Origin of the sequence: Candidatus Atelocyanobacterium thalassa isolate ALOHA (genome assembly GCF_000025125.1) — a bacterium.
Classification (GTDB): Bacteria; Cyanobacteriota; Cyanobacteriia; order Cyanobacteriales; family Microcystaceae; genus Atelocyanobacterium; species Atelocyanobacterium thalassae.
Map to the genome: position 1 here is coordinate 519,045 of NC_013771.1, position 57,671 is coordinate 576,715.

The window sequence follows — 57,671 nt, forward strand, 5'->3', positions numbered from 1 at the left end:
TAGAAATAAAGCTGAGAAAAATAGCGTCCGCATAATGCCAAAACCACCTATCAGAGGTAATATATATGATACAAAAGGACGTATTCTAGCTTCAACTCGTTTCACTCATTCAGCCTATTTATGGCCTATTGTTATTAGTAAATCTAGTTGGCCTGAAAACAGAAAATACTTAGCAAAATTACTTGCTCTTCCTGAAAAAAGTATTGAAGCAAAAATTAGTGAAAGTAAAAATAAAAAAATAGGATATTCTTCTCCAACTTTAATTAGAATTGCTAGTCGTTTAAATCCTGCTCAAATAACCGAATTAGAAGAGTTCAAAACGAAACTCAATGGACTAGAAATAGATGTTGAAAGTATTCGCAATTATCCTAATAAAGAAATAGCTGCTCATATATTAGGATACACTGGAGAGTTAAGCAGTGAAGAATTACAAAAGAGGAATACTGACGGTTATCGTTTAGGTGATTCTGTTGGAAGAATGGGAATTGAGGCTGCTTATGAAAAAAAATTAAGGGGTGAGTGGGGTGGTATTGAACTAGAAATAAATGGTACAGGAAGAATAACAAAAATATTAGGACGTAAAGTAGCAAAATCAGGACAAGATATTACTCTTACTCTTGATCTTGATATACAAAAGGCTGCTGAAGTAGCTTTGAAAAAACACACAGGAGCTATTGTTGTTATTAAGCCACATACCGGAGAAGTTTTAGCAATGGCTAGTAGCCCAACTTTCGATCCTAATTTTTTTTCAACTCCAATTGCTCCCAAAGTTTGGGGACAATTACAATCGAAAAATAAATCTTTCGTTAATCGAGCTTTGCAAAGTTTTCCTCCTGCCTCTACTTTTAAAATAGTCACAGCTACTGCAGGTATGGAGTTAGAGAAATATCCTTCAAATACTATTCTCCAAACTTTTCCTTATTTAAATGTAAAAGGGGAAAGTTTTAAAGAGTGGGATAAACTAGGATTTGGAAAAACAGGTTATATAAAAGCTTTAGCATTAGGGAGCAACGCTTTTTATAGACAAATTGGCCTCAAAGTAGGAGAAAATACTTTAGCTAAATATGCCAACCTTTATGGTTTTGGCTCAAAAACAGGGATTGAGCTAGAAGAAGATTCGGGTTTAGTAGCAAACAAAATATGGAAACAAAAAAAATATCAAAAGAATTGGACTGAAAGAGATACAGTAAATATGTCTATTGGACAAGGCTTTACGAAAGCTACTCCTTTACAAATAGCTGTGATGTTTTCGATTTTAGCCAATGGTGGATATGCTATAAATCCTCATCTATTAAAAAAAGTTGATAATAAAGAATATATACAAAATCATGTAAATCTTAAAAATAGTACTATTCAAACTCTCAGAGAAGGTTTAAGAGCAGCGGTATTGTCGGGAACTGAAAAAACCTTAAAAACTTCAAATTTACCTCCTGTAGCTGGAAAAAGTGGTATTGTTGAAAAATTTTCCGACAAATCTTATGCTTGGTTTGGCGGATTTGCTCCTTATAGTAATCCAGAAGTTGTCGTCGTAGCTTTTATTAAATATTCTGATCAAGAAAAAGAATCTATCGCGGCACTAATAGTGCGTGAGGTTATGGAAACGTATTTTAAACATAATAGTTGATTTTTATCAAAAAGGAATAAAAATACAAGTACTAATTTAAACTAAAAATACTTAAAACATATTCTCCTTGATTGACTGAAAAATTAGTAGATAAATCAAAAATAAAACCATCTTTTTCTGCAGTGATATTGATAACTTCAGGTAAGTTACCATGTTTGTTAAAACTTATAATTTGATAAAGTCTGTCTCCTTCTTTTACTTGAGTTTTTAAGGATAATCTGTTTTGAATCATTCCCCCTGTTGGAGCATAGTAATTTTTTATTTTTTCGCGAGGTACTAATTCTATTTTAGTTTTGTTTAGAGAATAATCGTATAGTTTCAATATTTCTTTTTGTACTAAATAATTTTTAATCCCTGAAAATCCGACACTTACTGACTTTGGCTCCATTTCCATCCCTGAGCCTAATTCTAATGTCCATGATTCACGATCAATTTCAATTTCTTTTCCTAATCTCTTAAACTCTTTTTGCAGTGCTAGCCAAGGCTTTAGAAAAGCTTCATCAAAACTATTTCCATTAAAGGTATCCATTAAAACCCCATAATTAAGTTTGAAGTATGCTGCATTCTCTTGTTGTGTCCCTGGAAAACTAAAGAGGTAATCTATGCATTTATTACTTGAGCTATGGATATCAATTAAATAATTAGCATCCATAGCGAGAGACTGTAGTTTATAACGATATTGTTCAAATAAAGGAGCACTACTAGAACTTTGAATTTTTTTAACGTGCTCAGAGAATACAATCTTTTGTTGTTTTAAAAAGTTTTTTTGTATTGTTAAATAATCAAAATTTAAATTATTTTTTACAAAATCTTCTAAGTCTGAAAGAACTTTTTCATAATCCCAAAATATTCTATTCCAGTCTTTACCATCATAACTATTAAAACGTCCTGATGAAAAAAAGTGATTCCTTTGGTTTGTTCCTAATGGATTACATACTGGGACTAACCATATTTCTCCATTAACTTGACTTTTGTTTAGGGTAGATAAGAAATTGATTAATTGGTGAATTACTGCATTACCTACAATTTCTGAACCATGTAAATTAGACTGAATATAAACTTTTTTATCGCTTTTTTGACCGATAAATTTATATATTTGGATAGATATTTCGTCCCCAGAAGCAAGCTTAAATAAATTTAATATTTCAATATTTGGTTTCATTAAATTACTTATCAAAAACTAATTAGATAAATGCAAATAATTTTTAGTTCTCTATCTTATTGAGGATAACTCCTGCTAGACCGATAACATAATATATTCCTTAGTCTTATTTGTATGTTTCTATCCCATCACATGAACATACAAAATTTCTATCTCCGAAAGCATTATCAATGCGTCCAACCGATGGCCAAAATTTGTTCTTTTTTGTCCAAGGGGAAGGGTAGACAGCTTTTTCTCTTGAATAAGGTCGATTCCATTCATCACAAGCTATTTCTATTGCAGTATGAGGACAGTTCTTTAAAGGATTATTTATACGATCAATTTCACCATTTATAATCATTTTCACTTCATCATAGATAGTTATCATAGCATCACAGAAACGATCTAACTCTGATAAGTTTTCACTTTCAGTTGGTTCTATCATCATTGTTCCTACTACAGGCCAGGAGATTGTAGGCGCATGAAAACCAAAATCCATTAATCTTTTTGCAATATCTTCGACTTCTATTCCTGCTTTTTTCTTAAGAGGGCGAAGATCAATAATACATTCATGAGCTACATATCCAGAATCACCTTTGAATAAAATAGGATAGTAATTAGTTAAACGGTAAGCGATATAGTTAGCATTAAGAATAGCTATCTTTGTAGCTTGAGTTAAACCTTTACTTCCCATCATTACAATATACATCCAAGAAATTACTAAAATATTAGCACTGCCCCATGGAGTAGAAGATATTGATCCTATAGAATCAAGATTTTTTTCTCTAGAACCAGAAGGATTCATATATTTCTCTATATTGGTATCAGGAAGAAAGCGCATAAGATGAGACTTGACCCCAATAGGCCCTGCCCCTGGACCTCCTCCTCCGTGAGGAATACAAAAAGTTTTATGTAAATTTAAATGACAAACATCAGCTCCAATATCAGCAGGACGCATCAATCCAACTTGAGCATTCATATTAGCCCCATCCATATAAACTTGTCCACCATAATAGTGAATAATATTGCAAATATCTATAATGTGCCTTTCAAATACGCCATGAGTAGAAGGATAAGTAACCATTAGTGCAGCTAAGTTATGTTCATACATTTTAGCTTTTTGCTCCAAATCTAAAATGTCTATATTCCCATTTTTATCACATTTTATTACCACAACTTTCATGCCACACATTATTGCACTAGCAGGATTTGTCCCATGAGCAGATTCAGGAATTAAACATATATTTTTCTGAGTATCTCCACATGCTTGATGGTAACGACGAATTACATGTAATCCTGCATATTCACCTTGAGAACCTGCATTAGGCTGTAAAGAAATTGCGGCAAAACCTGTTATTTCTCCTAACCATTGTTCTAATTGTTGAAATAAAGTACTGTACCCTAGGGCTTGATCTAGAGGAACAAAAGGATGAATTTTATTAAACTCAGACCAGGTTACAGGGACCATCTCCGTAGTGGCATTCAGCTTCATAGTACATGATCCTAAAGGAATCATAGAAGTATTTAAAGCTAAATCTTTCTTTTCCAACTGATGTAAATATCTAATCAATTCATTTTCAGAATGATAACTACTAAAAATTGGATCTATGAGATATTTAGTAGTACGTCTTAGATCAGAAGGCAAATGAAAATTTGCTTTATTTATTATTTCTTCAATAGAAAACGGTAGGTTATCTTGTTGAGCAAAAATTTGCCAAAGTTCAATTATGTCATCAATAGTTGTGGTTTCATTTAAGCTGATGCTAATTACCCCTTTTTGAAGTAATCGCAAATTTATCTTTTTTTCTAATGTTGTTTGGATGATTTTATCCTGTTTGTCTTTATCTAAACTCACAGTAACCGTATCAAAAAATGGATTATTATTTACAACATAATTTAACTTTTCTAGTCCGTCTCTTAATATTACAGCTAGTTCATGTATTCTTAAAGAGATATTTTTTATGCCTTCGGATCCATGGTAAATAGCATACATTCCTGCAATTATTGCTAATAAAACTTGCGCAGTACAAATATTACTTGTTGCCTTCTCTCGTTTTATGTGCTGCTCTCTAGTTTGCAATGCTAATCTAAGAGCAGGGTTTCCTCGTATATCTTTAGAAACTCCAACGATACGACCTGGAATTTGCCTTTTGTATATTTCTTTTGTTGCAAAATATGCAGCATGAGGTCCACCATATCCTAAAGGTATTCCAAAACGTTGTGTAGTACCTATCGCAATATCAGCTCCAAATTCTCCAGGAGGAGTAATTAAGGATAAACTTAACAAATCAGCGGCAACGGTAACTAAAGCATTCTTGGCATGAATACTTTCAACAAAAGAACGATAGTCATATATTGAACCATCTGTGGCAGGGTACTGTAGTAGCGCGCCAAATACGTTATCGTCAGAATTAAAAGACCTATGATCATCCACAACAATTTTAATATTTAAGGGATTAGCACGAGTTTTAAGAACTTGTATAGTTTGTGGATGACATAAAGAAGAAACAAAAAAAATGTGAGCATTTTTATTTTTGCACAAACCATAACTCATACTCATTGCTTCAGCTGCAGCTGTCCCTTCGTCCAGGAGAGAAGCATTCGCAATTTCAAGTCCAGTTAGCTCAATTATCATTGTTTGATAGTTGATAAGAGCTTCTAATCTACCCTGTGAAATTTCTGCTTGATAAGGGGTATAAGACGTATACCAACTAGGGTTTTCTAAAATATTGCGCTGAATTACTTGAGGAATAATACAATCATGATATCCCATCCCAATATAAGAACGAAATATCTTATTTTTTGAAGCAATAGACTTTAATTGATTTAATGCCTCATATTCACTTCTAGGTTCTGGCAAGTTCAGATTACTTTTAAACCTTATATCGTGAGGTATTATTGCATCAATTAATTGATCTATATTAGAAAATCCTAGTATATTTGTTATGGTATCTATTTCCTGATCGTCCAATCCTATGTGTCGGCTAAGAAAATTATCAGCTGATGAAAAAATATGATTAAATTCTAATTTTTTTTTATTACTATTCTGAATATGGTCAGTAGCTAAGTTTTGATTAAGCATATTTATAAATATACATTATGTTTTTATGTAGTCTTTTAAGACTATTGTTTGAATAATTTAAAAATTTATATTACATAGATGAAATAAAAGGTTGAATTACGTTATTTTTGTATTTTGCTATGATGATAGCCTCTTGGCGTGATTATTAAATCCTTGTAAAAAAAAGTGCTATCACTACCAATTAGCACAGTAGTTAACATATCTATATAGTATTCTAACATTTCATCCAATGTTGTAAGTATTATGGTTTCATTTTTACGGTATGCACAACGAACCAAAGCTACTGGTGTATGTGGATTACGGTATTTTAAAAAGATGGTTTGAGCTGCAATAATTTGATGAATTCTGGTTTTTGATTTTGGATTGTAAATAGCCGTAACAAAATCTCCTTGAGCTGCGGCTTCTAAACGTTTTTTAATCACATTCCATGGTGTTAATAGATCACTCAAACTAATTGCACAAAAATCATGCATTAGAGGTGTGCCAACTCTTGCAGCTGCAGCCTGTAGAGCCGTAATTCCTGGAAAAATTTTGATATCAATAATATTATCTTTCTTGTGAGTATTTTCAAGCTTTTCCAAGACCAGACCTCCCATAGCATATATACCGCAGTCTCCTGATGATATTACTACAACATTTAGTCCCCATTGAGCTAATTTTATTGCTTTTTCAGCACGTTGTTCCTCTTCAGTAATAGGTAAATCTTCAATAATTTGTCCAGGGTGCAATAAAGTTTTTATAAGTTCTAAATATAAAGAATAGCCAACAATAGCATCAGCTTCAGTAATCGCTTTTTTTGCCGCAGGAGTTATTTGTTCTAAACTTCCGGGTCCTATCCCTACTAAATATAATTTTCCTTGTCTTCCTGTATACTCGATATCACTTTGAGCTATGGCAATAGTAACTGCATGATTATTAAACTTTATAATTTCTTTAGAGACTAAAAGAACAGTCTTGTTGTCAAAAAAATAATTGGAACTATAAATGGCAGAGGCTTCTGCTACGCTAGCAGTTCCTAATTCTTGCTTTACAATTGCTGAGGGATTAGGAACATTAACTTTATTTAAAGTTTTGACGGGGTAGGTGAATAAAGGTAACTGTTTTAATTGACAGTATTTAACAATACCAACTTCATCCTTTTTTAAATCAACAGACGCTATTCCAGCTATTGATTCTAATGCTAAATTATATCGGTTGAAAACTTTGGATATAGCATCAGAAATAAGTTTATAAGATGCTCCTCTCGTACATCCCACCCCTACCCATAATACTCGGGGATGCCATTGTATAGTAGAAATATTAGATTTTTGGTCTAAATGATACTTTTTAGGACTAATAATAATAGATGCCGCTGATGCTGATGTATGGGCTTTAATAGTATTTGATGAGTAAAAATTGAAATTATCACTATTTAAAAAGTTTTTCTTCCAAAAAGATGAACCTCCTTCTTGTATTATTTGAACAGTCTTTTGGCAAGCGATCGCATAACTTATATCTTTCCATTTCCCTGGTCCTTTGCGCCATCCAAAAGGAAGCCCTAATATATCAATGCCTGGTAAATCTAAAGTATTTGACACACCAGTGATAACCGGTTCTGCATTTAAATAACTCGCTATTAATTGAGTTAATTTATTCGCTCTACCTTGATGCCCACCACATAAACTAATAACAAATCTACCTTTTGGATCTACAACAATAATAGAGGGATCATAAGCCTTATTTCTTAACAATGGAGTAATAAGACGGATTACGGCTCCAGCTGACAGACAAAATATCAAAGCACGATTTTTAGGAAAGATATCAGTTAAATGATCTTTAAGAGGATCTTTATAATGACAAGTTCTTTCGTCAATTAAGGATAATTGTTCTGGCATGTAAAGTATTCCTTTTAAATCTTCACATAGAGGATACAAAAGATTACAAGCCTGAGTTGTAGTTCCAATTAATGCAACAGGATAGATAATATTAGAAGAATACATATAACATATTAGTTTTTTATAATTTGAACTTAAAGCTTTTAATATAAATCAAATATGGGTTAAGTTTTAAAGTAAATAATAAAATCATACATTTACTTTAAAAAATTATTCCAAGTTAATATTTTAGCTTGAGCAGAACTATAAGCTGGACTTTCTTCAGGAATTTTGTTGGCTACTTCAATTGCCTCATTCCATAAAGAACGATTGGCAAGGTTTTCAGCTATGGACAATATTTGAAAACTCCAACGTTTTAAAGACTGTTTCGCTTGAGAGCTTACATCTGTTGAAAGTGGAATATTTTGTATAATGGAAATAGCAGATATTAAAGATTGAGAAGTTTGTGATTGGGCCATAAGGTAAGCCTTTTTTAAGTCTTCTTTAGCTTTGATTTCTGTTTGCCATTTTTTAATATTATTTTGTGCTTTTTTATAGAGCGGCCTTTCCGAAGTAATTTTTTTAGCAATAATAATAGCTGAACCATAATTTTTATTATTACCTAAGATAACTGCTTGATTCAAAATCAATTGATCTTTTTGCCGTTTAATATCGAGATACCATTTTTGAGCTTCTTCTTTTGCTTGAATTGACAGAGTACGGTTCATTCCTATTGACTGTATTTCAACAATTGCTCTTTTTAAGTCTAAAATATCACCTCCTGCAGCTAAATGTTTGGCTTTATCTAATATCGGCTTGTCTTCTTTAGTTTGTACTAGACTATTCCATTTATCAATTTCTTCTCTAGCTTCTTGATAATAAAAGTTATCAGAAGGAATAATTTTTGCCAGTTGGATTGCTTCTTTTAAGTCCTCAATATTTCCCCGAATAGCTAATTTTCTAGACTTTTCAAGATAAGCTATGTATTTTATATTTGATTTCCAGATATCAGATAAATTTTTTGATTTTTGATAAAAAGAGCTATTTAAATTAATTTTTTCAAGTTTCAGTATTGCATTTTTTACACTCTCTATCGTTCCTTTTTTTGTTTCCAATCCTGCATTAGTAATAATAAGCAAGTCTCTAGTCTTATTAATAAATATTTTATTATTTGAAGTTTTATCAATTACTTTTGATAATGTTGACCAATTGTCATTATCAATCAATTCATTTATATGATCATTTATTTTATATTCAGCATCTTGTATTAAATCTTGGGCTTTCTGATATGCATAACTATCAAAATTTATTTGCTGAGATTCATTTATCGTAGAAAGCCAATTGTCAACTCCTCCACGATTTAACAAAATAAACGCATTATCCAATTGACTACTTTCTTCTTTTGCGAATCTTATTTTTTTAACTGCATCATTATAACCAGTAGTGGCCCAATACTTATTAGGAAGATCATGAAGTTTCAATACTTCCTTGAAAGCTAAGTTCCAGCTAAAGTTGCGTAACTGACTTTCTATTCTTACCAATATTTCTTCACCTTCACTCCAAGAATTATTCCATTTTTCAATTCTTTGACTTACTATATTGTTCGTCTGAACATTATTAGGGATTCTTTCAGCTATGTTAATAGCTTCTTGTAATTGTCCTTGTTGAAATTTTTCTTCAGCGATATCTAAAATGGCTATTGTCCATTTTTTGACATTATGCTCAACTTCACTACGAAAAGAGTGTTTTTTTGGAAACGATTTACTTAATTTAATTGCTTTTAAAAAGCCTTTCAAAGTATTTTTTTTAGCTTCTGTTTGAGCACAATGAATTTTCGTCGATACTGAAGTAATGGGTAAAAAAACGTGAGTACATTTTGGTGTACGGAGAAAGTTTAATAAGATTAATGTACTTGTAAAACCTATAGTTCCAGGAACAACAATTAACAAGACTGCCCAAATTTTCCAAGAGATTTTACTGCTAATTTTAATAATTCGGTGAAGTACAGTCATATAACTGTTAATTTTTCTTTAACTAGTCGAATATTATCAAAAACTTTGAAATGAATTATTCAATCATAACTTACTTCAGTGATTATATAAGTTTATTTATTAGAAAATAACAATAATTTATATAGACAAAATATATGTATAAGAAAAATGAACAAAACCTTTAAAACAACTTATTATATATTTTTTACAAACATTTATGTATCAAATAAGAAGCATGGAAATTGCTTACTAAATTGATGAATAATTCAAATATTATTGAGTAGAAATCATCAATACAGTAGTTTAATTATTACCTAAAAATTTAAATTTATTATTATCATTTTATTTTTGATAGAAACAAATTATAAATAGATTAGTCAAAATAGAATATGACTTATTATTTAGAAGTTCAGCTTTAAATTATATTTAATCGTTTTTAAAATTACCTCTAAAATATAGAAAGAAAATTAAAACAGTAAATAGATTATTCGTTAAATTGTAGGTTTTTTAAACTTTAACTTCTATATTGATTATTAAAAATGATTTTTACCTCCACATTAAAGACGATACCTAAAACAAAGAGTCTTAATTGTATTAATATCTAAATGTTAAGATATAAGAATAAATTATCTTATTACAAAAATAATACTTTAAATAATTTTATATGTATCCTAAATATTTTTGTAATTGTATCTTTAACTAATTCTGGGTAATGTTTTAGCAACACACCCTTTAAAAGTTGTCTGCCATTAATAAGTCTATGGAACTCTCCTTTGAACTCACTTTGCAAATTGTGATAGCTGTTTTAGCAGGCATTAGTGCTCAAGTTATTGCTGAATTTTTCAGAGTTCCGAGCATCGTATTTTTGCTCTTGTTTGGCATGTTATTGGGTGCAGATGGCTTTAATTTCCTTCATCCTCATGGATTAGGCGTTGGATTAGAAGTTTTAGTTGCTTTATCAGTAGCAATTATTCTTTTCGAAGGAGGGCTAAATTTAGAATTACGTGATCTAGGAAGAGTCTCAGGTAGCCTTCGTAATCTAGTTACCTTTGGTACTTTAATCACTCTAGTTGGTGGTGGCATTTCTGCTCATTGGTTCGCAGAGTTCCCCTGGTCTATTGCATTTCTTTATGCTTCTTTAGTTGTGGTTACTGGTCCAACAGTCATAAGTCCTTTACTTAAGCAAGTAGAAGTAGAGCGTAAAGTAGCTACATTATTAGAAAGTGAAGGGGTTCTTATCGATCCTGTAGGAGCAATTTTAGCAGTAGTAGTTTTTGATACTATCCTTAATAGCAATGCTAGTCCTTTAGAAATTATAAGTGGTTTATTATTAAGATTTGGAATTGGCGCAATTATTGGTGGCATTAGCGGAGCTACTCTAGGCTTTATTCTTAAAAATACTAGTTTTTTATCAGAAGATCTTCGAAACTTAGTTGTACTTGCAGGTGTATGGGGATTATTCGGTCTAGCCCAACTGAGCCGAAGTGAGTCAGGTCTTATGGCAACAGTAGTGGCAGGAGTTGTTCTTAGAGCTTCTTCTATTCCCGATGAAAGACTTTTAAGAAGATTTAAAGGACAATTAACAGTTTTATGTGTTTCTGTATTATTTATTCTTCTAGCTGCAGATTTATCTATTGACAGTATTTTTGCTTTAGGTTGGGGAAGTGTTTTCACAGTCCTTAGCTTGATGTGGATAGTAAGGCCTATTAGCGTAATTCTTTGCACCATTAATAGCGATCTAAGCTGGAGACAAAAATTTTTTCTTGGATGGATAGCTCCAAGAGGAATTGTTTCAGCTTCAATTGCATCTTTATTCGCAATTTTATTAACCCAACAAGGTATTAATGGTGGAGATTCAATTAAAGCTCTGGTATTTTTAACTATTATGATGACAGTCTTTATCCAGGGCTTATCTGCTCGCTGGGTAGCAAAAGGGTTAAAAATTACTGCGGTTGAAGCTAAAGGAGCTGTTATTGTTGGTTGTAATTCTTTAGGAAGACTAATGGGAAGACTCTTTACACAAAGAGGAGAATCAGTTGTTTTAATTGATACTGATCCAGAAGCATGTAATCAGGCTCAATCTGAAGGTTTATCAGTATTTCAAAGTAGCGCTTTAGATCCTAATGTTTTAGAAGAGGCTGGAATTGGTTCAATGGGGACTTTTATGGCTTTAACCAGTAATGGTCAAGTAAATTTAGTCTTAGCTCAACGTGCTGTTGAAGAATTCAAACCCCCTAGAGTATTTGCTATCTTTCCTAGTAACTCTGATAGAGATCAAGCTTCACATAAAACAAAAATAATCCGAGCTTTTATAGATCAACAATTAATTAAAATTTGGAATCAATATCTTATTGAAGGACAATTTAAGTTAGGAATTACTCATTTTCAAGAGTCAGGGTTGCTCCCAAAGCAAGCTCATTTTCTCACTTTAATTAAAGAAGGTGAGATTTTACCCCTCTTAATTAAGAGAAAAGGTAACTTGCAAATAGTTCAGGCTTCTCAAAACTGGCAAATTGGAGATGAAATTATTTATCTTTTGCATGATCCTCGTCCAAAATTATTAAAACATCTTTCAGAGAAAGTGAAAGTATCTAAAGAATTAATAATGGAATTTCTACCAGAAGTTGAAGAAGTCCCTTCCCCTGATTTGACAAGCCAAGTATTGCCAGATTCATCTACAGAAGTAATTGAGAATTAGTATTAATAATAATATTGAGCTATCTATATTAACTTGGACAAGATGCTGTAAGATTACTATTAAAATACTAAAGTTAATAATATAATTATGGATATTAAATTAATTCTAATTATTCTTACCACTCTTTTTACTGTATCGTGTCTGTTTTTTGGAACTAAAAATGGTTTTTATGATTCTGATGACTACAAAGGTAATGGAACAGCTCATTGATTAATTTTACTTAAGTAAAATTAATAGTGCTATTGGTCAGTACGCTCTATGTACTGACCAATTTTTATGTCTTTTCTAGTTTAATTCGAGGATCAACCATAACAAGTAGTAAATCTGCTAATAGATTACCAATAATTAACATTACTGCACTCATAGTAAGGCTACCCATGACTAGGTATAAATCTTGCGCAGTAACTGCCTGCAAAATCAAACGTCCCAGTCCCGGCCAGTTAAAGAAAAATTCGGCTATGAACGCTCCTCCCAATAAATTTGCAAATTCGAATCCTAACAAAGTAACCAAAGGATTAATTGCATTACGTAGTGCATGATTGTATATTACTTTTTCTTCAGAAAGACCTTTTGCCCTAGCAGTAACTATATAACTTTTTTGCATAACATCTAGCATCTGCCCTCTCGTCAATCTCATCAATCCAGCAAAACCAATAATACTTAAAGTAATTGTAGGTAGTATCATATGCCACCCTACATCTAATGTTTTACCAATAAATGATAAGTCATCATGATTTAAACTAGTCATGTTCCCAACTGGTAAAAGAGGAGATGTATATTGAGCAATGATTAAAATAATTAAGGCTGCAATAAATCTGGGAAAGCCTTGTCCAAAATAGCTAATTATCCTTAATAACTTATCTATCCAGGTGTTTTGTTTTACTGCACTTAAAATTCCCAGAGGTATAGCAATTAACCATGTTAAAGTTATGGAAAAAATAGAGAGGAGTAATGTTGCCGGTATCCTTTCTGCCAACAAAGATGATACGGAACGGTTATAAACAAAGCTTTCTCCAAAATCTAGATGAGTTGTAACCTGTGTTAGCCATTTCCAATACTGTATATAAAATGGTTTATCAAGACCGAAACGAATATTTAATTCTTGAATTATTTCTCGTGATATTTTAGGGTTTTGTCTTAAGGTATCTAGATAATCTCCTGGAGCAATTTGAATGATAATAAAGCTTAGTATTGAAGTTAATAATATAGTTAAAAGACCCTGGAAAAGCCTCTTTGAGATATAAAACACCATTTTAATATAAATTAGAGGATTACATTAAGTGAGATTAAAATAACTAGATATTAGTATTTAACTAAACTAATAATAGGAACATTAGGTAACTTTTCCCTTCCTTTTAGAGCTTCTAGCTCAATAATAAAAGCAAAACCTAAAACATTACAACCAATTTTTTTTAGCAACTCTACTGTTGCTTCTGCTGTACCACCTGTGGCTAATAAGTCATCTACGATCACAACATTATGAAAACTTTGCAAAGCATCCTGATGAATTTCTAGAGTATCTACACCATACTCTAAATCGTATTGAACTTTATAAACTGGCCTAGGAAGCTTCCCAGGTTTTCTAACAGGTATGAAGCCTGAATTTAGTTGATAAGCTAGCGGAGCTCCAAAAATAAATCCTCGTGATTCCATTCCAATTACATAATCAGGCGATAAACTAGATTTTCGACACTCATCAGTTAGCAAATTTATCGTATATTGAAATCCTTTTGAATCATTTAATAAAGTTGTAATATCACGAAATACTATACCAGGCTTGGGAAAATCAGGAATGTCACGAATTAACTCTTTGAGGTCCATCAATTCTCTCTTAATAATTATTTTGGTTAATAATTATATACTAATCTTTATCTGCTATTTATGATTATAGTTACTTATTTATAATTGTTAAACTTTTATCTTGCGTAAAAAATATTTACAAATTTGATTTACAACTTGATAAATAGAAACTAGCCAAGAAGTACCAATCTAATACAACCAGTAAGATATTAGAAGTTAAATATTTTTGTATATTTATATACCTAGTTATTTTTATCAGCATGATAGGTACCTAGAATATTTAAATTTATATCAAAGTGCTGTCAAAAGTCAGATAATTTTTAAAAATTATTTGATACTTAAAGATAGAAAAAAAAATTTAAATTTCAGCTAAAAATGACTTTTTTAAATATATTTTCTAATTTATAACTTTTTTTAATGCTTTAAAAGTATTTTGCATCATTTTACTCTTTAAAGATAGCAATATCTTCAAATTTCAATCTATAAAATGTTATATTTTTAAAATTATATAAATTTTTTTACTAAATTAAGCTATTTTGACTATTGACTTTTTCTTCGATTAAGAATTACTTTAGTTTGTAGCAGCAAAGGCTGATTCAAATTTGATTGTCGAGAGGTAAAGTATGGGCGTTATTGAAACTGTACCCAGTGTTGTATTTAAAACCCGTGTTCGTGATGAATCTGTTCCTGGACCAAATCCTTATCGTTGGCAAGATCTAACTACTGAAGAGATTTTTAAAGGTAAGAAAGTTGTTGTTTTCTCTTTGCCTGGTGCATTTACTCCAACTTGTTCGTCTAATCATCTACCTCGCTACGAAGAATTATACAATGAGTTTAAAGCATCAGGAGTAGACACTATTATTTGTTTATCAGTTAATGATGCTTTTGTTATGTTTCAGTGGGGTAAGCAGCAAGAAGCGAAAAACGTTTTTCTACTGCCTGATGGAAGTGGTGAATTTACTCGCAAGATGGGCATGTTAGTTGATAAATCTAACCTTGGCTTTGGGATGCGCTCTTGGCGTTATTCTATGCTAGTTGACAACTGTAAAGTCGAAAAGATTTTTGTTGAATCTGGTTTTAGTGATAATTGTCCTAGTGATCCTTTTGAGGTATCTGATGCTGATACTATGCTAGCTTATCTCAAAGGAGATAAACCTTCAGGTGTCTCTAAACCAGTAAAAGCCTTTATTGGCTAGTCTCAAAAAAATATTCTACTTATTAAGGAATCAATTTTTATATTGATTCCTTAATAGTTTCTGTCTACGCCCTCAAAATATGTTATATTAAACAAGTGCGTGGCGAGCGTAGCCAAGTGGTTAAGGCAGTGGGTTGTGGTCCCGCCATTCGTGGGTTCGAGTCCCATCGTTCGCCCTTATAGCTTTTAACTTGTACTTATATACAAAAAACCTTTCTTATTTTAGTAATAGTTTGAATCTTATTTAACAGTTCAATACGTTTTGCCAAATAATTTTTTACTATATTAAATAATGTGGAAATATCCTACTGATAAGCTTGTTATCAATTCTAAAAAAATTCATGTATGGAAGATTGATTTATCAGCATCTTACTTACTTGTTAGATTTTACTTAACCATACTTAATAAAGAAGAAAAAAAAATTTCTCAAATCCGATTTATAAAAGATAAAAGACGTTTTATTATATCTCGAGGAATATTAAAACTTATTTTAAGTAAATATTTATTGATCGACCCAAAGCAAATAAATTTTGAATATACTGCTCACGGCAAACCTAAGCTTGCTGATTCAATTAATTCTATGGAGATAGAATTTAATATTTCTCATTCCGAGGAATTAATTGTCTACGCGATTACATGCCAAGATCCTATCGGAGTTGATATTGAGTATATTCAACCTTTATTAAATGTAGAAAAAATTGCTAAGCGTTTTTTCTCCACTCAGGAATTTAAGAAACTAAAATACTTAAATAATTCTGAAAAAAATCTTGAATTTTTAAAACTTTGGACAGGGAAAGAAGCATATTTAAAAGCTACAGGAGAAGGAATTAGTCAAGGACTGGACAAAGTACAAATAACAACCAATCACACTACAAAAATTATTGGTGCTCCTTATTTCAATTATCTTCCATGGAAGATAATTTCGTTTGTTACCCAGTCAAATTATTTAATAAGTATAGCTACATTAGATAAAGAACGGAAAATATATTATTGGAAAGTTTAAAAAAGTTAAATAAGATAAATCTTTCATTTTATTTATGGGAAACTATTACCATGATGATGGAAATTTAATGTTCCTGCTCCTATATATAATCCTTGGGAATGTTTTCCTTCTGGATAAACTGTTATGCCAAATTGGTAATTTCCACCTACTGTAGGATTATTTGTAGGCTTCATTATAATAGTAAAAGTTTGTCCAGGACGGATCGAAGGTTCAAAGACTATAGAAATTTTATTATTATCTAAGTTTTTTTTCACTTTGCTAATAAACAAATTACTTTCAGGACTAATTGTTTTTCCTATAAAAGCAACAGTTTGATTCAAATCAAACTGTATTTTATCTACTCCTTTAATTTGTTGTAACACTAACTTCTGAAGAGGTGCTCCAGCATCCAAAGGTGTTGCTACAGTGAAATAATATGCTGCATTATCTGCTTTAACTTGGCTTAAGCTAGTTATTGATTCAATTAATCTAGGAGATTTATTGAATAAGGTAATATGATCACCAACATTGAGTGAAATTAAGGAAGAACCAATCAAGAAGATGCTTCCTGTCATTTGAAATATATTTTTTAAAATAAAAGTATTCACAATTAATTGATAAATATTAATAAAATAAAAACCTAGGTTATCCTAGGTTTTTATTGTAATAGTTAAACTATTTTTCTAACAGCAGAAGCTTCGTCTGGATGAATACCTAAACGTGTCAGATTTAATCGTCCTTTGTTATCGATTTCACGTACTTTAACTACAACTTCATCTCCAACAGCAACTTCATCTTCTACTTTACCTACTCTTCTTTCGGCTAATTGAGAAATATGAATCATACCTTCCTTGCCTGGCAAGACTTCTACAAAAGCTCCTATAGGGATAAGGCGAGTAACGCGACCCAAGTAAACTTCTCCTTCGTTTAGTTTGCGTGTCATATTAAAGATAATACTTTTTGCTTTCTCTGCCTTTTTCGCTTGAATAGCAGCAATAGTAACCATACCATCATCAGAAATATCGATTTTTGAACCGGTTTGTTCTGTAATACCTTTAATAGTTTTACCACCTGGACCAATAATTAACCCTATCATTTCAGGATCAATTTTCATGGTTAATAGTCGAGGAGCAAATGTTGATAATTCTGAACGTGGCTTATCAATAGTTGACAACATTTTTTCAAGAATATGTAGACGGGCAGGTAAAGCCTGTTCAATAGCTTTTGCTATAACATCCATTGATAACCCAGTAATTTTCATATCCATTTGTAAAGCTGTAATACCACTATCAGTTCCAGCTACTTTGAAGTCCATATCTCCTAAGAAATCTTCGATTCCTTGTATATCCGTAAGAATACGTACTTCTTCTCCCTCTTTGATAAGTCCCATAGCTGCTCCACTAACTGGTTTGGCAATAGGTACTCCAGCATCCATTAAAGCTAAAGTTGATCCACAAACAGATCCCATTGATGTAGAGCCATTAGAGGATAAAACCTCTGATACAACTCTAACTACATAAGGGAATTCTTCTTGTTGGGGCAATACAGGCAGAAGAGCACGTTCTGCCAAAGCTCCATGTCCAATTTCTCTTCTTCCTGGAGATCTCATTGGTTTAGTCTCTGCAACAGAATAAGGAGGAAAATTATAGTGATGTAAATAGCGCTTTTCATCTTCAGGATGTAAATCATCACCTAAATCTTGTGCATCGCCTGGAGTACCAAGGGTTGCCAAAGATAATACTTGAGTTAAACCTCTATTAAATAATCCACAACCATGTACCCTTGGAGGTAGAATACCTACATCACAAGTAATAGGACGAACTTCATCAAGTTTTCTACCATCCACGCGAATCTCGTTATCAACAATTTGCGATCGCATTAACTTTTTGGTTAAACCTTTATAAAGATTATTTACAGCTTTAGGATCTTCCTTAGCAGCAATTTTTATTGAATCCTCTTCTGAAAGATTAGTTATTATTTCATTAATAGTTGTTTCTTTGATTTCATCAAGAGCTATATCTCTTTCAGCCTTACCAAGATTATATTGAACTAAAACTTTTTTGATAGATTCAGACGACTGATCGCTAATGAATTTTTCTAGAACTTCATTTTTTACTGGGGGATCAGCTTTTACTAATGATATTCCCAGTTCTTCCATAATTTCTTGTTGTGCCCCAATTAGATCTCTTACCGCCTCATAGCCAAAATCAATAGCTTCAATAACATCTTGTTCTGGAAGCTGATTAGCTCCAGCTTCGATCATGACAACACCGTCAGGACTTCCTGCAACTACTAGATCAAGATCTCCATCTTCTACTTCTCGGTAAGTAGGATTAATAATAAAATCATCTCCTACTAAACCTACCCTGACAGCTGCCATGGGCCCAAAGAAAGGAATCTGAGCCTGAATTACAGCTATCGAAGCACCTGTCACAGCCAGAACATCAGGGGGCACTTCCTCATCCATAGATAAAGTAGTAGCAATAATCTGAATATCATTTCGAAACCAATTAGGAAATAAAGGACGTAAAGGTCGATCAATTAGTCTACTAATAAGAGTTACCCTTTCTGGAGGACGTCCTTCTCTTCGTAAAAATCCTCCTGGAATTCGTCCTGCAGCATAAAGTCTTTCTTCATAATCTACAGTTAAAGGCAAAAAATCAATACCTTCTCTTCCTTTTGATGTTGTTGCTGTTACTAGAACTGCCGTATCTCCGGACTGAATTAGAATTGCTCCACCTGCTTGAGGAGCCAATAATCCTAGCTTTAGTCGAATATCTCGTCCGTCAAAAGATATTGATTTATCAAATTCTTGCATTCAACGTCTCTTCCCTTTTTTTATTATGTTTCTCTTTCTGTCGCAATCCTAACATTTTAAAGGAACTTGACGCGATGGACTACCCCATGTAAATGTAGTTATTTAAATTTGTTTATATTTTTCTCTATATATTTCATCTTTCAATATATTCAGTAAAGCAAATTTCAAGCTTTAGATTGTTTTTTAGGAGTTTAAAATAACTATGAATTGTAATGTTGACAAAAAAGAAGCAAAAGTTGTTATTGTTGGTGGTGGATTTGGAGGATTATATACAGCAAAAGCCCTGAAACAATCTTCTGTACAAGTTACTTTAATTGATAAGCGTAATTTTCATCTTTTTCAGCCATTACTGTATCAAGTCGCCACAGGTGGTCTTTCTCCATCTGACATAGCATCACCTTTAAGATTAATTTTACGTCAACATAAAAATGTACAAGTACTACTAAATTCTGTTGTTGATCTAAAACCCAAAGATAAACAAATTATTCTTGATGATGATAAATCTATTTCTTATGACATTCTTATCTTAGCAACTGGATCAACTCATCACTATTTTGGCAACGATCAGTGGGAAAATCATGCCCCAGGTCTTAGTACTGTCGAAGATGCTCTAGAAATACGTAATCGTGTTTTTGGGGCTTTTGAAGCAGCTGAGAAGGAAAACGACCCAATAAAAAGACAAGCTTGGTTAACATTTGTAATAGTAGGTGGCGGACCTACTGGAGTAGAGCTAGCTGGGGCAGTAGCCGAAATTGTTAATAGTTCTATGAAAGGTAATTTTAATAATTTCACGCCTAAAGATGCCAAGATTATATTGATTGAAGGGTTAGAAAGAGTACTTCCCCCCTATCCTACAGAGCTTTCATCTAAAGCAGAGCAAGAGTTGTGCAATCTCGGCGTAACAATACATACTCAATCAATGGTAACAAGTATAAGTGAAAATAATATTGTGTTACGCAAAGGAGAGAAATACGAACAAATTACTTCTCATACGATTTTATGGGCTGCAGGAGTCAAAGCATCGTCAATTGGCAAAAAATTAGCTGAAAAAACTGGCGCACAAATAGATAGGGCTGGTCGAGTTATTGTTGAACCAGATCTCAGTATTATAGGCTTCCCAGATATTTTTGTGATAGGAGATTTATCAAGCTTTTCTCATCAAAATAATAAACCTTTACCTGGAATAGCTCCTGTGGCGATGCAACAAGCTAAGTATGTCGCTAAATTAATACAAAAACAATTAAAAGGTGAATCACTACCATCTTTTGTTTATAAAGATTATGGTAGTATGGCAGTTATAGGAAAAAACAAAGCTGTGGCAGACTTCAAATTTATCAAACTTTCTGGATTTTTAGCTTGGTTTATTTGGATTTGGGTCCATATCTATTATCTTATCGAATTTGATAATAAACTAGTTGTCTTAATTCAATGGATATGGAATTATTTTACACAAGGTCGTGGATCTTCTGTAATTATAGAAAATAATAAAAAAGATAAATAATAAAAAATTTACTAAAGTATTTTTTAGAAATGTATTGAAAGATTATTAATAAATTTATTAAAATTATGGAAAATCTTTGGTTTCAGCCTCTTATATGGATAGATTATCGATTAGCAATAATCTATGCCATTACCATACCCGCAATATTAACAATTTTAGCTTTTCTCCAAAGGATTGATTCAATCGGGCGTTTACTAGTTATTTATTGGCGAGTTTCTAGTTTATTGTTAATTACCATTTATTTATTAATACCTGGTTGGAATGGAGGAAATGGTTCTTTTGAAATATTATGTACACATTTGGGTTTTATTACTGCTATTTTAGCTCGTATTTTAATTCCAATTTCTCTATGGTTTTGGATAGATTTAAACGATGAAATTAAAGATTTATCATGGAGTTTTCTCAAGTTAGTACTTGTTTCATGGAGGTGGTCTGTAACTGCCTATAGTGCTATAGGCATTATATTGCGTATTCCTTTTTTCTCTTGCTTAATTTATGCAAAAGCTTTAGGGACTTCTTCGTGTCAAGCTTGGATTGCTGCTCCCGTTAAGTATTGGTTGATTTTTCATAACAACGCAACGCCTGTTTTCTTAGGCTTTATAGGACTTGTAGGATTATCAATATATGCTGCATATTTTATATATTTTGTATTAGTTAGATTAAGCAAACAAGGTAGATTAGCTTTAGAATAATTAGTTAATTTTAAGGTGTAAAATATTTTTAATAAATTTATTATAGTTTTTTCTATTTATCGCTTCGGATTAGAAGCTTCAACAAGAAAATGACTACCGTTTTTTTGATAAACTAAAACTTGCTCATTTTTGATTAAAGAATTACCTGAATAATAAAATCTTAATTCACTTTTATCAGGTAATTCAATAAATAAGATACTCCCTTTTTCATTAGAGACAACTTTAGTTATTCTACCTACTTGATAAGAAGATTTATTGAGATTGACTTTATCTGCTATTGGGTTTTTCTTATGCTGTGTGTAAAGCTCTTCTGTCTTTTGAGCAACAACTATTACAGTAATAAAAAATTGGGAAGTAATTGATATTATCCAAACCAGTAACCAATTCATTAAAGTATCCTCAGTATTGTATTAATTATCATTAGACTCATTGATGAGATATGGTTGTTATTGACTGAATTTAACTATGGCAGTATGCATGGCTATCTAAATTTTTCTTGTTACTTTCAGAAAGTTAACTTATTATTGAATCATCCATAGCAGGGATCTACCTCCATCTCTAATAAGTTTTTCAAAAGGCTCTGAAGGTGCGTTAGAGGGAACAGGAAATGGTTTTAATATTATTCCTTGGGTTCCAAATATAATTTCTCCTATAATTTTGGCACGGCTGATATGATTATTTGATGTTACAAGATAAATACTCTTTATTTTTTGGATTTTTAATTTTTTAATTAAACTCACAAAATTAGTAACTGTATCTTTTGCTCTATAGTCTAAATAAATTCTATTATTGTTAACTCCTGCGTTTGTAAAAATTTTAGTTAAATATTTTTGTGGACCACCTGAAGATATTAAGAGAGGTGAATTAGTATATTTGAGGGCTAGCTTTGCCGCAAAACGCTGTCTTTCCTCATGTCCACCTAATATAAATATAACCTTCGGTTGAATGAAATAATTTTGTAATTGCCTATCAGCAAACAATAAACTTACAGTTAGTAAAATTGTAAAAATAAAAATTTTTATGTTGAATTTAAGAAAAAGATTATTAGAAGACATAGATTATTTATTTTTATTCAACTTTATTAAAGTATTACTATTATTTTATTTAAGATGTTAATTTAGAATAAATAATTAATTTCTTATTTATAAAAAATATTTAATGATGAGTAAAATTGTTGTAGGTTTATCGGGCGGAGTGGATAGTTCAGTAGCTGCTGCGAGTCTGTGTGATCAAGGTTATGAAGTTTCTGGTTTAACTTTATGGTTAATGAAAGGAAAAGGTCAATGTTGTTCAGAAGGAATGGTCGATGCAGCACATATTTGTGAACAATTAAATATCCCTCATTATATCGTAGATGCTAAGGAACTATTTAAAAAAAATATTATAGATTATTTAGTGTCAGGATATAAATCTGGAATAACTCCTTTGCCTTGTTCCCAATGTAACCGCTCTGTAAAATTTAAACCAATGTTAGATTATGCTCAGCAAGAGTTGGACTGCGATCTAATAGCTACCGGGCATTATGCTCGTATACGTTATGATAAGGAAACTGACAAATATAAATTACTGAGAGCAATTGATCCTAATAAAGATCAATCCTATTTTCTGTATGATCTTCCTCAAGATATTTTAGCTAAAACAATATTTCCATTAGGAGAACAAACTAAAGAAGATACCCGTCGTATGGCTACCGAATTTAAACTTAGAACTGCAAACAAGCCAGAAAGTCAGGATCTCTGTCTTATCGAGTCTTATGGTTCCATGGCATCCTTTTTAGAAAAATATATTAAACCTCAAACAGGAGACATAGTTAACTCAAAAGGTGAAGTTCTAGGTACACATAAAGGCATCCATAACTATACTATTGGACAAAGAAAAGGGTTAGGGATATCATCCTCAGAACCTTTATATGTCTTAAAACTAAATTTATATAATAATCAAGTAGTTGTGGGTAATCGTACTGAAGGATTTCATTCTAGTTGTATTATTAAAGACGTAAATTGGATATCTATATCTAAGCCAGATATCTCTATGAATGTGAAAGTTCAAGTTAGATATCGTTCTCTTGCAGTTTCTGCGACCATAATACCTGTAGAGAATAATCGTTATAAACTAATTTTTGAACAATCACAATTCGGAATCACAGCTGGACAAGCGGCTGTTTTGTATGACGATGATATTGTTCTAGCTGGAGGTATTATTGAGGAAATTGGAGATTAAAATAATTCTGATTCTGTAATGCTAAAATATTTCTAAAAATATAAGCGATTATATTATGAATGCTTTAACAATTATTGTTTCAAACTACTATTCTTATAGTATGTATAACGATTTTAGGTAAAAAATATTAGTCCATTTCAGTTACCTGGGCCAAAATAAAGTATTGAGATTACGTCATCGGTTATGTGATTAATCAGGTAGGTATAATACCTACCTGATTATTACTAATCTTATCAAAACCAAAGTTTTAATCTATTGACAAAACCAATGCTTCTGTTTGAGAAACATGAATATTGTTAGCACTTGCTTGTAAGATTGGGGTACTGATCACTGAATCATGAGCTAAGTTAATTAAAGGATTAGATAAGATTCCTATTAAAGAAGTTGCTACTACAGATAGAACTAGGCCAACTTGCAAAGGCCTCATACCTACCAAGTTCCACCTGACTTTAGGATAATTTTTAACAGCATCAGACATTTCGGCTTCTTCTTTGACAACCATCATTTTTACTACACGAATGTAATAGTAAATAGATATAACACTAGTAATTAATCCTAATAAAACTAGACCATAAAGTTCAGACTGCCATCCAGCCCAGAAAATATAAATTTTGCCAAAAAATCCTGCTAGAGGAGGTATACCACCGAGAGACAGTAAAGATATACTAAGACACAAAGTCAATAGGGGATCTTTTTGGTATAGTCCTGCATAATCACTAATTTTATCTGTTCCAGTTTGGAGAGAGAAAAGAATTACTCCACTAAAAGCTCCTAAATTCATAAATAAGTACACTAGTAGGTAAAATAGCATACTAGAATATCCAGTATCTGTACCTGCAATTAGACCTATCATTATAAATCCCGCTTGAGCAATTGAGGAATAGGCTAGCATTCTTTTCATACTAGTTTGAGCCAAAGCTACTATATTCCCCAAAATCATACTCATGATAGCTAAGGCAGTAAAAATTAAATGCCACTCATCCGTTATGGAGGAAAAAGCAGTTACTAACAAGCGAATAGCTAAAGCGAAACCAGCTGTTTTAGATCCAACAGAAAGAAAAGCAACTACTGGCGTAGGTGATCCTTCATATACATCTGGAGTCCACTGATGAAAAGGAACTGCAGATATTTTAAATCCAATACCAGCAATCATGAATACTAAAGCAACTGCTAGTTCCAGAGAAGAACTATGACTACTACCTATAAAACTACTAGATATAGAGCTGAGAATTGTTTCTCCTCCTGATATCCCATAAAGGAGAGAGGCTCCATAAAGAAAAATAGCCGTGCTAGAAGCTCCTATTAAAAGATACTTTAAAGCTGCTTCATTAGAACGGGGATCTCGTTTCATATATCCTGTCATTAGATATGAGGAAATACTTAACATCTCCATAGAAATAAAAATCATTACCAGTTCATTAGCACCAGAAAGAAACATGCCTCCAAGCGTAGCTGTTAGCATGATGACAATAAATTCTGCTAAAGGTGTTCCTGTCTGTTCTACATATCGAATAGACATAGAAATAGTAATAATTGTAGATAAAGCAATAATTGCTCTAAAAATAATACTTAAATGATCCCCATTAAAGCTTCCTAGGAAGCTTATAGTAGAAGGGTTGTTCCAATTAATGCAAAGAGAAATTAATGAAGCAAACAAGCCAATTATTGCTCCATAAGGAAGCCATATCCTGGCGTTACGTCCTCCAATTAAATCTCCAACGAGAATCGAGATTAAAGTGATAATGACAATTCCTTCAGGAAGAATTGTTCCAGCATTCAGTTGGCTGGCAATATTGCTAGAAAAGTCCATAAGTTAGTCAGTAACAAAGGTTCGCAAAAGATACCTAAGCCATTAAACTTGAGATATCTGTGTTTGATGAGATAAACGTCCTTCTGCAATCATAAGATATAGGAGTAAAATCATGCTAGTTTTTATATTAGTAATCATGTCCTAGAAAAATTATTTTGATGTCATTGTTATTATTTTTTATGAATAATTATTGATTTTATATATTTTTAGAGTTTTTATCTTATACAAAGATAGCATTTTGACCATCTTTCTAATTCATGTAGAGAAGCTGGACGTTTACATTGTGGACAAACTGAAAAAGACTTTAATCTTTTTTTGATGACTTTAGTCCATCCTGTAAAAGCTTCTTGAGGTGTTTGATTTTTTTCTGTAATAATTTTTTTATCAAATTCATATGAATCATTATGAGAGAAAAAACATTTTTTTTTCTGTTCACTTAGATTAGAACAAGAAATTTTTTTACCAGACCATTTAGCTGAGGAAAAATGAAGCTTATCTATCGGATTGTCTGATAGTTGCTGATTAATTTTTTTCAGTAAGGAATATTTCTGAAATGACAGTTCTTGAGACCATCCTGAACTTGAAGTTGTAATATAGACAATATTTTGATTAATAGATAATATACTTGTATTAGTTAATGTGTTATTCGTAACTACATTTTTCCATATGTTACATACTTCTAAGTATCTATGATAATGAGTCCAATGTTCTTTTTTTATTAGAGATTCTAATGGTTTATTCAGTAAAGTAAATGCCATCTTAAAAAAATTAGTAAATATAGAAATATTTTTGTTTTAATCTATTAGAAAAAAGATTAATTAATAATTTTATACAATATATGTTCATTAAAATATATCTAAATAATAGAATACATATTGATATTACTATTAATAATTTTTTAAAGACAACAAAAAATCTATCAGTTAAATTACAGCAATATTAATTAAATCATCATCTTTACAATGCAAATTTATCTTGACTATAGTTCTACAACACCTCCTCGCCCAGAAGTAGTTACTTATATCAATCAGGTTTGTACTCAAGGCTGGGGTAACCCTTCCAGCACACATCAATGGGGTAAAAAAGCTTCCATGATTCTAGAAAGAGCAAGAATACAAATAGCTAATTCAATCAAAGCTAATGACATAGAATCAATCATTTTTACTTCAGGAGGGACTGAAGCCAATAATTTAGCCATTTTAGGTACAGCTAAGCAACATAAAAGAAGACAACATATTATTATTTCGAGTGTTGAACATTCATCAATTAATAAGCCTATAAAATTTTTAGAGACTCATGGGTGGGAAATCACTCGTTTACCTGTAGATTATCAAGGTAAAGTTAATCCTTTTGATCTAAAAGCTGCTATCAGAAAAAATACTGTTCTTATTTCTATAATTTATGGACAAAGTGAAGTAGGAACTCTACAGCCCATTAAAGAATTATCTGAAATTGCAAAAAGTTATGGCATTCTCTTTCATACAGATGCAGCACAAGCAATTGGTAAATTAGCTATCAATGTTCAAGATTTAAATATTGATTTACTATCTTTCTCAGCTCATAAAATTTATGGAACCCAGGGTATAGGAGCTTTGTACATACGTCCAGGAAGTATAGTTTCTCCCTTATTCCATGGAGGAGGGCAAGAAAAAGGAATACGTTCCGGAACTCAATCTTTAGCTACCATTGCTGGTTTTGGATTGGCTACAGAATTAATTTGTAGAGAGATGATTGAAGAAAGCAATAGACTAATGCAGTTACGAAACCAATTATTCAAATATATGTCTGATTATCCATATTTGATTGTTAGTGGGGATAAAAAATATCGCCTTCCCCATCATGCAAGTTTTATCTTTTCAAATTTATCAAAAAACCAAAAATTGAAAAAGATCACTGGTCAGACTATAGTTCGTCATATGAATTTAGCAGGTATCGGTATTAGCGCTGGATCAGCTTGTCATAGCGGTAAATTAATTCCTAGCCCAGTGCTATTAGCTATGGGTTATTCTGCGAGTGATGCAGTAAGTGGAATTCGTTTAACTTTAGGTAAAAATACTAGTAAAGATGATATTACTTGGACAGCTATTGTGTTAAAACAAATTCTTAGTCGTCTTCTTTCTTAAATTATATTATTATATTTTCCCTCCAATCATTACATTGTTGATACGTAAGCTTGGTCCTCCGCAACCGACAGCCAGGCCATTTTGACCATTTTTACAACAACCTCCTGATTCATCCCAATAAAAATCATCACCAATTGCTTCAATATTTCCTAATGTTTTAAATGTATTTCCTGATAATGTAACATCTCTTATTGGTTCGGAAATTTGGCCATTCCTTATCATCCAAGCCTCACCTGCACTAAAAGTATATATTTCTCCATTTGTCATTCCGCCTAACCAATTTTTTGCATAAATCCCTTGCTTGATACCATCAAATAAATTTTTAACTGGAGTCTTGCCACGTTCAATCCAAGTATTAGTCATTCGAACTAAAGGAGGATAATAATAATTTAAACAACGTGCATTACCAGTAGGACGTTCATTTAGTTTTCCCGCAGTTTCACGAGAGTGAAGTCTACCAACTACCAAACCATCCTCAACTAACTGAGTAGTTGTGGCTGGAACTCCTTCATCATCATAAAAGTAACTTCCTCGATGTCCTTGAGGTGCTGCTCCATCAAAAATCTGTAATATTTTAGGTCCAAATTTTCTTCCTAAACCTACTACTTTTAAAAGATCAGGATTTTTACAAAACATATCAGCTTCTGAAAAATGTCCAAAAGCTTCATGTACAAATAATCCAGTTAATACTGGATCTATAACAACTGTGTAATGTCCACCTTTTACTGAAGGTATAGCTAAAGAATTTACAGCTCTTGTCGCTGCACTTCTGACTTTTTTATCTAATCCAGTTAATTTATCATAGCCTTCCCTTGATCCAATAGTTTCTCTCCCAATTTTTAAATTTTCACCATTTTGTGCAATTGCCGAAAATCTCATTTCAATATCAATCCAAGATTGATCAATCATTGTTCCTTCAGACGTTGCTATGATTACGTTATGAGAGCTGTCATTATAGCTAACTGAAGTATTTTTAATTAGATGGCTTACACTTTGCAAGATATCGTTATATCTATGACATAATTCTTTCTTTTCTAGTAAACTAACTTTAAACGGATTACGACTAGTTAAAGGAAGTTCACATGTAGTTTGAATAGGAATAACTGGTGCAAGAATAGTTCTGTTTATTCCTACTAGAATTGCTGCACTAACTGCTTTTTCTATACTTTGAGATAAGTGAGAGAAAGAGTTAAAAGAGGCAAAACCCCATCCTCCCTTGTAACAAGCACGTACCTGCCCCCCTTTTGAAATAGTTTCATTAAAATTTTCTGTTATGTTTTTTTCTAATCGAATATTTGTTCCTTTAGAAGTCTCAAGTCTAATAGAGAGATAATCAACACGGTTAAGATTTTTGGCTATCAGATCAGACAGTATGCTTTTATAATTATTAATATTAGTCATAGCTATAAATATATTATCTGTTAGAATAATCTGCTGAGTTATTATTTTTTATTCTAAAAATTATATAAATAACTATATAAAAGAATTAAGTCTTTGAATTAAGTGTGAACTATAAAGTTAAATAAAAGTTATTTTATACACTAAATTAATTTTTGGAATATATAAATATCCATAGTTTAAATAATCATGTAATATCAAAAAATAAAATTTTTATTATCTAATTTTGTTTGGTATCTCTAATACAGGCCTATTCAATGCGATTGTCAAAGCCTGATTTTGATTTTTTTGAACATAATGATGAAATACAAATCCATCTTGTAACCAAATAGTCCCAAATATCATAGCCATAGTACCCAGACCACTAAGAATCGTATTAATTTTTTTACGCTTTTGAGAATCAATTTTATAAAAAATATTTTGAGATAAAGTAGATTTAGAACTAATACTAATATTTATAGGTCTAGAAATAACAAAGGTTTCTCTTTTAATTCGCAATAATATCTTATACGACCTATTAAAATTTGGATCAGTATCTAACCAATATTCAATTGCCTTAATCTCTTGTGACGTTACTTCACCATCAACATAAGCACTAAGCAATTCGAAACGCTTAGACTCGTCTTTTAAATTATTACAATAATTTGTTATTAATTTTTTCTTATATTCAGAATTAGAAACCATTGCTAACCTCCCTATATATAAACCAAGAACTTTGGTTGCAGAGATGGAGATTAATATTAGTACTCTTGTAATATTCTTTATTAATTAAGAATAAAACAATAATAAGACCAAAATTAATCAATATATTTTTGTAAAACAGTTTGAAGCTTTGCTCTAGCTCTAGCGATCCTTGATTTAACTGTTCCTAGAGAAACTTCTGTCATTTCTGCAATTTCTTCATATGCTAAACCTTCTATTTCACGAAGGACTATAGCGACACGAAATGCTTCTGGTAGACCAGCAATCGCAGCTTGTAAACGGTCATAAAATTCACGAGTTGCAAGATTATCATCAGGACTTGGATAATCTGAAATAATATCCCATTCTATTTCTCCATCATCTACTCTTCTAGGCGCATCTAGAGACATGGGATGACGCACTCGTTTACGCTTCCTAAGCTCATCATAGAATAAGTTTGTTGCAATGCGACTCAGCCACCCTCTAAACTTTACTGGTTCATTAAGCCTTTTAACATTTCTATAGACACGAATCCAAACCTCTTGAGCTAGATCTGCACGATCTTGCCAATCAGGTGCTAAATGGTAAAGAACTCTATCAACATGAGATTGGTAGCGATTTAGTAATTCAGTAAATGCTCCTCTATCAGGCTGAGAACCTTTCTGACATAAGATAATAAGATCATAATTGGAGAGTTTTTCCGGAGGCACTTTAGATTGATATTTTTGCCATTGGCTAAATAGTCCAGGTGCCGAAATTGCTTGACTCATAACTTTACCCAAGATATATCTGTTTACCCCTGATATTCCTTACCAAAGGACGTCAATTAATTAAAATAGTTCCTTAAGTTTCAGTGTCTTAAAATATTATAAGCATAATTATTAATAATATAGAAAATTACTAATTATGCTTACAATATTAGTATTGTAAGCATAATTAGTAATTTTTATTAACTTTTACATTTTTTATTAACTTTTACATATTATTATTGTGTTTTTGAATAATTAAATTAGGTCCATATTATGTATTTCTTTAAGTATCAAGGTTTAGGTAATGATTTTATTTTAATTGATAATAGAAGTAGTTCTGAACTTTTGTTATCCTCTGGACAGATACTAAAAATGTGTAACCGTCATTTTGGAATTGGAGCTGATGGAGTTATTTTTCTTTTATCTGGAGATAAAGTTAGCGATTATGGCATGCATATTTTTAATTCTGATGGTTCAGAGCCAGAAATGTGCGGCAATGGAATTCGCTGCCTAATAAGTTTTATCAGCAATTTAGAAAATTTTGAACAAACTAATAAAATCTATAGGATAAAGACATTAGCAGGTATTATAAAAGCCGAACTACAAACTCAAACACAAGTAAGAGTGGAAATGGGGACTCCTCTATTTTTAAATAAACAGATTCCTACAACTTTAAGCGATAAAGATAATACAGTTATTAATTATCCATTAGAGATAGAGAAAAAAAATTGGTTAGTTACTTGTGTCAATATGGGTAATCCTCATTGTATTACATTTGTCGAAGATACTAACCTGATTAACTTGGAAAAATTAGGCCCACTATTTGAATATCATTCTGCTTTTCCAGAACGTATTAATACAGAATTTATTGAAATTGTACGTCCTAACCACTTAAAGATGCGAGTTTGGGAAAGGGGAGCAGGGGCTACTCTTGCTTGTGGAACAGGTGCTTGTGCATCAGTAGTTGCTGGAGTTATAACTAATAGAGCTGAACGAGTATGCACTGTTGAGTTGCCTGGAGGGAATCTTTTGATTGAGTGGGTAGAAGATAGTAATAAAGTATACATGACTGGTAGCGCAGAAAGAGTTTTTATAGGAGAATACAATCAATAAACTACATTCCATAAACCTAGTTAAATACTACTTAATAGAAAATTAAAATTATTATTATTTAATAAATTTTTATCAGAAAAGAAGTATCTTTGTCTGCTCTTCCATAAATGAATATATAGAAAATAAAACTAATAATTTTAAACATGTTATTTATCAATTATTTTAAATTAATAATTATTATCTTTAGTGTATTTATGTCAAAATCATCTACATTGAGTGCGCAAGAGAATGAATTTATAAATTCTTTGTCTTCACCTCAAATTCATCCTTTACCAATCACTTTAAAGGAGTTAAACGATGAGATTTCTTTAGATAGTTATTTGGAGAAAGTTAAAAGTAATTCGATAGGATATCTTGTATGGTCTAGACTTCCAGTCAAAATTTATATAGATGAAGAAAATCATACAAATAATTATAGAATATCTATTGAACAACTAAGAGTTAATCAATGGATCAGTACTGTTAAAAAAGCAATTTTTGAATGGAGTGCTTATTTGCCCATAGTAGAAATTTCCAATATCGAACTTGCAGAAATTGTTATTTCAAGAGCTGAACCACCGTTAAATACAGAGAATAATTCAAGCAATAAGAATATAACTACAATAAAGGCAAAAACAGCACAAACTAGCTATAAATTTCATATTTGCAACAATATACTACTTCATCAAATGATGATACATATTAGTTCAAATTTAGGAGAAATTTCTACTTTATCTGCGGCACGACATGAAATTGGACATGGAATAGGTATTTGGGGACATAGCACGGACGAAAAAGATGCTCTTTATTACTCCTCAAATAAATTTCTTGCTCCCATATCTTTAAAAGATATTAATACATTAAGACAAGTATACAAAAGACCTACTCGGATAGGATGGAAGGTATTTAATAGTGAATAATTAATTATAATGCAACTATAGGGTATGTATATTTTTTTATATAATAAAACTTCTAAAGCTTAAATATTAACGTAGATAATCTTTACTCATGGAGTAATTAAATAATAAATTTAAGTTAATATCGGTGTAGAGTTACTATAAAAACTATTGTAATGACATTATTAATTACACCAATTCGAGTTCCATTCTGATTCTGCTTTTGCCTGAATATATTCTTTCTTAATTTTTTGATATTTTTTCTGTACTTGATTTAGTTTTTCAGTTTGCTGACTAATTTTTTTTCTTCTAAAGCTTAATTCAGAATCATTGAATTCAATATCGGATAGTTTTAAATGAAGCGTAGATATTTTTATAACGGAAGGTTCTTTAGAATTTTTTCCCCCTAATTCTGATATCTTATTACTTGCATTTTCTTCTACTAGTAAATTAAGGATATTAGGATAACTTTCTGATAAAAATCTTTTGTCTTCAACTTTTGATCCTATTTCAAATAAATGAGATGTTGAATAGTTAGAAATAATTTTGTTCTGTTTTAATCTATTATTAATTTCTTGAGAAAAATTATTTAAAGTTATTTGAATTCCTTGTTCAATACCTCTACACCATTTAATTAAATCTTCAGGATTGATAATTTTATCTTCATCTTTATCATTTTTATCTAATTTATTTGTAAACGATAGTCTTTTTCTCTTATCTTGAAACTGTTTTATATTGTCTTTTTTATAAGGAAACAAATATTTTGATATTTCTCCCACCACTACCTCTGAAGATATAGGTTGCGGGACAGTCATATATGATAGAAATTGAAATTCAGAGCTTTTACATAGTTCTTTAATTTTTTCTTGTAGCTCTTTTCTCTGACTATTAGATAACTTTAAAAATAATTTAGGATAAATATGAGTACAAATTTGATAAACTGCTAATATTAATTGCTTATTTGATGTAGAACCTAATAATTTTAAGTAATCTTTATAAATGTTATTAAATTCAAAAAAAAGCTGTGTTGACTTTTTTTCCAGCTCTTTTTTTTCTTGATTAATTCTTTGAAAAGATCTCATAATATACTGAACATCATAAATTAATTTAAATATAAAAAAGACAAAAGCCAGGAATATTTACCTACTTTTGTCTTTAACTATATCTTAGATAACCTACTTTCTTTTTACTTTTTTTCAAATATCAAGTTTTTATTTTGATAAAAGTTACTCTAGAAAAGATTATCCTACGATTTGTCCTGTTTGCGCTGCAACTTCAGCGGCAAAATCAGTTTCATGTTTTTCAATCCCTTCTCCTAAAACAAAACGAGTAAAACGACGAACCTGAATATTTTCTCCAAGTTGTGAAATATTTTGCTTTAATAATTCCTCAACCGTAATACTAGAATCTTTAATAAAAGGTTGATCTAGAAGAGAAAGATCTTTTTTACGCTTCTCAATTCGTCCTTGGACTATTTTCTCTTTAATATTTTCGGGCTTATTTCCTAAATCATCTCTCCCCATCTCAATTTCTATTTCTTTATTGACAATTGTCTGGGGAATATTGGCTTGATTAACATACTCAACATTAGGACAGGCAGCTATTTGCATAGCAATATTCTGAACTAATTCTTTAAATTCATCTCTGCGTGCAACAAAATCTGTTTCACAATTAATTTCTACAAGAACTCCTATTCGACCTCCTGTATGTATGTAGCTATGGACTAAGCCTTCTGCTGTTTGTCTGCCTGATTTTTTTTCAGCAGATGTAATTCCTTTTTGTCGCAACCATTCTGTTGCTTTTTCTATTTCACCTTGATTTTCCTGTAACGCTTTCTTGCAGTCCATCATGCCTGCACCAGTCTTTACGCGGAGTTCTTTAACTAGTTTTGCTGAAATTTCAACCATTTTAATTCTTGTTTTTAATGTAAATAATCATGACATAAGAGAGGGTAACATTAAGGACAGCTTAAAAAGCTTTTTTGTATATGAAACAGATCAATTAGCTGATTTACTTTCATATAAAGGTATCCTAAAATGTTGTTAGCTCAATCTTGAGTAAAAGCTTTGTGAAGTTAAGAAAATTAACGACTTTTATCTTTCGAGACATTATTTAAAAAGAATTAAGCCTGATTTTCCTTTTCTTCTATATTTTCACCTTCCAGACTAGATGATACAGAAGTACTTTCTTCAATTTTTTCAATATTATTTTCTATGAAACTTTCATCAGAAGTTTCATAGTCGTCATTTGCATTTACGCGACGATGAGATCCTTCATCTATAGCATCTGCTAGTTTTCCTAAAATTAACTTAATTGAACGAATTGCATCATCATTAGCTGGAATAGGAATATCAGCATAATCAGGATCGCAATTTGTATCTAATAAAGATATCATTGGAATTCCTAATTTTTGGCACTCTTGGATAGCATTATACTCACGTCGCTGATCCACAATAACAACAACATCAGGAGGTCGACGCATCGTTTTAATGCCTCCTAAATATTTTTGCAATTTGCCTAACTCTCTTCTTAATACAGCTCCTTCTTTTTTAGGACGTTTTTCAATTTGACCACTTTCTTCCATCGCTTCTAATTCTTTCAAGCGCTCAACTCTAGTTTTAATGGTCTCCCAATTAGTGAGCATTCCGCCTAACCAACGTTGGTTAACATAATTAGCTCCACAACGAGATGCTTCTTGAGCAATAATTCCTGCTGCTTGTCTCTTGGTTCCTACAAATAAAAATCGTTTTCCTTTATCAGATCCATTACGGACATATTGATAAGCATCTTCCATTAACTGTGCAGTTTGCACTAAATCGATAATATGAACTCCATTACGAGCTGTGTAGATATACTGAGACATTTTAGGATTCCAACGGCGGGTTTGATGTCCAAAATGTACTCCAGATTCTAGCAGTTCAGAGAGAGATACTACTGGCATGATTTTTTCTCCTATTTCGGGTTATTCCTCCATTCAAGTGTATTTCTTTCCAGAAACACCCGAAGTCTCGAATGTGCGGTATTTTAACAACCTCTATAAATTAGCATAATTTTGTTCAATTTCAAACTTAAATAATTAATAGGAGATTTTTTTTATGGTAATTGGCTAAATATTCAATATAGTTTTAGTATTTTACTTGAAGAAATTTTTTTACAACTAGCTTAAGATTCAGCAAACCAATAAAGTAAATATAATCCTATACCTAAGCCAATAGCATTTGGTAACCAAGCAGCCATAAATGGTGAAACAACACCTATTAAACCTAAACTACCAATTAAAAAGCCAAGAAGATAGTATATGAAAACAATTACAACACTTAGTCCAAAACCCATTGCACGATTGATATACTGAGGGCTTGTACCCAGAGCAGAGCCAATTACCCCAAATACAATGCATATAAAAGGAAAAGCTATTTTTTGTTGAACTCTAACTTGAAAAGTACGAAGTTTTTGCTCATCTTCCATCACTCTCAGAATTTTCATATACTTTTGTGCTTGAAAAATATTCATTTCATAAGGGTCACGACCTTCTTGAATAAATTCAAAAGCAGATTTGGCTAGAGGTAACTGTCTATGCTTAAAGGAATAGGTTCCTTGATAAGAAGAATCTGGAGCTAGTTGATAAATAGTTCCATTAAAAAAATCCCAAGTTTCATCTTGTGCATTCCATGCTGCTGAATCTGAAACAACAATACGATTTAATTTTTTTTCAAGCCATTCTAGTACTGTTAAAGTCTCAAGTTTTTGACCGTCAAATTTTTCTGCAAAAAATAAATGTTTTAGTTGTTTCTCAGTGCTTCCGTCAGGAAGCACTACCTTTTCATAATCAGGATAAAAAATATCTTTATTTTGCCAATAAGGTCGTTCTTCTTGGAGATGCTCAACTAATATACTAGTAACACGGTAATTAGCTGCTGGAACTATTAATTCACTAAATATAAAAGTTATCCCTGTCATTATCAAACTTATTATAAAAGCAGGCATAACCAGGCGATAAAGACTAGCTCCACAAACTCGTAAAGCAATTAACTCACTATCACCGCTAAGACGTCCATAAGTTAATAAAGTACTTAACATCATGGAAATGGGTAAGGCATAAGCAGTAAATTCTGGAATTTTTAAGAATATAATTTCTAGTGCTTGTATTAAAGGTAAATCAGACTCTACTACTTTATTTGACAGGTCCGATAAATAACCAATAGCTACTCCAAGTATAGATACTAAGCCAACTGAAAAAGCCAGAGGTCCAATTAGTTGTGATAGGATATAGCGATCTATCAAATAAAAGGACCAACCATTCTTAACTGGTAATGTTTTCAGAAAGTAACCTAAAAATTTAATAGCTCTTATAAATATTGTTTGTGGAGACATAATAAATATTATTTGAGAAGAAATTTAAGAGACTTTCAAAAGTTGATTTTCTCAAATTTAGTCCTTAACCTATTTTATGTGCATTGTATGTATTGAGACTGTGAATAATATTAACTATCTCAAAATTTTAGGAATGTTAATGTATAAACTTATTTATAAGAAATATTTTATCGACTTTTAATAAAACTATAGTCAAATACAAATTTTATTTAAAAATCATATTACTATATTCTGTACGATACAAAAATATCATTCTAATTTTTAAAGAAATACTATTACCTAATGAATTAAAAACCGAATAATTACACTTTATAAAAATAGTTTTTTTTACTAATTAGTATAGGAATATATGGATTCATATTAACTTAATAACATTTTATTGAGCAAATAATTAATAAAATAATAGGAAGTAATATTGAGTTGATTCTTTGCTGAATTCACTCAATATTATTATCCCAATAATTTAAATCTAATCTTTTTTACTTTTCTTTGCTGCAGTTGATTTCTTTGCTGCAGTTGATTTCTTTGTTGCAGTTGATTTTTCTATTTCAGTTGATTTTCTTGGCAGTTGCTTTCTTGGCAGTTGCTTTCTTGGCAGGTGTTTTCTTGGCAGGTGTTTTCTTGGCAGGTGTTTTCTTCAATAATAATTTTAATGCTTTTTCTAAAGTTATATCATCAATTTTATCTTTCTTAGATAAGCTTACATTTATTTTTTTATGATTTATATAAACACCATAAGGTCCTTCGTAGATATTAATAGGTTCATTATCTTCAGGATGAAGTCCTAACTCTTTTAGTGGTTTTTTTGTTCTTCTTCCTCTAGTAAGTTTTGGTTGAGAGAGTAGTTCAAGTGCTCTCTCAAAAGAGATAGTTAATAAATCATCTTCTTTTTTGAGCGATCTATAATCTTTCCCTTCTTTCCCTTGATCATGTACTACATAAGATCCAAATCTTCCTATATTGACTTTAATACTAGCTTGAGTATCTGGATGAGTTCCTAATAAACGAGGTAATGCTAATAGGCCCAGTGCAATTTCTAAATTTACATCTTCGGGTTTAATACTTTTAGGAAGAGAAGTTCTCTTAGGCTTCTTATTTTCTTCTGTAATTTCTCCTAATTGGACATATGGTCCATAGCTACCAATTAATAAATAAATAGGTTCACCAATATCAGGATGTAATCCAATTTTTTCTGGACCTTCAGTTTTTTGCTTTAATATTTTTGTTACTTGATCGATATTTAAATCGGATGGAGTCAAGTCTGCGGGAATAGAAGCAGTTATTATTTTTTCATTTTGTTCTACTTCTATGTAAGGTCCAAACTTACCAATTTTAATTGTCGTATCTAAATTGTGAAGATTAATAGCTTTAGCTAAACTTGGATTTATTTCATCAGTACGAACTTTGACTTGAGTATCTAAACCTTTATCACCAAAGTAAAATTTTTCTAAGTAAGGAACTCTTAGTACTTCTCCTGTTGCAATTTCATCTAGAGCCTGTTCCATTTTTGAAGTAAACATAGGATCTACTAGTTCAGGAAAGTAGGTTTCTAACAAGCTAACAACAGCAAATGCTGTAAAAGTAGGAACTAAAGCCTTGCTCCTCATTTGGGAATAACCACGATCACATATGGTTCCAATAATACTAGCATAGGTACTAGGACGGCCGATTCCTTCTTTCTCTAATATTTTTACTAGAGACGCTTCAGTATAACGGGCAGGAGGCTGGGTTTTATGACTTATAGCATCTACTTGCTCGCATTTGAGGTGTTCACCTTCTTGAAGATATGGAAGTATGATTTCTTGATTTTCTAATGCTATTTCAGGGTTATCTGATCCTTCAACATAGGCACGAAAAAATCCTGGAAAATCTATACGTTTTCCATAAGCTCGAAATTCTGCATTTTCTACTGCTATAATTACTGAAACTTGTGTTAGTTGAGCATCAGCCATTTGACATGCTACAGTCCGCTTCCAAATAAGATCATAAAGAGAAAGTCTTTGATCCGTTAATCCTGTTTCCTTAGGTATAAGGAAAATATTGCCTGCTGGACGAATTGCTTCATGAGCTTCTTGCGCTCCTTTGCTTACAGTAGTATATTTGCGCGGATGTGGACTTAAAAATTCTTCCCCATACTTCTTCTTCACACATTTTCTAGCTGCATTGATAGCTTCACTAGATAAATTTACTGAATCTGTTCGCATATATGTAATATAACCTTCCTCATATAGCTTCTGAGCTATTCGCATAGTATCTCGTGCTGAAATACCCAGTTTCCGATTAGATTCTTGCTGTAAAGTTGAAGTTGTAAAAGGAGGAAAGGGCTTGTTACTTACCTTCTTTTCTTCAACCTTGACTACATTCCATGTCTTATTTGTATCTTTTAATTGTTCTTTTAGAATATTAGCTTCTTGCTCATCAAGGAGAATAATATTTCGATTGCCAGCTAAGCCACCAGTTTTAGGATCAAAGTCTGAACCTATAGCAATTTTTTTTCCAGAAATACTTATTAATTTAGCTTCAAAAAAGATTTCTTCTTTTTTTAGTAAGACTTTTAGATTCCAATATTCACCAGATTGAAAACTAAGACGCTCTCGTTCTTTTTGGACTAATAAACGTACTGCTACTGACTGTACCCTACCAGCAGATAATCCCCAAGCAATTTTTTTCCATAGTAAAGGGGAAAGTGTATAGCCATATAAACGATCTAGTACACGCCTTGTTTCTTGAGCATGAACTAAGTTTTCATTAATATCACGACAGTTTTCTAAAGATTCTTGAATTGCATCTTTAGTAATTTCATGAAAAACCATACGCTTAATAGGTACTTTAGGTTTTAAGATTTGTAGTAGATGCCAACTAATACTTTCTCCTTCTCTATCTTCATCTGTAGCTAATATCAACTCATCCACACTTTTTAGAGCTGTTTTTAACCCTTGAACTACTTTCTTTTTATCTTTCGGAATAACATAAATAGGATCGAAATTATTTTCTACATCAACGCCTAAGTTAGCCCAGCTTTTACCTTTATAAGAAGCAGGAATCTCACTTGCTGAGGCTGGAAGATCTCGTATGTGGCCCATGGAAGCTTCAACCTGATATTCACTAGGCAAAAAGTTTCTTATCGTACGAGCTTTAGTAGGTGATTCAACAATAACAAGAGTTGACATAATCGTTTTTTAATAATCAAACAGATTTAGTAAGCAAATAGGATTTCTTAAAATTAAGTTTAGTTATAACTTATTCCAAAGAATAAGTTTAACTAATAGAAATTACTAAGTTTATATGTAAACATGATTTTTAATCTTAAAAAAAAGTTACTCTTAAATTCCTTCATAATTACTTTATACATCTAATAAAAATTTATTAATTAGATACTTAGTTAGTCTAATGGAAATTCTATTAAAACATTATAGGCGTAGTCAAGTTATGACTTTTTATATCAATATTGACCTCGCCTTCTTACAATCTTGTTCAATTTGATTTCTCAGAGCCTGCAAAGATGGAAATTTTGTTTCATAACGTAAAAATTTTTCTAGATATACAGTTAGCTTTTTACCATATAGATTACCAGACCAATCCAATAGATGTACCTCTACTGTTAGACTACCGTCAATTGTTGGACGTTTCCCAACATTCATTACCCCTTTGATGATATCTTTATTTTCAAATTCTACATAAACGCAATAAACTCCATTACAAGGTAATAGTTTATTGGTAGGTAGTTTTAGATTAGCAGTAGGAAATCCAATTGTTCTTCCGATTTGTTGTCCAGAGATAACAATACCACGTAAAAAATACGAATATCCTAGCATTTGATTAACTTCTGCAATACTTCCATCTGCTAAATATTCACGAATCTTCGAACTGCTAATCCTTAAAGGATTTTTTTTGTCAGAAGTTAGAAAAGTTTCTAGTCTTATAGTATTTACTGATATTCCAAATCTTTCTGTAAAATCTCTTAATAACTCAACTGTCCCTGTTTTTTTATGTCCAAAATAAAAATTTTCTCCAACTGAGATATATCTTACGTTTAGTTTACCAACTAAAATATCTATAATAAATTCTAGAGGACTTAAAGAAGCTAAATCTTGATTAAATGGTAACCGAATTAACTGTTTAATATTAAGAGAGTTTAATATTTGAACTTTTTCATCTATGGGTGTCAGTAGTTGACGAGTTTCCCCAGTAAAAAATTCTTGAGGGTGAGGTTCAAAAGTAACTACAGTAGGTACATATTGCTTGGCAAATTTTAATATTGGTTTAAGGACTTGTCGATGCCCAAGATGAATTCCATCAAAGTTTCCTAAAGCAACTGCCGTTGGTGTCTTAGCATTATCAATTGAAGATGGTATCCATACACCAAATTTACTGTATATCATTTTGTATATATATGCTTCAGCAGTACTTTTAAACTAATATTTACAGCATCATACTCTAAATATACACTCAATTAATAATCTTTTTCCATAATCTAAATAATAAATATTAATTTATTAAAATTGGGGAAACTATGATTACTTAATTTAAATACTGTTTTACAAAGTATTTAAATTTCATGATTAGACAATAGTTAAGATATTACTTAAAATTGCAGGAAATAGTTATCCTATATAGTTATTAACTGTGATAACTATAATCCTAATTAGTCATTAACTATTAAAAATCAAGTGTGGTATGAAATATTTATATAACAAAGCATCTTGAATTATTTTTATTACTTATATCCTGAATTTTAGATAACTTTTTAATTTAAGACATATTAGAGATCTAAATTGCTTGTAATTTTTTTCACTTAAAATAAACAAATTTTAACTATATGAATAATTATTGTGATAAATAATAAAATTCTTTGCTTTTATAAATTTAGAGTATATATTCGAATACATTGAACAATATATTTTGTTCCAAATAAATATCTAACTTAAAGGAAGTTTGATAGTCTACTACATCTAATTATAATTCTCAAAAATTAACAATAGTATGCGAATTGCTTTATTCACAGAAACTTTTTTACCTAAGATTGACGGCATTGTTACACGTTTGTGTCACACAATCGAAAATTTACAGCGTTCTGGTGATCAAGTCATACTATTTTCTCCTAATGGAGGAATAGAAGAATATAAGGGAGCAGAAATTTATGGAGTTAACGGTATTCCATTACCTCTTTATCCTGAATTAAAATTAGCTATTCCTACTCCTATTGTTTTTAAAAAATTAGAAATATTTAAACCAGATTTAATACATGTAGTTAATCCTGCTTTTCTTGGGCTAGGAGGTATATACTTTGCTAAATCTAAAAACATTCCATTAATTGCTTCATACCATACTCACTTACCTCAATACCTAAAACATTATGGCTTAGGTTCATTAGAAGGACTATTGTGGAAACTATTAAAATTAGCTCATAACCAAGCGCAGCTAAATTTATGTACCTCAACTGCTATGGTCAAAGAACTCGAAAATAATGGTATTGAGAGAGTTAATCTATGGCAAAGAGGTGTGGACACAGAAATGTTTCGACCTAGTTTAGCATCTCAGCAAATGCGTTCATATCTATCAGAAGGAAATCCTGATGATTCTTTATTGCTATATGTTGGAAGAGTTTCATCTGAAAAACAAATTGATAAAATAAAATCTGTTTTAGAAGCAATTCCGAATACTCGTTTGGCAATTGTTGGCAATGGTCCTCATAGAGAAGCATTAAAAGCACATTTTTCTGGTACTAAAACTAATTTTGTTGGCTACCTTCAAGGGTTAGAGCTTGCATCTGCTTTTGCTTCTGCAGATGCTTTTATTTTTCCTTCTCGAACTGAGACACTAGGATTAGTTCTATTGGAATCTATGGCTGCAGGATGTCCTGTGATAGCAGCTAATTCCGGAGGAATTCCCGATATTGTAACTGATAAAGTTAATGGTTATTTATTTGATCCTGACGATCCGAATGGAGCAATTATAGCGACTAAGCATCTTCTGGAGAATACAGCTGAAAAAGAACAATTACAAAAAAATGCTCGAAAAGAGGCAGAACGATGGGGATGGCCGATGGCTACCAACCAGTTAAGAAATTACTATAAAAGTGTCATTAATCAAAAATCATGAGATTTTTATTGTTACAGTTTTAAAAAACTTTATTTTTTGTATGTTAAAAAGTTCCGAACTTTGTACTATTGCTTATAACTAATATACATAATACTAATTAATAAATTCTGATTGTGTGTATTTTTAAGATTTAAGAATTCTTTTTGCTTTCACATAGAGTATATTTTAAATATAAACATTTTTTTACTAGCTCAGGAACCCAAACTTTATAGATAATGGTAGATATTAGAATTGGCAATGGGTATGATATTCATCGTCTTGTATTAGGGAGACCTTTGATTTTAGGAGGTATTCATATTCCTCATAGACTTGGTTTGCTAGGTCATAGTGATGCAGATGTATTAACTCACTCTATTATGGATGCAATGTTAGGAGCATTAAGTTTAGGAGATATCGGTCATTACTTTCCACCTTCTGATTCTCAGTGGGCAAACGCTAATAGCTTGACATTATTAAAACAAGTAAACCAGTTAATCAGATCAGAAGGATGGTATCTTGGAAATATAGATTCAACAATTATTGCTGAAGAGCCTAAAATAAAACCTCATATTCAGCTGATTAAAGAAAAACTTTCTCAAGTTCTCAATATTTGCCAAAATCAAGTTTCTATTAAAGCGACTACTAACGAAAGGCTAGGACCAGTAGGAAGAGAGAAAGGAATATCTTCTTATGCAGTTATTTTGCTGTTTAAAAGTCTATAAAATTAATTATTAAAAAATAATAACAAATGAAACTTGATATCTATTCTTTGGAATTGTTATCATATCAAGAGATTTATTGAGCTGTTAATGCAACCAACTAATTCTGCAAAATTCACCGAACAAGCTTGGGATGCTATCGTAAAATCGCAAGAAGTAGCCCGACGTTTCCAAAATCAAAATCTAGAAGTAGAGCATTTGATACTTTCACTTCTCGAGCAAGAGAAAGAGTTAACATCGCGAATACTAGAACAATTAAAAATAAATATAACCGAACTTACCCAATATGTAGAGACCTTCACAGATCAACAACCTAAGTTAATTATTCTTGATCAACTATATCTAGGAAGAAATTTAGATTTTTTATTAGATAAAGCTAATGTTTTATGTATAGAGTGGAATGATAAATATATCGCAGTTGAACATCTTTGGATTAGCTTCACTGAAGATAAAAGACTGGGACAACATTTTTTAAAAAACTTTCAGGTAGGCCGACAAGATATAGAGAAAGCAGTCAAAATAGTGAAAGAAAATCAAAAAACTACTCAAAATGATAAAGAAAAATCTTATGAAGCCTTGGAAAAGTTTGGGCGTAATCTTACTGATCAAGCTAAACAAGGCAAATTAGATCCGGTTATTGGAAGAGATGAAGAGATACGTCGTCTTATCCAAATTTTATCTCGCCGTTCTAAAAATAATCCTGTTTTAATTGGAGAGCCTGGCGTTGGCAAGACAGCTATAGCTGAAGGATTAGCACAGCGTATTATCAATGGCGATGTTCCCGACTCTCTTAAAAATCGTCAATTAATATCTTTAGACATGGGAAGCTTAGTTGCTGGTGCAAAGTACAGAGGAGAGTTTGAAGAACGTTTACGTAAAATCATGAAAGAAGTTACAAATTCTAATGGACAAGTTGTACTTTTTATTGATGAGGTTCACACTGTTGTAGGAGCTGGATCGAAAGAAGGAAGTTCTATGGATGCAGGTAATATCTTAAAGCCTATGTTAGCAAGAGGAGAACTTCGTTGTATTGGTGCAAGTACACTAGATGAATATCGTAGGCATATAGAGAAAGATCCAGCATTAGAAAGAAGATTTCAGCAAGTGTATGTGAATCAACCTAGTGTAGAAGATACTATTTCTATTCTGCGAGGTCTTAAAGAACGTTATGAAGTTCATCATGGAGTTAAAATTACAGATGCTGCTCTAGTGGCCGCATCCAAGCTTTCTGATAGATATATAACTGGTAGATTTTTACCTGACAAAGCAATCGATCTTGTCGATGAGGCTGCAGCAAAATTAAAAATGGAGATTACATCTAAACCAGTAGAGTTAGAAGATATTGATCGTCGTTTAATGCAATTGCAAATGGAAAAACTTTCTTTACAAAGTGAAGAAAAGAGAGTCACCTTAAAAGCTGATTCAGCTTCTCAAAAAAGCTTGGAAAGAATCGAAAAAGAGATTAAAGATTTAGAAAATATTCATAAGAAACTAGATGATCAGTGGAGATCGGAGAAACAAATGCTTGGAGAAATTAATACTTTGAAAGAAGAAGAAGAGCAATTAAGAGTTCAAGTAGAACAGGCTGAACGAGCATATGATTTAAATAAAGCAGCTCAATTAAAATATGGCAAGCTTGAAAGTTTACAAAACGATTTAAAAGAAAAAGAAACAAATTTAATTAACGTTCAATCTCAAAGTGAAACTCTTTTTCGAGAGCAAGTAACTGAGTCTGATATAGCAGAAATAGTAGCTGGCTGGTCTGGTATTCCAACTAATCGTTTGTTAGGGTCGGAAAGAAAAAAGCTGCTTGAGTTAGAAGGCTATTTACATAAACAGGTTATTGGTCAAGAAGAGGCAGTTACAGCTGTTGCTGCAGCGATTCGTAGAGCTAGAGCTGGAATCAAGGATCCTTCTCGCCCTATTGGTTCTTTTCTTTTTATGGGACCTACTGGAGTAGGAAAAACTGAATTAGCTCGTGCAATTGCTGCATTTCTTTTTGATTCCCAGGATGCGATGATTCGTATTGATATGTCAGAATATATGGAAAAACATACCGTTTCCAAGTTGATTGGTGCCCCTCCTGGTTATATAGGTTACGACCAAGGTGGTCAGCTTTCAGAGGCAGTGCGCCGTCGACCTTATTCAGTTATTTTATTAGATGAAATTGAAAAAGCTCATGTTGACGTTTTTAATATTCTTTTACAAATTCTTGATGATGGACGTGTTACTGACTCTCAAGGTCATATAATTGATTTTTGCAACACTATTATTATTATGACTAGTAATATTGGAAGTGAATTTATTCTTAACATAGTAGAAAATAACAATAATTATGAAGTAATGAAAAAAGAAGTTTTGATGTCATTAAGCAAACACTTTAGGCCAGAATTTTTAAATCGTATTGATGATTTGATAATATTTCATACTCTAAAAAAAGAGCATTTAAGACATATCGTTACACTGCAAATTAAACGTATAGAGCGATTACTAGAAGAACAAAATATTTGTTTACAATTAAGCGATTCAGCTCTTGACTATATTGTAGATATTGGATACGATCCAGTGTACGGAGTAAGACCTTTAAAAAGAGCAATTCAAAGAGAGTTAGAAAATCCAGTAGCCACAAAAATCTTAGATATGACTTTTACTTCCGGTGATATTGTATTAGTTGATCTAGAGATTGATAAACTATCTTTTCGCAAAACTATAAATTAATAGTTGCAAAATTTATTAACTATATTGACCGCTTCTACTTCTAAGTTTATAAATAAAAATATGTGAAAGAATTGCTTATTCACTATGACTAACGAGAAAAAAAAATATTCTAGTGAGCTTATGCGTACTCCTCCTTGGGGAACTGTAACTATTTTAGAAAAAAGTATTCATTATTGTATTAACCGTATTGAGGTTAAGCCTGGTCAACACATTAGTACTCAAATGCATTATCATAGGAGCGAGCACTGGATTGTAGTGTCTGGTACAGCTAAAGTCATTTTTAACGGGGAAGAACATCTTTTAAAACAAAAAGAATCAACTTACGTTCCTATGAATACTAGACATCGTATAGAAAATCCAGGGATTATTCCCCTAGTAATGATTGAGGTACAAAACGGGGAATATTTAGGTGATGATGATATTCTTCGTTTTGCAGAGTAACAAAAACTAAAATCTATATCTAAAGCAACCACCAATTTTTTATATTAATTTTATTTAAAATAAATAATACAATTATACAAACTATTTAGTTTTCTATTTTTTAAACTTAAGTATTTTAGTGATTCTCTGTTTTCTGCATGCTTTAGTATTAAGATATTCCATATTGAAACGATTTATAGGCAGCTATCTATTTATCTTATATTAATAAAATAGTTTTATTATGCAGGTTATTCGCTGTATATTACCTTCCTGATTATTTGGAAATAAGACTTAACATCATAATGAAAAAATTATCTCTACTTAATTTTCGGTTACTTATAGTTTGGACAATTATTACTTCAGCAATGCTTGGATTAGCTGGAAAAATTTTCTTGTTACAATTTCTCAAAACTGCTGAATTTAAAAAAAAAGCAAATGTTCAGCAAAATGAAGAAATACGTATTGATAATCCTAGACGATCGATTATAGACAATGAAGGTAATATATTAGCTATGGACACGGTGAAATATGATTTATTTATTTATCGTGATAGATTACCAAAAGATGAAGATAAAGAAAAAATAGCAAAACAACTTAGTGAAATATTGAATAAGAATTATGATGACTTAACCAAGTTATTATTAGACAAAAAAAACGTAAATAGGGTTGGCTTAGACAAGATAACCACACATGAATATCAGAGAATTCTCAATAATACTACAAAAAAATATAGACGAGCTTTTGAATTTATCAAAAATTTTGATCGTTCTTATCCCCAAAAAGAACTGATGTCTGATGTAGTAGGGTTTGTTAACGATAATCAACAAGGTAAAGCAGGTATCGAGATGAGCCAAAATAACTTACTACATAGACAGACTAAATATATAACAGTACGGAAAACTGGCTCAGGAGGTATTATCCCCACCTCTCTCCCTACAAACTTCTTTAGATCAAATGATTGGAAATTACAATTAACGGTTAATATGCGTCTGCAAAGAGCTGCACGTTTTGCTCTTAAAGAAAAGTTGAATATTTTTAAAGCAAAACGCGGTGCAATAATTATTATGAATGTAATGGATGGTTCAATATTAGCTTTGGTGTGTGAACCAACATTTGATCCTAATGTTTTTTATAATGCTAAAAGTGAATTACTAAAAAATTGGGCAGTTACAGATCTTTATGAGCCGGGTTCAACATTTAAACCAATTAATATCGCTTTAGCTTTGGAAGCTGGGGTAATAGAATCTAATACTCTCATTCAAGATGTAGGTTTTATAAAAGTTGATAATTGGAATATTCATAATGCTTCATTGGCCGGTAATGGATTGATTAACATTGCTGAAGTTTTGCAAACTTCAAGCAATGTAGCTATGGTTCAAATAATGCAACGTCTAAAAAAAGAAGATTATTATAGTAGATTACTAAAATTAGATATTACTCAGAAAACAAATATTGATATACCTGGAGAGGTAAGGGGACAGTTAAAAAATAAAGAAGTGTTCACAAAAGGTTCTATTGAAGCAGCTGCCACTTCTTTTGGCCAAGGTTTTTCTTTAACACCTATTAAATTAGCACAATTACATGCGGCTCTAGCTAATGGAGGAAAGTTGGTTACTCCTCATTTAACAAAAGGGTTAGTCAATCTTGAAGGATCTTTAGCTTGGACACCGGAGTACAAAATTAAGCAAATTTTTTCTCCTTCCGTAAGTAAGAAAGTTATGGAGCTTATGGAAACTGTTGTTAACAAGGGATCGGGAAAAGCATCAAAAATACAAGGGTATCGTATTGGGGGCAAGACAGGTACAGCTCAAAAAGCTGGTAAAGGAGGATATTTACCTGATTCAAAAATTACTAGCTTTGTATCGATTTTACCAATAACATCTCCAAAATATTTAGTTTTAGTTGTTTTAGATGAACCAAAAGGGAATAATACATCTGGCTCAACAGTCGCAGCACCTGCTGCAAAAGTAGTAACCGATGCTTTAATATACATAGAAGGATTACCACCAGCAAAATAAAAGCTTAAAAGCCACTATTTGCATTTTTCAAATATATGAAATAGAGTTACTAAAATTTAGTGATTAAACTTAAAAATCTAATATTTAATTTATGGCTTATATTCAAAATTTATATAGAAAATTTTGAATATAAGCCATAAATTAAATATTTACATATCTGGTGCTTTAAAGATTCCATTGTGAATAGCAGCAACATTAGTTTTTTCAACTAATGCTGGAGCAGAATTACGCAATAAAGTATTCAACTGATCAGTCGTAGCACTATACATCTGAGTAACAATTTTAGGATATAAACCAATACTGATTATGGGAATTAATAAACATCCGATAATAAATACTTCTCTTGGCTCTGCATCAATAAGCTTTGCATGAGATACTAAATCTTTATTTTCTGGTCCATATAGCATTTCTTTGAGCATAGAAAGTAAATATATAGGGGTTAAAATAACTCCTACAGCTGCAAAAATAATAACAACCATTTTAAAAATAGAATTATAAGCATCACTAGTTGCAAATCCGATAAATATCATCAATTCTGCCGCAAAACCGCTCATTCCAGGTAAAGCTAAAGAAGCCATTGAGCAAGTGGTCCACATTGCAAATATCTTCTTCATTTTGCCACCAATTCCGCCCATTTCATCAAGCATGAGAGTGTGAGTTCTATCATAGGTAGCGCCAACCATAAAAAATAAACCTGCGCCGATCAATCCATGAGAAATCATTTGTAACATTGCTCCGTTAAGACCTATAGATGTATATGAAGCAATACCTATTAAAACGAAACCCATATGAGAGATAGAAGAATAAGCAATTTTTCTTTTTAAATTTTGTTGAGCGAAAGCAGTTAATGCTGCATAAATAATATTAACAACTCCTAAAATAATTAATATAGGAGCAAAATAAACATGTGCATCAGGTAACATTCCTACATTCATTCTTAGAAGAGCGTATCCTCCCATTTTCAATAGAATGCCTGCCAGTAACATATGGGCGGGAGCAGTTGCTTCTCCATGAGCATCAGGAAGCCAAGTATGAAGAGGAAAAATTGGTAATTTAACGCCGTATGCGATTAGAAAACAACCATAAAGTAATAACTGTAACTTAAGAGGAATATCTTTAGATGCAATTATACTCATATCAAAAGTTATTGTGTCACCGAAGAAAGCTAAAGTAAAAGCAGCTAAAAGAATAAATAGCGATCCTCCTGCAGTGTATATAATAAATTTAGTCGCAGCATAAAGACGTTTTTTCCCTCCCCATATAGAAAGAATTAAGTAAACAGGTACTAGTTCTAGTTCCCAGACTAAGAAAAAAAGTAACATATCTTGTACGGCGAAAACTGCAATTTGTCCACCATACATAAGAAGCATTAAAAAATAAAAAAGCTTAGGCTTAAAAGTTACTGGCCATGCAGCCATAATTGCTAATGTTGTTATAAAACCTGTCATTAATATTAAAGGCATGGAAAGTCCATCAGTGCCAACAGACCATCTTAGGTCTATTTGAGAAATCCAACTATAACTTTCAACTAATTGAAGATTAGGATTGTTGAAGTCATATCCCATATAAAAAGCGTAAACAATAAAAATAAAATCAATTAGTCCTACTGTTAGTGCATACCAACGTACAGTTTTACCGTTTTCGTCGGGAATAAATGGTATTAATAAAGCACTAATAATCGGAAAAAGAATAATGGTAGTTAACCATGGAAAATTAACAAGGTTCATATGTATTTTCTAAGCATTTATTAATATTTTGGTAATTCACAGAAACAAAAAAGCATTTGTCTATTTGCAAATGTGTCAATACCCTTTAGTGTATGATCATGGTAGTTTTAGTACTGTGCTAAACACTGTGATATAAAGACTGCCATATCACTAATAAATTTAACAATATTTTTCGATAGGCGCTATAAATGTTATTTTAAAAGTTTTAAATTGATTAAAATTATAATTATCTTCAATATAACTTCAACTAATTTAAATAAATGTTATTAGTTAATTATGACAGTATCCTTAAAATATTCTGCTAAGGTAAGTAAGATTGTACCTAGTTCTATTGCTGAAGAAGTAGGTTTTGAGATAGGTGACACTATCATTTCCATTAATGGGAAAGAACCTCGCGATTTAATTGATTATAACTTTTTATGTTCTGATGTTTTTTTACTTTTGCAGGTGCTAGATATTCAAAAGAATCTTTATCAAGTAGAAATTGAAAAAGACTATGACGAAGATTTAGGTTTAGAATTTGAAACAGCTCTATTTGATGGATTAATACAATGCAATAATCGTTGCTCTTTCTGCTTTATTGATCAACAGCCTCCAGGGAAAAGGGATAGCTTATATCTAAAAGATGATGATTATCGCTTGAGTTTCCTTTATGGTAGTTATTTGACTCTGACTAATTTAACAGAAAAAGAGTGGAAACGTATTGAGAGTATGCGTTTATCTCCTCTTTTTGTGTCGGTTCATGCAATTGAGCCTGATATCAGAATTAAACTCTTAAAAAATAAAAGAGCTGGAGAAATTAAAAAACAATTAGAATGGTTTCGAGAAAAAAAATTACAAATTCATGCACAGATCGTAGTATGTCCCGGAATTAATGATGGTATACATCTAGAAAAAACTATACTTGAATTAGCAGAGTTTCACACGACAGAAAATCCCACAGTGATTTCTACTGCTGTAGTTCCTGTAGGCTTAACTCGCTTTCACCCTGAAAAGAGCAATTTAATTCCTGTAGATCAAGTAAAATCAGAAGAAGTTATAAAGCAGGTTCAGGGGTTACAAAAAAAATTTTTTTTTCAGTTTAATAGTAATTTTGTTTGGTTAGCAGATGAGTGGTTTTTAATCGCAAAACAAGATTTACCTCCTGAGTCAGATTATGAAGATTATCCTCAAGTTAGCAATGGAGTTGGTTCTATTAAAAAATTTATTCAAGAATTTTATTCAATATGTCAAGAAAAATTACCTCAAAAAATTGATAAAGAAAAAACTTTAATTTGGGTAGTAGGAAATGCTGTTGACAAAGTTTTTCAGCCTTTAGCGCAAAGGTTAAATCAAGTTGAAAATCTAACAATCATCTTAATTCCACTTAGAAGCAAATATTGGGGGCAAGAAATAACAGTAACGGGATTACTCACAGGTGAAGATTTAATATCAGGACTACAAAATATGTATTTAGGAGATGGGATTTTAGTACCTTCAGTAATGCTTAAAAATAATAATGATATTTTTTTGGATGATATGACAATTGAAGAAGTATCATTAAACCTCAAAACCTTGTTAATTCCAGCAAATAATATTGCAGATTTAATTGAAATCTGTTTATCAAGATGAATTAAAACGTATATTATAAGTAACTTGATTATTCAGATACTTATTTTAAAAATCAAAAAATAGATTATTTAATCAGTAATATTCTTTGTCTCGTATTGAATTGAATCTCCAGTATCAGGAATATTAACTGGAGAAAGAAACAAAAGAGATGTGTGAGGATCAGGAGGGACCAGTTTAGAATTAGGGTCTTTAGCTTTTTCTGCTATTGTATATTTTAAAGATTCGCTAAAAGAGGCAAGTGGAATTTCATACTTTTTAAGATTTTGTAGCTCAAAATATTTTTTATTCCATTCAATTGTTTTATTTGCAGTACAAGCATATATACCTAGCATAATACTAATTAAACCTACGGTTAATACCGTAAATCCTTTTTGAATAGATAGTAAAAATTCTAATTTGAAAGGAAACTGCTTAACACTAGTTGTTATATTGATGTTATTAATTATTTGATGAGTATTGTCGTTGTTAAATTCGGTTTTTTGCTTAGGACTATTACGATGTACGAATTCTGACTTTACTTTTTTATCTATGGGATTATTTAAAGCTTGATAATTTGTAGTATTCATATTTTATGAATCTTATTTATTTTTTAGTTAATCAATATTTTATAGTTCTCTTAAAAATTAGAATTGTTAATATTAACTGACGATAAATATTAAATCCATGTTTCATTATAAGATCAATATTAATCAACTAAAATAATTAATAAGTTTTCTAGCTACTGGAATTGACATAAACTCTATAGTACAAGAGATATCTTGAATTGATATTTATACTATAGAAAACAATATAAAAATAAAGTTCAATTTCCTATAATTAGGGCCTTTGATTCAATATTAACCTTACTAAAATGAGATATTTCTTCATTCAAAATTTCTAAAGCTTTATCAAATTGAGGATCGCCAAGATATCCAATTTTTTCCCTAGACTGCTGTAAATCTTTCCTCTCCTTATCAGTTAACTCTATCAAGATATCAGGTTCAATTCCTTGTTTGTTGATATCTCGGCCACTAGGAGTTAAGTATTTAGCTATAGTTACTGCTAATCCTGAAGAGCCATCTCCTAAACGTCTAACAGATTGGACTAAACCTTTTCCAAAAGTTTTAGTTCCTACTAAGGTAGCTCGATTGTTATCCTGTAAAGCTCCTGAGAGTATTTCACTGGCGCTTGCTGAACCACCATCTATAAGTATTACCAAAGGTTTATTGGTTAAAGCTCTATTAGTCGCTTTTTGTGCTTCTACTTCTCCGCTACGACTAACTGTCGAAACAATTTTTCCTTTATCAAGCCACATTCTTGCTATTTCTACACTTGCATAAAGCAAACCTCCTGGGTTCGATCTTAAGTCTAAAATATAACCTTTGACTTTAGCTGTTTCAGCTTTACGAATTGAATCACGCATTTCTTTCCCAGCATGAGCACTGAACTGAACTAAACGAATGTAGCCAACTTTACCAGAAGATGTATTTTGAATACGAGACTTTACTGGGTGAAGTTCAATTCTAGCTCTAACGATAGGATAACTAAATTCTTGGTTAGTACGACGAATTGTTAGTATTACCTTGCTGCCTGGTTTCCCTCTGATAAGCTGAACCGCATCTTCTACTTCCATTCCCTTGGTAATTTTACCATTGATTTTAGTTATGACATCTCTAGATAATATCCCTGCTTTAAATGCTGGAGTATCTTCTATAGGTGCAACAACAGTTAATTCTTTTGTTTCTTCATCTTTGGTGATTTGTATACCTACTCCAGTAAGTTCTCCTGAAGTATCAATCTGCATATTCTTAAATTCTTCTGGATCCATAAAACGAGTATAAGGATCTCCAAGCTGCTCTAGCATCTCACGAATTGCTGTATAAGCTTTTTCTTTAGTTTCATAAGATTGAGAATCTCCGACAACATAGTTTTGGCGAACAGCAAGCCAATCTACCTGATTAAAGGTATCGTCAATATATGTATCATTGATTATATGCCATACTTCATCAACTAGTCTTTTGGGGTTATCTTCTAAATAAGCCAAACTACGGGAAAGATGCATTCCCGACCCGGTGACAGCGACAGTAGTTAAAATCGCAGCAGTTGCACCCAATATCAACCCTTTTTTATAATTAATCATAGACTAAGTATATATTTATTAAACTTACACGAGCTTGAAGTACTAATCCTAAAAATAGAAAGTTGTTTAAACTAAAACTATATTTTAAATAGCTATATTCTAGACTTTTTTTATACTACTTAGTTAAACTCAATCTTATTGATTTGTTTCTTAAGAAATTAGTATCGCTTAAGTATAACATTTTCTGAATATTGATGATTATAGTCTAATGATAGGTAGCAAATTGGATACTTTTAACTTTTTTAAAAAAAATAATAAAATCTTGTATTACCAACAAAAATTGAAATTGTTGCGAAAGGGATGGAATTTTTTAATATCTTTTTCTTTAGTTGGAGGACTGCTATATAACAATGGTCTGCCTTACTGGTTAATTCGAAATCAGTCGCAAATTAAAATTGTAGGCAATCAATTATTATCAGAGTCTGATATTTTGAAAATGCTCAATATCAAGTATCCTCAATTAATTTGGAAACTACCAGTCCATAAATTACAAGAAAAGCTCATATCTCAACCCCCTTTAGAAAATGTGCATATCATACGTAGTTTACTACCGACAAGAATTAAAGTTATAGTTAAAGAAAGAGAACTTGTTGCTTCTGCCTCCATGATGGGAGAAAAAGGTTTTCTTGATTCTTTAGGAACTTGGATATCTAGCGAATTCTATAATTTAGAAGATAGTACTATTTCTTCGGTTAACTTAAAAGTTTTTGGTCAAGGTCAAAAATCTTTCTATTACTGGAAAAATATTTATTCTCTTTCTTTAAGCTCTCCTGTCAAAATTAAAAATTTTAATTTGCAAGATTCTAACAACTTAATTATAGAAACCGAATTGGGAAGAGTACACTATGGAATATATGATAAAACTTTTTCAAAAAAACTTGTAGCTTTAGGTAAAATGCGAAGATTGTCTTTCAGAAATAAAAAAGAATCATTAGACTATATAGAAATGTATGGATATGATTCACCTTCTATTTATCATAAATCTACCATATCTCTAAGTCGAAAGAAATCAGCTGTTAATGCTAAAAGATATATATATTATTAATAATATATAGCGGCTTAAGTGTTCTTAATGATACACTAACTTTTGAAATTTTTGATTAAAATAACTAATTCGATATTTGGTATGAATATTTCTAACAATAAACTAATGAATGATTATTTTGGTTTTAATAACAACGACAACTCCAAACCTTCTGATAAAATAAAAAACGATTCCAAGAATAATGAGGACCTGTCTTCCACTCAAAAAAATTCATCTTTAAAAGGTTCTTTAGAAAGTAATGGGAAGGGGCAAATCATACCAAATAGTACTGCAAGAATTAAAGTAATTGGAGTAGGCGGTGGGGGATGTAATGCAGTTGATAGAATGGTTGAAAGTTCATTAACAGGTATTGATTTTTGGACTGTTAATACTGATGCTCAAGCCCTTAGCCAGTCCTTGGCTCCTAACCGTATACAAATCGGAAAAAAGTTAACCAAAGGATTAGGAGCTGGAGGTAATCCTAATATCGGTAAAGAAGCTGCTATTGAATCTCGAGAAGAGATTGCAGAAGCTCTTCAAGATACTGATTTAGTATTTGTAACTGCGGGAATGGGCGGTGGTACAGGAACAGGAGCCGCCTCCGTAGTAGCAGAGATAGCAAAAGAGCAGGGCTGCCTTACAATTGGAGTCGTAACTCGTCCTTTTGAATTTGAGGGTCGGAGACGTATGGTACAGGCACGCCAAGGTGTTGAAGAATTAACCAATAATGTAGACACTTTAATCGTTATTCCTAATAATAAATTATTGCAAGTAATTGACCAAGAAACTTCACTCAAACAAGCATTTCTTTTCGCTGATGATGTTTTACGCCAAGGAGTACAAGGAATATCCGATATTATAACTATTCCTGGATTAGTTAATGTAGATTTTGCTGATGTCAGAGCAATCATGTCTAACGCAGGTTCTGCTTTGATGGGAAGTGGAAGTGGCTCAGGTAAGTCACGTGCGCTTGACGCCGCTTCTTTGGCTATTTCCTCTCCACTATTAGAACATTCTATTCGAGGAGCAAAAGGAGTAGTATTAAACATAACAGGCAGTAGTGACCTTACTTTACATGAAGTAAGCATTGCTTCAAAAGCCATATACGAGAAAGTTGTAGACAATACTGATGCTAATGTTATTTTTGGTGCGGTAATAGATGAAGAGCTTCAAGGAGAAATACGTATAACAGTTATCGCAACTGGATTTGGTAGATCCAAAGATTCTGAAGAAGTATTAAGTACGGAATCTAATCCGGATCTTAATACTACACAAAACTCTTTTACTCCTCCTAAACAAAAAATACAATCTATAGATTCAGTTGGAATTGACATTCCTTCATTTTTATCTAATCGTCGTGATACTTCTGAATAATATTATTTTACGTCTATCTAAAAAGCTATAGAACTTAAAATATTAATATAGAACCTATAACTTTGAAGTCTTACTTTTTAAGTATTAAAAAGCTTTCATCCCACTACTAAGAAATAACGCTATTTTTTAATACTTATTTTTAAAGACTAGTGCATGTAAGGTAAGAAATAAATTTTTTATTTTAAAAAGCTTAAATTTATGTGTAAATAAAAAATGTTAGATTACATTCTTATATTGAGCATCAGTGGACTTTTTTCTGGATTATTAGCAGGGGTTTTAGGAATCGGAGGAGGTGCTATTTTAGTCTCTTTACTACTGGCATTTAAGAATACACCATTACAGGCGGTTGCTACTAGTAGCATGGCTATTGTAATTATTGCTTCATCAGGTAGCCTACAAAATCGCCGGATGGGAAATTTAAACTTGCAAAAAGTTTTCTTATTAGGAATCCCGGCAATGGTTACAGCACAATTTGGTGTAAAAATTGCTAACTATATTCCTGAATATTGGCTTTTACTTTTATTTAGCATTCTTCTAACTTTTAATATTTTTTTGTATAGCTACCGACACTATTTAACCAAAGCAATTTATCAAAACAATAACTCTGTATTTGCTCATTATTTTTTAAGTTTATTTACAGGAGGAGTAGGTGGTTTACTAGCAGGCTTATTTGGAATTGGAGGGGGAGTAATCATGGTTCCTCTACAGATTTTATTGTTACGAGAAACTATGCAAATATCAATTCAAAATAGTTTAGGAGTAATTTTTATCACCTCAATTTCTTCTAGTATAGGCCATGCTTTAAATGATAATGTACTTTGGCTTACTGGTTTGATATTAGGATGTGGAGGAGTGTTGGGAGTACAAATGGGTACACGTCTATTATCAAAGTTGTCAAATACAATGGTAACTTTTGGCTTCCATTTTGTGTCGATCATAATATCTATCTATACTTTTAGACAGGCATGGTTTAGTTACTTAAATTTTTTAGAAATAAATTAGAGAAAAATTTTGATACATATTTTTCTAACTTTTTATCAACCACTAATCTATTATTGATAGAGTAAACGAATAATGTTGTTTTTTTTACAAAAAAGTTTTTACGATAGAATAGATGAAAATTTTTTACAAAGAAGATAATAT

The 57,671-nt window shown here is 31.5% G+C and carries 44 protein-coding genes and 1 tRNA gene (1 of these 45 only partly in view); 21 read left to right on the forward strand and 24 right to left on the reverse strand.

Going from position 1 to position 57,671, the window contains the following annotated elements; genetic code table 11:
* On the forward strand, positions 1–1,624 hold the 3' portion of the coding sequence (gene mrdA / locus UCYN_RS02195; RefSeq protein ID WP_012953868.1) for a penicillin-binding protein 2. 206 nt of this gene lie to the left of the window's left edge; 1,624 of the gene's 1,830 nt are visible here — the last part of the coding sequence; the start codon falls outside the window, past its left edge; its stop codon occupies positions 1,622–1,624.
* 31 nt (positions 1,625–1,655) lie between these two features.
* Here the strand turns inward: mrdA and UCYN_RS02200 are convergent, their stop codons facing one another.
* The 4 genes from UCYN_RS02200 to UCYN_RS02215 form a co-directional block, all read right to left on the reverse strand.
* A complete protein-coding gene (locus UCYN_RS02200) occupies positions 1,656–2,786 on the reverse strand; it encodes a M14 family zinc carboxypeptidase (RefSeq protein ID WP_012953869.1) in 1,131 nt (376 codons plus the stop codon).
* 106 nt (positions 2,787–2,892) lie between these two features.
* Positions 2,893–5,847: an aminomethyl-transferring glycine dehydrogenase gene (gene gcvP / locus UCYN_RS02205; protein ID WP_012953870.1), complete on the reverse strand. Its 2,955-nt coding sequence runs from the start codon at positions 5,845–5,847 to the stop codon at positions 2,893–2,895.
* Positions 5,848–5,948: 101 nt separating this feature from the next.
* Positions 5,949–7,826, reverse strand: coding sequence for a precorrin-3B C(17)-methyltransferase (gene cobJ, locus UCYN_RS02210; RefSeq protein WP_012953871.1), 1,878 nt, complete (start codon positions 7,824–7,826; stop codon positions 5,949–5,951).
* Positions 7,827–7,918: 92 nt separating this feature from the next.
* Complete coding sequence (locus UCYN_RS02215; protein ID WP_012953872.1) at positions 7,919–9,712, reverse strand: hypothetical protein; 1,794 nt, start codon at positions 9,710–9,712, stop codon at positions 7,919–7,921.
* A gap of 739 nt (positions 9,713–10,451) precedes the next feature.
* On the opposite strand from UCYN_RS02215, the gene UCYN_RS02220 reads away from it, so the two are divergent.
* Positions 10,452–12,389, forward strand: coding sequence for a cation:proton antiporter (locus UCYN_RS02220; RefSeq protein WP_012953873.1), 1,938 nt, complete (start codon positions 10,452–10,454; stop codon positions 12,387–12,389).
* 87 nt (positions 12,390–12,476) lie between these two features.
* Positions 12,477–12,599 carry a DUF8629 family protein gene (locus UCYN_RS06290; RefSeq protein WP_012953874.1) on the forward strand — a complete coding sequence of 41 codons (123 nt, stop codon included), beginning with the start codon at positions 12,477–12,479 and terminating at the stop codon, positions 12,597–12,599.
* A gap of 64 nt (positions 12,600–12,663) precedes the next feature.
* Here the strand turns inward: UCYN_RS06290 and UCYN_RS02230 are convergent, their stop codons facing one another.
* The gene (locus tag UCYN_RS02230; RefSeq protein ID WP_012953875.1) at positions 12,664–13,641 is read right to left on the reverse strand and encodes an ABC transporter permease; all 978 of its coding nucleotides are present in this window, start codon (positions 13,639–13,641) and stop codon (positions 12,664–12,666) included.
* 50 nt (positions 13,642–13,691) lie between these two features.
* Positions 13,692–14,210, reverse strand: a complete 519-nt coding sequence (locus UCYN_RS02235) for an adenine phosphoribosyltransferase (RefSeq protein WP_012953876.1) — start codon at positions 14,208–14,210, stop codon at positions 13,692–13,694.
* A 602-nt stretch (positions 14,211–14,812) separates the two neighbouring features.
* Here UCYN_RS02235 and UCYN_RS02240 point away from each other — a divergent pair.
* The 3 genes from UCYN_RS02240 to UCYN_RS02250 all read left to right on the forward strand — a co-directional run bounded on the left by UCYN_RS02240 (position 14,813) and on the right by UCYN_RS02250 (position 16,387).
* Entirely contained in the window at positions 14,813–15,385 is a 573-nt protein-coding gene (locus tag UCYN_RS02240; protein WP_012953877.1) for a peroxiredoxin, read from the forward strand.
* Between the two features lie 102 nt (positions 15,386–15,487).
* Positions 15,488–15,560 (forward strand) — tRNA-His (locus UCYN_RS02245).
* A 116-nt stretch (positions 15,561–15,676) separates the two neighbouring features.
* Positions 15,677–16,387, forward strand: coding sequence for a 4'-phosphopantetheinyl transferase family protein (locus UCYN_RS02250; protein ID WP_012953878.1), 711 nt, complete (start codon positions 15,677–15,679; stop codon positions 16,385–16,387).
* A gap of 32 nt (positions 16,388–16,419) precedes the next feature.
* Here UCYN_RS02250 and UCYN_RS02255 read toward each other — a convergent pair whose 3' ends face one another.
* Both UCYN_RS02255 and UCYN_RS02260 read right to left on the reverse strand, forming a co-directional pair.
* Positions 16,420–16,941, reverse strand: coding sequence for a DUF2808 domain-containing protein (locus UCYN_RS02255; protein WP_012953879.1), 522 nt, complete (start codon positions 16,939–16,941; stop codon positions 16,420–16,422).
* 95 nt (positions 16,942–17,036) lie between these two features.
* The gene (locus tag UCYN_RS02260; RefSeq protein WP_012953880.1) at positions 17,037–19,184 is read right to left on the reverse strand and encodes a polyribonucleotide nucleotidyltransferase; all 2,148 of its coding nucleotides are present in this window, start codon (positions 19,182–19,184) and stop codon (positions 17,037–17,039) included.
* 202 nt (positions 19,185–19,386) lie between these two features.
* On the opposite strand from UCYN_RS02260, the gene UCYN_RS02265 reads away from it, so the two are divergent.
* Together UCYN_RS02265 and UCYN_RS02270 are read left to right on the forward strand one after the other, a co-directional pair.
* Complete coding sequence (locus UCYN_RS02265) at positions 19,387–20,685, forward strand: NAD(P)/FAD-dependent oxidoreductase (protein WP_012953881.1); 1,299 nt, start codon at positions 19,387–19,389, stop codon at positions 20,683–20,685.
* A 65-nt stretch (positions 20,686–20,750) separates the two neighbouring features.
* Entirely contained in the window at positions 20,751–21,377 is a 627-nt protein-coding gene (locus UCYN_RS02270) for a DUF3177 family protein (RefSeq protein WP_012953882.1), read from the forward strand.
* Between the two features lie 56 nt (positions 21,378–21,433).
* Here UCYN_RS02270 and UCYN_RS02275 read toward each other — a convergent pair whose 3' ends face one another.
* Both UCYN_RS02275 and UCYN_RS02280 read right to left on the reverse strand, forming a co-directional pair.
* A complete protein-coding gene (locus UCYN_RS02275; RefSeq protein WP_012953883.1) occupies positions 21,434–21,766 on the reverse strand; it encodes a hypothetical protein in 333 nt (110 codons plus the stop codon).
* A 132-nt stretch (positions 21,767–21,898) separates the two neighbouring features.
* The gene (locus tag UCYN_RS02280) at positions 21,899–22,432 is read right to left on the reverse strand and encodes a YdcF family protein (RefSeq protein WP_012953884.1); all 534 of its coding nucleotides are present in this window, start codon (positions 22,430–22,432) and stop codon (positions 21,899–21,901) included.
* Between the two features lie 106 nt (positions 22,433–22,538).
* Between UCYN_RS02280 and mnmA the strand changes: the two genes are divergently transcribed.
* The gene (mnmA, locus tag UCYN_RS02285) at positions 22,539–23,597 is read left to right on the forward strand and encodes a tRNA 2-thiouridine(34) synthase MnmA (protein ID WP_012953885.1); all 1,059 of its coding nucleotides are present in this window, start codon (positions 22,539–22,541) and stop codon (positions 23,595–23,597) included.
* 247 nt (positions 23,598–23,844) lie between these two features.
* Here the strand turns inward: mnmA and UCYN_RS02290 are convergent, their stop codons facing one another.
* Positions 23,845–25,407: an NAD(P)H-quinone oxidoreductase subunit N gene (locus UCYN_RS02290; protein ID WP_012953886.1), complete on the reverse strand. Its 1,563-nt coding sequence runs from the start codon at positions 25,405–25,407 to the stop codon at positions 23,845–23,847.
* Between the two features lie 215 nt (positions 25,408–25,622).
* Positions 25,623–26,165: a DciA family protein gene (locus UCYN_RS02295; RefSeq protein ID WP_012953887.1), complete on the reverse strand. Its 543-nt coding sequence runs from the start codon at positions 26,163–26,165 to the stop codon at positions 25,623–25,625.
* A 204-nt stretch (positions 26,166–26,369) separates the two neighbouring features.
* Between UCYN_RS02295 and UCYN_RS02300 the strand changes: the two genes are divergently transcribed.
* Entirely contained in the window at positions 26,370–27,530 is a 1,161-nt protein-coding gene (locus UCYN_RS02300; protein WP_012953888.1) for a cysteine desulfurase family protein, read from the forward strand.
* A 9-nt stretch (positions 27,531–27,539) separates the two neighbouring features.
* On the opposite strand, the gene UCYN_RS02305 is transcribed toward UCYN_RS02300, so the two are convergent.
* The 3 genes from UCYN_RS02305 to UCYN_RS02315 form a co-directional block, all read right to left on the reverse strand.
* Entirely contained in the window at positions 27,540–28,931 is a 1,392-nt protein-coding gene (locus tag UCYN_RS02305; protein ID WP_012953889.1) for a TldD/PmbA family protein, read from the reverse strand.
* A 213-nt stretch (positions 28,932–29,144) separates the two neighbouring features.
* The gene (locus tag UCYN_RS02310) at positions 29,145–29,612 is read right to left on the reverse strand and encodes an anti-sigma factor family protein (protein WP_012953890.1); all 468 of its coding nucleotides are present in this window, start codon (positions 29,610–29,612) and stop codon (positions 29,145–29,147) included.
* 113 nt (positions 29,613–29,725) lie between these two features.
* Complete coding sequence (locus tag UCYN_RS02315; RefSeq protein WP_012953891.1) at positions 29,726–30,379, reverse strand: sigma-70 family RNA polymerase sigma factor; 654 nt, start codon at positions 30,377–30,379, stop codon at positions 29,726–29,728.
* A 252-nt stretch (positions 30,380–30,631) separates the two neighbouring features.
* Between UCYN_RS02315 and dapF the strand changes: the two genes are divergently transcribed.
* Together dapF and UCYN_RS02325 are read left to right on the forward strand one after the other, a co-directional pair.
* On the forward strand, positions 30,632–31,471 hold the full coding sequence (dapF, locus tag UCYN_RS02320) for a diaminopimelate epimerase (protein WP_012953892.1): 840 nt from the start codon (positions 30,632–30,634) through the stop codon (positions 31,469–31,471).
* A 194-nt stretch (positions 31,472–31,665) separates the two neighbouring features.
* Positions 31,666–32,370, forward strand: coding sequence for a GIY-YIG nuclease family protein (locus tag UCYN_RS02325; RefSeq protein ID WP_012953893.1), 705 nt, complete (start codon positions 31,666–31,668; stop codon positions 32,368–32,370).
* A gap of 161 nt (positions 32,371–32,531) precedes the next feature.
* Here UCYN_RS02325 and UCYN_RS02330 read toward each other — a convergent pair whose 3' ends face one another.
* The 6 genes from UCYN_RS02330 to UCYN_RS02355 all read right to left on the reverse strand — a co-directional run bounded on the left by UCYN_RS02330 (position 32,532) and on the right by UCYN_RS02355 (position 41,099).
* On the reverse strand, positions 32,532–33,428 hold the full coding sequence (locus tag UCYN_RS02330; RefSeq protein ID WP_012953894.1) for a hypothetical protein: 897 nt from the start codon (positions 33,426–33,428) through the stop codon (positions 32,532–32,534).
* Positions 33,429–33,587: 159 nt separating this feature from the next.
* Positions 33,588–34,253 (reverse strand): translation elongation factor Ts, encoded by a 666-nt coding sequence (gene tsf / locus UCYN_RS02335; protein ID WP_012953895.1) that lies wholly within the window; start codon positions 34,251–34,253, stop codon positions 33,588–33,590.
* Positions 34,254–34,468: 215 nt separating this feature from the next.
* Positions 34,469–35,287 carry a 30S ribosomal protein S2 gene (gene rpsB, locus UCYN_RS02340; RefSeq protein ID WP_012953896.1) on the reverse strand — a complete coding sequence of 273 codons (819 nt, stop codon included), beginning with the start codon at positions 35,285–35,287 and terminating at the stop codon, positions 34,469–34,471.
* Positions 35,288–35,508: 221 nt separating this feature from the next.
* Positions 35,509–36,717, reverse strand: coding sequence for an LptF/LptG family permease (locus UCYN_RS02345; protein ID WP_012953897.1), 1,209 nt, complete (start codon positions 36,715–36,717; stop codon positions 35,509–35,511).
* Between the two features lie 548 nt (positions 36,718–37,265).
* Positions 37,266–39,887, reverse strand: a complete 2,622-nt coding sequence (gene topA, locus UCYN_RS02350) for a type I DNA topoisomerase (protein WP_012953898.1) — start codon at positions 39,885–39,887, stop codon at positions 37,266–37,268.
* A 267-nt stretch (positions 39,888–40,154) separates the two neighbouring features.
* Positions 40,155–41,099: a bifunctional riboflavin kinase/FAD synthetase gene (locus tag UCYN_RS02355; protein WP_012953899.1), complete on the reverse strand. Its 945-nt coding sequence runs from the start codon at positions 41,097–41,099 to the stop codon at positions 40,155–40,157.
* A 601-nt stretch (positions 41,100–41,700) separates the two neighbouring features.
* Between UCYN_RS02355 and UCYN_RS02360 the strand changes: the two genes are divergently transcribed.
* The 5 genes from UCYN_RS02360 to UCYN_RS02380 all read left to right on the forward strand — a co-directional run bounded on the left by UCYN_RS02360 (position 41,701) and on the right by UCYN_RS02380 (position 48,673).
* Positions 41,701–42,819 (forward strand): glycosyltransferase, encoded by a 1,119-nt coding sequence (locus UCYN_RS02360; protein WP_012953900.1) that lies wholly within the window; start codon positions 41,701–41,703, stop codon positions 42,817–42,819.
* Positions 42,820–43,034: 215 nt separating this feature from the next.
* A complete protein-coding gene (gene ispF, locus UCYN_RS02365; RefSeq protein ID WP_012953901.1) occupies positions 43,035–43,520 on the forward strand; it encodes a 2-C-methyl-D-erythritol 2,4-cyclodiphosphate synthase in 486 nt (161 codons plus the stop codon).
* Between the two features lie 87 nt (positions 43,521–43,607).
* Positions 43,608–46,235, forward strand: coding sequence for an ATP-dependent chaperone ClpB (clpB, locus tag UCYN_RS02370; protein ID WP_012953902.1), 2,628 nt, complete (start codon positions 43,608–43,610; stop codon positions 46,233–46,235).
* A gap of 84 nt (positions 46,236–46,319) precedes the next feature.
* A complete protein-coding gene (locus UCYN_RS02375) occupies positions 46,320–46,676 on the forward strand; it encodes a phosphomannose isomerase type II C-terminal cupin domain (protein WP_012953903.1) in 357 nt (118 codons plus the stop codon).
* 281 nt (positions 46,677–46,957) lie between these two features.
* Positions 46,958–48,673, forward strand: coding sequence for a peptidoglycan D,D-transpeptidase FtsI family protein (locus tag UCYN_RS02380; RefSeq protein WP_012953904.1), 1,716 nt, complete (start codon positions 46,958–46,960; stop codon positions 48,671–48,673).
* A 149-nt stretch (positions 48,674–48,822) separates the two neighbouring features.
* Here UCYN_RS02380 and UCYN_RS02385 read toward each other — a convergent pair whose 3' ends face one another.
* Complete coding sequence (locus tag UCYN_RS02385; protein WP_012953905.1) at positions 48,823–50,400, reverse strand: NAD(P)H-quinone oxidoreductase subunit 4; 1,578 nt, start codon at positions 50,398–50,400, stop codon at positions 48,823–48,825.
* Between the two features lie 276 nt (positions 50,401–50,676).
* Here UCYN_RS02385 and UCYN_RS02390 point away from each other — a divergent pair, with 276 nt between their 5' ends.
* Complete coding sequence (locus tag UCYN_RS02390) at positions 50,677–52,011, forward strand: TIGR03279 family radical SAM protein (protein WP_012953906.1); 1,335 nt, start codon at positions 50,677–50,679, stop codon at positions 52,009–52,011.
* 68 nt (positions 52,012–52,079) lie between these two features.
* On the opposite strand, the gene UCYN_RS06050 is transcribed toward UCYN_RS02390, so the two are convergent.
* Both UCYN_RS06050 and ctpC read right to left on the reverse strand, forming a co-directional pair.
* Entirely contained in the window at positions 52,080–52,577 is a 498-nt protein-coding gene (locus tag UCYN_RS06050; protein WP_012953907.1) for a hypothetical protein, read from the reverse strand.
* 236 nt (positions 52,578–52,813) lie between these two features.
* Positions 52,814–54,130, reverse strand: a complete 1,317-nt coding sequence (ctpC, locus tag UCYN_RS02400; RefSeq protein WP_012953908.1) for a carboxyl-terminal processing protease CtpC — start codon at positions 54,128–54,130, stop codon at positions 52,814–52,816.
* Between the two features lie 280 nt (positions 54,131–54,410).
* On the opposite strand from ctpC, the gene UCYN_RS02405 reads away from it, so the two are divergent.
* From UCYN_RS02405 to UCYN_RS02415, 3 genes are all read left to right on the forward strand, one after another.
* On the forward strand, positions 54,411–55,175 hold the full coding sequence (locus UCYN_RS02405; RefSeq protein ID WP_167884950.1) for a cell division protein FtsQ/DivIB: 765 nt from the start codon (positions 54,411–54,413) through the stop codon (positions 55,173–55,175).
* A gap of 81 nt (positions 55,176–55,256) precedes the next feature.
* Complete coding sequence (gene ftsZ / locus UCYN_RS02410) at positions 55,257–56,528, forward strand: cell division protein FtsZ (RefSeq protein ID WP_012953910.1); 1,272 nt, start codon at positions 55,257–55,259, stop codon at positions 56,526–56,528.
* A gap of 213 nt (positions 56,529–56,741) precedes the next feature.
* Positions 56,742–57,530, forward strand: coding sequence for a sulfite exporter TauE/SafE family protein (locus tag UCYN_RS02415; RefSeq protein WP_012953911.1), 789 nt, complete (start codon positions 56,742–56,744; stop codon positions 57,528–57,530).
* Positions 57,531–57,671: the final 141 nt, after the last annotated feature.

Excerpts from the sequence above, each read along its gene's own strand:
- UCYN_RS02200 (WP_012953869.1), bottom strand. The coding sequence starts at position 2,786 with ATGAAACCAAATATTGAAATATTAAATTTATTTAAGCTTGCTTCTGGG.
- gcvP (WP_012953870.1), bottom strand. The coding sequence starts at position 5,847 with ATGCTTAATCAAAACTTAGCTACTGACCATATTCAGAATAGTAATAAA.
- cobJ (WP_012953871.1), bottom strand. The coding sequence starts at position 7,826 with ATGTATTCTTCTAATATTATCTATCCTGTTGCATTAATTGGAACTACA.
- UCYN_RS02215 (WP_012953872.1), bottom strand. The coding sequence starts at position 9,712 with ATGACTGTACTTCACCGAATTATTAAAATTAGCAGTAAAATCTCTTGG.
- UCYN_RS02220 (WP_012953873.1), top strand. The coding sequence starts at position 10,452 with ATGGAACTCTCCTTTGAACTCACTTTGCAAATTGTGATAGCTGTTTTA.
- UCYN_RS06290 (WP_012953874.1), top strand. The coding sequence starts at position 12,477 with ATGGATATTAAATTAATTCTAATTATTCTTACCACTCTTTTTACTGTA.
- UCYN_RS02230 (WP_012953875.1), bottom strand. The coding sequence starts at position 13,641 with ATGGTGTTTTATATCTCAAAGAGGCTTTTCCAGGGTCTTTTAACTATA.
- UCYN_RS02235 (WP_012953876.1), bottom strand. The coding sequence starts at position 14,210 with ATGGACCTCAAAGAGTTAATTCGTGACATTCCTGATTTTCCCAAGCCT.
- UCYN_RS02240 (WP_012953877.1), top strand. The coding sequence starts at position 14,813 with ATGGGCGTTATTGAAACTGTACCCAGTGTTGTATTTAAAACCCGTGTT.
- UCYN_RS02250 (WP_012953878.1), top strand. The coding sequence starts at position 15,677 with ATGTGGAAATATCCTACTGATAAGCTTGTTATCAATTCTAAAAAAATT.
- UCYN_RS02255 (WP_012953879.1), bottom strand. The coding sequence starts at position 16,941 with ATGACAGGAAGCATCTTCTTGATTGGTTCTTCCTTAATTTCACTCAAT.
- UCYN_RS02260 (WP_012953880.1), bottom strand. The coding sequence starts at position 19,184 with ATGCAAGAATTTGATAAATCAATATCTTTTGACGGACGAGATATTCGA.
- UCYN_RS02265 (WP_012953881.1), top strand. The coding sequence starts at position 19,387 with ATGAATTGTAATGTTGACAAAAAAGAAGCAAAAGTTGTTATTGTTGGT.
- UCYN_RS02270 (WP_012953882.1), top strand. The coding sequence starts at position 20,751 with ATGGAAAATCTTTGGTTTCAGCCTCTTATATGGATAGATTATCGATTA.
- UCYN_RS02275 (WP_012953883.1), bottom strand. The coding sequence starts at position 21,766 with ATGAATTGGTTACTGGTTTGGATAATATCAATTACTTCCCAATTTTTT.
- UCYN_RS02280 (WP_012953884.1), bottom strand. The coding sequence starts at position 22,432 with ATGTCTTCTAATAATCTTTTTCTTAAATTCAACATAAAAATTTTTATT.
- mnmA (WP_012953885.1), top strand. The coding sequence starts at position 22,539 with ATGAGTAAAATTGTTGTAGGTTTATCGGGCGGAGTGGATAGTTCAGTA.
- UCYN_RS02290 (WP_012953886.1), bottom strand. The coding sequence starts at position 25,407 with ATGGACTTTTCTAGCAATATTGCCAGCCAACTGAATGCTGGAACAATT.
- UCYN_RS02295 (WP_012953887.1), bottom strand. The coding sequence starts at position 26,165 with ATGGCATTTACTTTACTGAATAAACCATTAGAATCTCTAATAAAAAAA.
- UCYN_RS02300 (WP_012953888.1), top strand. The coding sequence starts at position 26,370 with ATGCAAATTTATCTTGACTATAGTTCTACAACACCTCCTCGCCCAGAA.
- UCYN_RS02305 (WP_012953889.1), bottom strand. The coding sequence starts at position 28,931 with ATGACTAATATTAATAATTATAAAAGCATACTGTCTGATCTGATAGCC.
- UCYN_RS02310 (WP_012953890.1), bottom strand. The coding sequence starts at position 29,612 with ATGGTTTCTAATTCTGAATATAAGAAAAAATTAATAACAAATTATTGT.
- UCYN_RS02315 (WP_012953891.1), bottom strand. The coding sequence starts at position 30,379 with ATGAGTCAAGCAATTTCGGCACCTGGACTATTTAGCCAATGGCAAAAA.
- dapF (WP_012953892.1), top strand. The coding sequence starts at position 30,632 with ATGTATTTCTTTAAGTATCAAGGTTTAGGTAATGATTTTATTTTAATT.
- UCYN_RS02325 (WP_012953893.1), top strand. The coding sequence starts at position 31,666 with ATGTCAAAATCATCTACATTGAGTGCGCAAGAGAATGAATTTATAAAT.
- UCYN_RS02330 (WP_012953894.1), bottom strand. The coding sequence starts at position 33,428 with ATGAGATCTTTTCAAAGAATTAATCAAGAAAAAAAAGAGCTGGAAAAA.
- tsf (WP_012953895.1), bottom strand. The coding sequence starts at position 34,253 with ATGGTTGAAATTTCAGCAAAACTAGTTAAAGAACTCCGCGTAAAGACT.
- rpsB (WP_012953896.1), bottom strand. The coding sequence starts at position 35,287 with ATGCCAGTAGTATCTCTCTCTGAACTGCTAGAATCTGGAGTACATTTT.
- UCYN_RS02345 (WP_012953897.1), bottom strand. The coding sequence starts at position 36,717 with ATGTCTCCACAAACAATATTTATAAGAGCTATTAAATTTTTAGGTTAC.
- topA (WP_012953898.1), bottom strand. The coding sequence starts at position 39,887 with ATGTCAACTCTTGTTATTGTTGAATCACCTACTAAAGCTCGTACGATA.
- UCYN_RS02355 (WP_012953899.1), bottom strand. The coding sequence starts at position 41,099 with ATGATATACAGTAAATTTGGTGTATGGATACCATCTTCAATTGATAAT.
- UCYN_RS02360 (WP_012953900.1), top strand. The coding sequence starts at position 41,701 with ATGCGAATTGCTTTATTCACAGAAACTTTTTTACCTAAGATTGACGGC.
- ispF (WP_012953901.1), top strand. The coding sequence starts at position 43,035 with ATGGTAGATATTAGAATTGGCAATGGGTATGATATTCATCGTCTTGTA.
- clpB (WP_012953902.1), top strand. The coding sequence starts at position 43,608 with ATGCAACCAACTAATTCTGCAAAATTCACCGAACAAGCTTGGGATGCT.
- UCYN_RS02375 (WP_012953903.1), top strand. The coding sequence starts at position 46,320 with ATGACTAACGAGAAAAAAAAATATTCTAGTGAGCTTATGCGTACTCCT.
- UCYN_RS02380 (WP_012953904.1), top strand. The coding sequence starts at position 46,958 with ATGAAAAAATTATCTCTACTTAATTTTCGGTTACTTATAGTTTGGACA.
- UCYN_RS02385 (WP_012953905.1), bottom strand. The coding sequence starts at position 50,400 with ATGAACCTTGTTAATTTTCCATGGTTAACTACCATTATTCTTTTTCCG.
- UCYN_RS02390 (WP_012953906.1), top strand. The coding sequence starts at position 50,677 with ATGACAGTATCCTTAAAATATTCTGCTAAGGTAAGTAAGATTGTACCT.
- UCYN_RS06050 (WP_012953907.1), bottom strand. The coding sequence starts at position 52,577 with ATGAATACTACAAATTATCAAGCTTTAAATAATCCCATAGATAAAAAA.
- ctpC (WP_012953908.1), bottom strand. The coding sequence starts at position 54,130 with ATGATTAATTATAAAAAAGGGTTGATATTGGGTGCAACTGCTGCGATT.
- ftsZ (WP_012953910.1), top strand. The coding sequence starts at position 55,257 with ATGAATATTTCTAACAATAAACTAATGAATGATTATTTTGGTTTTAAT.
- UCYN_RS02415 (WP_012953911.1), top strand. The coding sequence starts at position 56,742 with ATGTTAGATTACATTCTTATATTGAGCATCAGTGGACTTTTTTCTGGA.